This window comes from Pantoea sp. EABMAA-21 (assembly GCF_030053335.1).
Classification (GTDB): domain Bacteria; phylum Pseudomonadota; class Gammaproteobacteria; order Enterobacterales; family Enterobacteriaceae; genus Pantoea; species Pantoea communis.
In genome coordinates this window covers 1-56,508 of the sequence record NZ_JASGBX010000003.1, presented here as the reverse complement: position 1 = coordinate 56,508, position 56,508 = coordinate 1, and the positions used below count along the sequence as shown (strand labels likewise).

Here is a 56,508-nt window from a genome sequence, read left to right as displayed (position 1 = left end):
ATGACAACCACACGCCGGGCATCGCTTTATCACCCGTGGCATGGATCAGGTAGCTTGAAACTGCTGGCGTGAAGCCACCAAACAGCGCGGTCGCCAGGCTATAAGCCAGTGAGAAGCCGGTGGCGCGCACTTCAGCCGGCATAATTTCCGCCAGATAGACCACCATCGCACCGTTATAGCTGGCATACAGGAACGATAACCACAATTCCGCTTCCACCAGATGCGCAAAGGTGGGCGATCCCACCAGCCAGTGCAGCACTGGCCAGGTGGTAAGAATCATCAGGATAGTAAAAGTGATCAGCAGCGGGCGGCGTCCTATGCGGTCTGACAGCGAACCCATCACCGGCAGCCAGATCAGGTTAGAGATGCCGACAAACAGCGTCACCATAAAGCTCTGCTCGTCGCTCATCATCAACACGGTTTTGCCAAAAGTCGGGGTGAAGGCGGTGATCATGTAGAACATCACCGTGGTGGTCACCACCATCAGCATCCCCGCCAGTACCAATGCCCAGTTCTCACCGACCGAGCGCATAATCTGTCCCATGGAAGGATGCTGCTTGCGCTTGCTGAACGCTTCGGTTTCTTCCAGCATGCGGCGGATCCAGAACAGGAACGGCACAATCATACAACCGACCACGAACGGAATACGCCAGCCCCATTCGGTGACCGCATCCTTCGCCAGCAGATGGTTCAGGCCGAGGCCGAGCAGCGCCGCGAAGATCACCGCAACCTGCTGGCTTCCAGACTGCCAGCTAACATAAAAACCTTTGCGTCCTTTTGGTGCTACTTCAGACAGATAAACTGACACACCGCCCAATTCCACACCCGCAGAGAAGCCCTGCAGCAAACGACCCAGCAGAATCAGAATCGGTGCGGCGGCACCCAGCGTGGCATAGCCCGGCACCAGGGCGATGGTGAGTGTGCCCAACGCCATCAAGCCCAATGTCAGCAACAGTCCTTTACGGCGTCCGTGATGGTCGATGTAGGCACCGAGAATAATCGCGCCAAGTGGACGCATCAGGAAGCCCGCACCAAAGGTCATCAGCGTAAGCATCAATGAAGCAAAGGGATCATCTCCGGGGAAAAAGGTTTTGGCGATCGCCGTAGCGTAATAGCCAAACACCATAAAATCGTACATCTCAAGAAAGTTACCGCTGGTAACGCTAAAGATGGTTTTGGCCCCGCCTTGCGATGGCTTTTGTAAAGATTGACTCACGCTCATGTTGTCCTTCCTGGGTTTTTCTACCGTTGTAGCGGGTTGCGCCAGGAATAGATGTGATCAGCCTCACCATTGCAGTTTACAAAAGTGATACCAAAAGTAACAAGAAATTAACATTGACGGCGGGAGAAAATAGAAAGGGCCGCTTTCGATGGCGGCCCTTATGAGCGATAAGAGGGGGGATTTATTTCTTCACCGTCTCCATGCCCATCAAACCAATCTTCAGATAACCCGCTTCACGCAATTGATCCATCACGCTCATCAGGGTTTCATAATCCACTGACTTATCCGCCTGGAAGAAGATGGTGGTGTCTTTCTTGCCTTCGGTCTGCGCCGTCAGCGCATTCACCAGCGTCTCTTTGGTGACCGCATCGTTGCCGATATAGATCTGCTTATCTTCCTTAATAGATAGATAAACCGGTTTTTCCGGACGCGGTTGCGGTGCGCTGGTGGAGGCAGGCAGGTTAACACGCACATCCACCGTGGCTAATGGCGCGGCGACCATAAAGATGATCAGCAGAACCAGCATAACGTCGATAAACGGCGTCACGTTGATTTCATGCATTTCGCCATCGCCTACCGAGTCATCGTTTAAACGCATCGCCATAATACTTATCCTACGCGCAGTTTCTGTGCCGCCGTCGGACGGGTCGCTTCTTTCGCGGTGTCCACATTGCCGAGATCCAGATCGCGGCTCTGCAGCAGCATCACCTGCGCCGCAACATCACCCAATGAGGCTTTGTAGCTGGCAATCATGCGCGCGAAGACGTTGTAGATAACAACAGCAGGAATAGCAGCAACCAGACCAATCGCGGTCGCCAGCAACGCTTCTGCGATGCCCGGCGCCACAACAGCGAGGTTGGTGGTCTGGGTTTTAGCGATACCGATAAAGCTGTTCATGATGCCCCAAACGGTACCAAACAGACCGATGAAGGGTGCAACAGAACCGATGGTAGCGAGGAAGCCGTTACCGCGACCGGCATGACGGCTGAATGCCGCAACGCGACGATCAAGGCGGAAGCTGGTACGTTCCTTAATGCCATCAAGGTCTTCGGTACCTGCAGAGAGTTCCAGCTCATTCTGCGCATCGTTCAGCAACACCGCACTATGGCTGTTACTTTTGAAGCTTTCAGCGGCGCGGTAAGCATCATTAAGCGAACGCGCTTCGCCCAGCGCCTGCTGTTCGCGTTTCAGGCGACGTTTCGCCCCGCTCAGCTCAGCAAACTTGCCGAAGAAAATCGCCCAGGTGACAACCGAGGCCAGTAACAGGCCAATCATCACCACTTTTACCACGATATCGGCATGCTGATACATGCCCCAAACGGAGAGGTCCGTTTGCATCAAATCACTGGCTACCACGCTGCGTCTCCAACTTCTGTTGCACAGTTCACGATTGAAGCGCGGATCATAGCAAAAAAATTGACCGAAGTGATAGTAGTTCTCATTACTATTTACAAACGATTAATGCTTCAATTTCTAACAATCTATGTGGTTTTTATGGATGCGCTGGCTGATGTTTTACAAATGTGACCTAAATTGAAAATTTATTAAAACATCGTTTCAAAATGTGATGTATTTCATCCAATCAACATTTGACCACTTTTTCGCCAGCGCAATTTCACTATTCTGAGCCAGCCCTTCCCGATTGTGGTGTGCCTGACACCGCTAATGATCACTAAGCTGGAGCAATAATAATGACATCTAAAAAACGACTCACGATTGCAATCTCTTCTCTGGTTATGCTGCTGGCGAGTGGTGCTCACGCCAAAGTGTTAAAAGTCGCGGAAGTACAGCCCGCCGGTTATCCCACCGTGGTCGCGCTGCAGCATATGGGCGATAAGTTAAAAGAAGCGACGCAAGGACGATTAGAGTTGAAGGTTTACGCTGGCGGCGTGCTGGGCGATGAGGATCAAACGCTGCAGCAGGTTCAGCTCGGCGCGATTGACATGATTCGCGTCTCGCTGGCTCCTGTCACCACTATCGCCCCTGAAACCAGTGTGCTAACCCTGCCCTATGTGTTCCGCGATGAAGACCACATGCACAAGGTGCTGGATGGCGATGTCGGCAAACAGATTGTCGAAAAATTCGATAACGATCCCCGCACGCGCATGGTGTTCCTCGGCTGGACCGACGCGGGCACACGCAACATGATCACCAAAAAACCCATCACCAAACCCGAAGATTTACAGGGGATGAAAATTCGCGTGCAGAACAGTGCCATTTCACTGGCCACGCTGAAAGCGATGGGTGCCAATCCTGTGGCAATGGGCGTCAGCGAAGTGTTTAGCGCCATGCAAACCGGCGTGGTCGATGGCACAGAGAACAATCCACCGACGTTTGTCGCCCACAACTATCTTCCCGTGGCGAAGTACTACACCCTGAGCGGCCACTTTATTCAGCCGGAGATGATCCTGTTCTCTAAAGCCTCGTGGGGACGGCTTTCCGCAGAAGATCAGGCGCTGCTGAAGAAACTCGGCAAGGAAGCGCAGGATGAAGAGCGCCAGCTGTGGGCCACTTACACCGCCCAGTCAGTGGAGAAAATGAAAGCCGGCGGCGTGACATTCCAGGACACCAACCGCGATTACTTTATGAAAGCCACGCAACCGGTGCGCGACCAGTTTGGCGGCAATTATCAGGATCTGATGAAACAGATTGCGGATGTGAAATAACCCTCTCAGCGCCGCGCGACCGCGTGGCGCCTTGCTCAGGTAACGAAGCATGAATGCATATTCCCGTTTGATGGATGGGCTCTATCTGTTGTGCATGGGCATCGCGGCGGTAGCCCTGTTGATCATGGTCACGGTGATACCCATCGGTATTTTCGCGCGCTATGTGCTAAATGGTGCCCTCTCATGGCCGGAGCCGGTCGCTATCGTCTGCATGATCATCTTTACCTTTATTGGTGCGCCCGTCGGATTGCGGGCAGGCACACACATTTGTGTGTCGATGGTGACCGATCGCCTCTCTGAGGCTGGGCAAAAATGGGCACAACGGCTGTGCAACCTGCTGCTGATCGTGGTCTGTCTCATCCTGCTGCAGGCCAGCTACAGCTTGTGCGAGGCCATGTGGATTCAACCGCTGGCGGCAATGCCTGCTGTGACGTATGGCGAAATGTATCTGCCCATTCCAATCGGCGCGCTGTTTACGCTGCTGTTTGTGATCGAGCGAATACTGAATGGCGATCAAAGTCAGCGTCCGCTGGTGACGCTGGGCGGCACACACTAAATTCGGAGCACTAAAATGGATGCTTTCATTCTGGTTGGTAGTTTGGTGTTGCTGCTGTTGGTCGGCTTTCCGGTGGCGTTTGCCGTGGGGTTTGCCGCTTTTATTGGCGCCTGGTGGATTGATTTGCCACTGGAAGCCGTGGTGATTCAGATCACCAACGGGGTCAACAAATTTTCACTCCTCACCATTCCGTTCTTCATTTTGGCCGGGGCGATCATGGCCGAGGGAGGGATTGCCCGCCGCCTGGTGAACTTTGCCTATATCTTCGTCGGTTTTATCCGCGGGGGCTTGTCGTTGGTGAATATCGTGGCATCGACATTTTTTGGCGCCATTTCAGGATCGTCAGTGGCCGATACCGCCTCGATCGGGTCGGTGATGATCCCGCAAATGGAGCAGAAAGGTTATCCGCGAGATTTTGCCGCCGCCGTGACCGCCAGCGGTTCAGTGCAGGCAGTATTAACGCCGCCCAGCCATAACTCCGTGATCTACTCGCTGGCCACCGGTGGCGTCGTTACCATATCCTCGTTGTTTGTTGCGGGTATTATCCCGGGGCTGATGCTGGGATTCTGTTTGATGGTGATGTGCCTGGCGTTCGCACGCAAGCGCGGTTATCCCAAAGGCGAAGCCATTCCGTTGCGTCAGGCGGTAAAAATCTTCTTCGATGCGTTCTGGGGACTCTTTACCATCGTCATTATTTTGGGCGGTATTCTTTCCGGCATTTTTACCGCTTCGGAATCCGCTGCGATCGCCTGCCTGTGGGCGTTTTTTGTCACGATGTTTATTTATCGCGATTTCAAATGGAATCAGCTGCATATTCTGGTGTTTCGTACCATCAAAACCGTCACCATTGTGATGGTATTGATTGCCTTTGCGGCGGGCTTTGGCGCAGTGATGACTTTTATGCAACTGCCGACCATGATCACCGATGCCTTCACCAGCATCTCTGATAATAAATACGTGATTCTGATGTGCATCAACGTGTTACTGCTGGTGATCGGCACCTTAATGGACATGGCCCCTATTATTCTGATTTTAACCCCTGTCTTGCTGCCCGTTGCCACCAGTCTGGGCATCGATCCTGTGCATTTTGGCATGATTATGATGACCAACCTGGGTATCGGTCTGATCACCCCGCCGGTCGGTACCGTGTTGTTCGTTGCCAGCGCCGTCAGTAAACAGAAAATTGAGCAAGTGGTGACGGCCATGCTGCCCTTCTACGTCACGCTGTTTTTCATCCTGATGCTGATCACTTACGTGCCCGCGCTATCGCTGTGGCTGCCGCATGTCATGGGTGTGATGTAACGCGAAATCGCAGGGACGCGCTTTTGCCCGGCCAATTCATCGACTGACTCCGATAATCCGCAATCAGGGTCAACCCACTGCGGTGTTTCGTGGTAACGTGGATGTTTTGTGGTAAGTGTCAGGAAAGGCAGTGATGGCAACGAATAAAATTGATACCACGCTGGTTAGCGCGGGACGAAGCAAACGTTACACTCAGGGCTCAGTTAACAGCGTCATTCAGCGCGCATCTTCACTGGTTTTTGACACGGTTGCTGACAAAAAACGGGCGACGGCAGGCCGTGCATCGGGCGAGCTTTTTTATGGTCGCCGTGGCACCCTCACCCACTTCTCGCTGCAAGACGCCATGACCGAACTGGAAGGCGGCGCGGGTTGCGCGCTGTATCCGTGCGGTGCAGCGGCAGTATCCAATGCGATTATCTCTTTTGTCGAAGCGGGCGATCACATTCTGGTGAGCGGCGCCGTGTATGAACCGACGCAAGATTTCTGCACCAAAATTCTCAGTAAGCTGAATGTCACCACCACGTTCTTTGATCACTGCATTGGCAGCGAAATCAGTGAACTGATTCAGCCGAACACGCGCGTGGTATTCCTCGAATCTCCCGCCTCCATCACCATGGAAGTGCAGGACATTCCCGCCATCGTCGCCGCCGTGCGTGCGAAAGCGCCCGACGCGATCATCATGATTGATAATACCTGGGCGGCGGGCGTGTTGTTTAACGCGCTGGAGCATGGCATCGATATTTCGATTCAGGCGGGCACCAAATACATTATTGGTCACAGCGATGCGATGATTGGTACTGCCGTCGCCAATGAACGTTGCTGGCCTCAGCTGCGTGAAAATTCGTACCTGATGGGCCAGATGGTGGATGCCGATACGGCATACATGGCCAGTCGCGGCTTGCGCACGCTCGGTACGCGTTTGCGCCAGCATGAAGAGAGCGGTTTGCAGGTTGCCGAATGGCTGGCCGCTCAACCGGAAGTGGCGCGCGTTAACCATCCGGCGCTGGCGCAGAGTAAAGGTCATGAATTCTGGCAGCGCGATTTCAACGGCAGCAGCGGACTGTTTTCCTTCATCCTGCATGAAAAATTGAGCCGTGAGCAGCTGGCGAATTACCTCGATCACTTCCACCATTTCAGCATGGCTTATTCCTGGGGTGGCTATGAATCCCTGATTCTGGCCAACCAACCGGAAGAGCTGGCGGAGATTCGCCCGGCAGGCGGCGTCGATTTCGACGGTACGCTGGTGCGTTTGCATATTGGTCTTGAGCACGTTGATGACCTGCTGAACGACCTGAAAGCGGGCTTCGCGCGCTTAAAACAGTAGATATCTAAACAAAACCTAAACCATTTCGTGCCGCATCGGTGAGATCAACGTCTGCGATGCCACAGATGGTTAAAATAGAATCCTTGTGACTCGATGGGATAGCAGATGGGTGTTTTACATGAGATTGTCCACGCGCTCTGGCATCAGGATTTTGCCGCGCTGGCCAATCCGGATGTCGTGTGGATTGTCTACGGCGTGATGTTTTTAACGCTGTTTCTGGAAAACGGTTTGTTGCCTGCCTCTTTTCTGCCGGGTGACAGCCTGTTGCTGCTCGCAGGCGCCATGATTGCCAAAGGCGTGATGGATTTCGTGCCCACCATGGTGATTCTGACCACTGCCGCCAGCCTGGGTTGCTGGTTGAGTTATTTACAGGGACGATGGCTGGGCAATACGCGGATGGTCAAAGGCTGGTTGATGCATTTGCCGGCGCAATATCATCAGCGCGCCTGGAATCTGTTTAACCGCCACGGTTTGATGGCGCTGCTGGTCGGGCGTTTCCTGGCGTTTGTTCGTACCTTGCTGCCGACCATGGCGGGCATTTCCGGTTTACAGAATGGGCGCTTCCAGCTGTTTAACTGGCTGAGCGGCGCGCTGTGGGTCGGGATTGTGGTCGCCATGGGCTATGGCATCAGTCAGGTGCCGTTTATCAAGCGTCACGAAGATCAGGTGATGGCGGTGCTGATGGTGCTGCCGATGGTGTTGCTGTTTGTCGGTCTGACCGGCAGCATCGTGGTGATCTGGAAAAAACGCCGCCAGAAAACGAGCTAATCCGATACGGGTTGCCATAAATGGTAACCCTTCAATGGTTCAGTGCAGTTTCGTCGCGCGCGCATTCATGCACATTTGGCCATTCAGATGGCGTCTGACAGCAACCATTCGCTCAGGGCCATTTCGTTAAATGCACATTTATCTGCATTTTTTCAGGCGGCGTCAAACGGCAACGTTTGGCGCACGCGGCTGGCTTCCTCTCCCGGCGTCACGCCGAAATAGCGCTTAAACTCCCGCGAGAATTGCGAAGGGCTTTCATAGCCTACACGTACCGCTGCCGCACTGGCTTTCATCCCATCCTGCAACATCATTAATCGTGCCTGATGCAGACGATAGCGCTTCAGATATTGCAGCGGCGAGGTTTGGGTGACGGCTTTAAAGTTGTGATGAAATGCCGAAACGCTCATGTTCACTTCGGCTGCCAGCATATCGACGCTGAGGCTTTCGGCGAAATGGCTTTCGATGCGTCGCAAGGCGCGCGCAATCTGGCTGAACTGGGTCTGACGATTCACCAGCGACAGCAGCGCACCGCCAATCGGGCCGGTGAGCACATAGTAGATAATTTCCCGCACCAGCTGTGGGCCCAGCACGCGCGCATCACGCGGATGGCTCATCGCATCCAGCAAACGCTCGGCAGCGCACAGCATCTCTTCACTCATAAACGCCGAATGGATACCGGAAGTCTGCAACTGCGGCTGAAATTGTTCGTCGTCGCCAATATCCATCAACAGATCCTGCAAGCTGGCGATATCCACGCTCAGGCACATGCCGGCCAACGGCTCTTCCGGAGTGGCTTCGGTTTCGCACTCCACCGGCAGCGGTACGGTCAGCATCAAATACTTCGTGGCGTCGTAATGAAACACCGTGCTGCCGAGATAACCGGTTTTACGTCCCTGAAAAAGAATCACAATGCCGGGTTGATACATCATCGGCGTACGCGGAAGCGTTTCGCAGGCGTAGATGAGCTTGACGTTTTCCACAGCGCACAGCGGCTTACGCGCATCATTCATTAGCGCGGTTACGCGCTGCGCCAGCTGGCGGCAAAGGGCATCGTTCGGCATGGATCACTCTCAGGCAGCAAAAAAATCAGTGTGCCGCAATGCTGCTCAAAGCTCCACCCTTCAGCAGAATCAGGCAAGATTCTGGCAGAAATGACCAGGGTAAAAGGGCGAGGTGATTGCCACAATGATCCTGCGGTTGAGTTTGTTGACTAGACTTAACCACAGCGCTTTTACGGTAAGTCACTGCAACAGATAAGGAGCAACTATGGCAGAGCAACCCATTATCAAACTGCACGACGGCAATATGATGCCGCAACTCGGACTCGGTGTCTGGCAAGCGAGTATCGAGGATGCCCGGGCGGCGATTGTCGAGGCCCTAAAAGTAGGCTATCGCTCGATTGACACCGCCGCCATCTACAAAAATGAGGAAGCCGTCGGTCAGGCACTGCAGGACACCGATGTCGCACGCGAAGACATTTTCATTACCACCAAACTGTGGAATGACGACCAGCAGAACGGTCAGCAGGCGATTGAGACCAGCCTGAAGAAGCTGCAACTGGAGAGCGTCGATCTCTATCTGATGCACTGGCCGTGCCCGGAAAAAGATCACTACGTTGAAGCCTGGAAAAAGATGATTGAGCTGCAACAGCAGGGCTTAACCAAAAGCATTGGCGTCTGTAACTTCCATGAAGCCCATCTCAAACGCCTGATCGATGAAACAGGCGTCTCGCCGGTGGTGAACCAGATTGAGCTGCACCCGATGCTGCAACAGCGCACCCTGCATGCCTGGAACGCACTGCATCAGATCCAAACCGAATCCTGGAGCCCGCTGGCGCAAGGCGGTAAAGGAGTATTCGATCAGGAGATCATCCGCGAACTGGCGAAGAAATACGGTAAGACGCCAGCGCAGATTGTCATTCGCTGGCATCTGGATAGCGGATTAGTGGTGATTCCAAAATCGGTGACGCCGGAACGTATTCGTGAAAACTTCCAGGTGTTCGACTTCAGACTGGAAAAACCCGAGATCAGCGAGATCACTAAGCTGGATAAAGGGAATCGTTTGGGGCCGGATCCGGAGAGCTTTAACGGCTAAGTCGGCACCGTTTAACCGCCAGGCGAATACGGTCAATGCGTGCTCGCCTGTATTGGCTTCACAACAGCCATGCGGTCATGTGCGGGTTGCTATGAATCGTGACCCTGTCGATTTGACGAACTGTTGTAAGGTGCGCATCACTGCGCACCTTTTTTCTTATGGCACCGGATTGACCTGCAACTGCCCCGCCGTGCCGCGGTCGGCTAATTCCAGCGTCTGGCTGTAGTAGACAAACGGGAAGTGATCCGAAGAACTCTGCGGGAAGCTCACCAGCAACTCCACATCACCATCCACCCACACCGTATCTTTCCAGCCGCGATCTTCGCCCATCGGCTGTGCGCCATTGACGCTTTTGATCAGGAACATCACGCCCTGAATATGCAGCGATTGCGGGCGATCGGCATGGATAATCCAGCGTTCAAAGGTGCCCTGTTGCACCGTGGTGTCGATGCGGCTCATGTCCCACAGTGCGCCATTGATGCCCGGCACACTGTCGCCAATGCGGAATTCGCGCGTGCGCACCGCCACGCCATCCAGAATCTGATCCGCTAATAAACGCATCGGCAGATTGTCGGTAACCAGCGGCAGTAAGCCGGTTGGCCGCAGGCTCAGAACCAGCGTGTTGGCGAGGATGGAGGAAGGTTCAAACAGACCACGCAGGCGATCCATCAGGCCCGCCGCAGTCCCTGCCGTAATCGAGACTTCATCGCCCTGCGACATATCCACCAGCACTTCACGGCGTTCACCGGGTGCCAGCGACAGCGTTTGCACCGCAACGGGCGCAGGCAGGAAGCCTTGATCGCTGGCAATCACGGTAAACGGACGATTATCCGAGAAGCTCAAATCAAAGCGACGCGCGTTCGAAGCATTCAACAGGCGCAGACGCACCCAACCACGCGACACCTCGACATACGGATTCTGCACGCCGTTGACCAGCAACGTATCCCCGAGGAAACCGCCGTCTGATGGTGGGTTATAAACCGGCGTGGCAAAGTTATCGAGACGCTTGTCCTGGATAATCAGCGGGAAGTCATCAACGCCATAGTGTTTGGGCAGCGGCAGCGCTTTGCTGACGTCATCTTCAATCAGCCACATGCCCGCCAGACCGTTGTAGACGTGTGGCGCCATACGATTTGGCGTATTGGCGTGATACCACAAGGTCGATGCGCCCTGACGTACCGGCAATACCGGCGCCCAGTCAACGCCGGCTGACATCATGCGCGGTGCACCGCCCATTAAGGCACCCGGCACCTGCAATCCACTTACCGTCATCGCCACCGGTTCGTTGAGACGGTTGCTGTAAATCAACTTCACGTCATCGCCGCTGTAGACGCGCACCGTGGGACCGAGGTACATGCCATTAATACCCCAGACCGGCACTTTATTGTTATTACCGCTAAATGACCAATGGCTGCGTTGCAGCGTCAAAAAGAGCGGTTGGCCACGGCGAGACTCAAGCAGTGGCGGAACAGGAAGCGGCACATCGCCCATCGGAGCCGCAGCGTAGGCGGCATAAGGCATGCTACTGGTCGCCAGCGCAACACCGGCGGAAAGCTGAATAAACTGACGTCTGCTGCAAGACATAAAACTTCAGACCTTTTGAGCGGGGCGTGAAGACGCCGTGTCCATGTTGTTCTTGTTAGTGAGTTTTTGCTGTGATGAGCACGGGGCAGCGTTTCTACCCCGTGGATGGCTAGAGTTTACCGTTTTTTTCGCGTTCGGCGACTTCGGCGTTCAATTCTTCCAGCTTAGCAGACATTAATTCGCGGCAGTGGGTGGCTAATTTGCGCACCGAGGTGGTTTCAAACTGTTTGGTATCCACTGGCGGCAGCATTTCAACAATCACCAGGCCGTTGTTCCAGCGATTAAGTTTCACTTTGCCGTGGGTATTCGACACCACCACAGGGATGATCGGCACACCTGCTGCCACTGCAGCATGAAACGCACCGGTTTTAAACGGCAGTAAACCACGGCCACGGCTGCGGGTACCTTCCGGGAACATCCAGAATGAAATCTTCTTTTTATTAAACTGCTCGACCAGTTCACCGATGGTGCCATGCGCTTTTGCGCGGTTATCACGGTCAATCAGCAAATTACCGGTCAGCCAGTAGAGTTGACCAAAGAAGGGGATCCACAGCAGGCTCTTTTTGCCGACGGTGACCGTGGTCGGCTGCACGATCTTCGCCGCCGTGATCATGTCGTAATTGTTCTGATGGTTGGCAATGTAAATCGCATTGCCATAGCTCTCCGCGTCGGCGGGTTTGCGCAGCTCGACTTTGACGCCAAACACCGTCGACAGGCGACCAAACATATGGCCGAACGTCGCCACATGGCGAGGATTACGCGGTGAGAACAAACACCAGATACTGCCGAAGATGCACACCAAAATCGAATAAACGACAACAATAATCGTGCGTAAAATTAGTAACATAGCTTCCTCAAGTTGGGCAATCCATTGCCTGGTCAGTCTTATTCTTCGCTACTGGCGTCACTTTTCGGGCGCGCTGGCGCGTTCACTTCCACGCTATCAATGCGCTGCAGGCCACGCGACACGCTGCCACGACGACCGCGATCGGCACGCACTTTTTGCAGATCTTCATCGCGCATAATCAGCTTACGTTTGCCGACATACAGGGTAATCGAACTGCCCGGCGGCAGAATCAGCAACCACTGCAGCTTATCCACGCCCGCAGCGGCATCCGCTGATGAAATAGAGATGATTTTATTACCTTTGCCTTTCGACATCTGTGGCAGATCGCCCACCGGGAACATCAACATACGTCCGGCCTGGGTAATCGCCAGCAGCATATCATCGCCCGAATGCACCGCCATTGGCGTCATCACTTTGGCATTGTCTGGCAACGTTAGCAGCGCTTTACCGGCGCGGTTGCGCGAAATCAAATCGGCAAAGGTACAGATAAAGCCGTAACCCGCATCGGAGGCCATCAACAGTTTTTGGTCGTCCGCTTCCATTAGCACCTGTTCAAACGCGGCACCTGGCGGTGGCGTCAGTTTGCCGGTTAGCGGCTCGCCCTGCCCGCGCGCCGACGGCAACGAGGTTGGATCCAGCGTATAACTACGGCCGGTGGAGTCGATAAAGGCCACTGGCTGGTTACTCTTACCGCGTGCGGCGGCGAGGTAACTGTCACCTGCTTTGTAACTGAGACCGGTTGGATCGATATCGTGGCCTTTGGCGCTGCGCACCCAGCCCATCTGCGACAGCACAATCGTCACCGGCTCGGCACTCACCAGCTCGGTTTCGCTCAGCGCTTTAGCTTCTTCACGCTCATGCAGCGGTGAACGGCGATCGTCACCGTAGGTCTGGCTATCTGCCAGCAATTCTTTCTTCAGCAGATTGCTCATCTTGCGTTCGGACGCCAGAATCGCCTGCAGTTGATCGCGCTCTTTCTCCAGCTCCGCCTGCTCACCACGAATCTTCATCTCTTCCAGTTTGGCGAGATGGCGCAGTTTCAGTTCCAGAATGGATTCGGCTTGCGTATCGCTGAGTTCAAAGCGCGACATCAGCACTTGCTTAGGCTCGTCCTCGGTACGGATGATGTGAATCACTTGATCAATGTTGAGGAACGCCACCAGCAAACCTTCGAGGATATGCAGGCGGCGCAGCACGCGCTCTAAACGATAGTTCAGGCGGCGCGTCACGGTATCGCGACGGTACACCAGCCATTCAGACAGGATCTCCAGCAGGTTTTTCACCGCCGGACGGTTATCCAGCCCAATCATATTCAGGTTAACGCGATAGCTCTTTTCCAGATCGGTGGTGGCAAACAGATGATTCATCACCTGCTCCACATCCACACGATTCGAGCGTGGCACAATCACCAGACGCGTTGGGTTCTCGTGGTTGGATTCATCACGCAGATCTTCCACCATCGGCAGCTTTTTATTGCGCATCTGGTTAGCGATCTGCTCCAGCACGCGCGCACCGGAAACCTGGTGCGGCAGTGCAGTGATCACCACATCGCCATCTTCTTTCTTCCACACCGCGCGCTGACGGATCGAACCGCGCCCGCTTTGGTAGATTTTACGGATCTCGCTGCGCGGCGTGATGATCTCGCCTTCGGTCGGATAATCCGGACCCTGCACAATATCCAGCAACTCATCCAGCGTAGTGTTGGGTTTGTCGATCAGCTTCACCGCCGCTTCCGCCACTTCACGCAGGTTGTGCGGTGGGATATCGGTGGCCATGCCCACGGCGATACCGGTGGTGCCGTTCAGCAGGATATTCGGCAGACGTGCCGGCAACATCTTCGGCTCCTGCATGGTGCCGTCAAAGTTCGGGATGTAATCGACCGTACCTTGTCCCAACTCGCCCAGCAAAATCTCGGCATATTTGGAGAGGCGTGACTCGGTGTAACGCATCGCGGCGAAGGATTTGGGATCGTCCGGCGCACCCCAGTTGCCCTGACCATCCACCAGCGGGTAGCGATAGGAGAACGGCTGTGCCATCAACACCATCGCTTCATAACAGGCGCTGTCGCCATGCGGATGGTATTTACCTAATACGTCACCGACGGTACGGGCAGATTTTTTAAATTTGGCGCTGGCATTGAGGCCCAGTTCCGACATCGCGTATACAATTCGGCGCTGCACCGGCTTGAGGCCATCGCCGATATACGGCAGTGCGCGGTCCATGATCACGTACATGGAGTAGTTCAGGTACGCGTTTTCCGTAAATTTGTGCAGGGCAAGACGCTCTGCACCATCCTGCGTCAATTCGCTCATTAAGCTCGCATCCTCACTTCGTGGCCCGCAACGGCGGGGCATCCGGCGCTCATTTGGCGAGGATAGTACCTTATTCGTGCGAGTTAGTCACAGGGAAGCCAATGACCGCAGGCAGAATCGTATGGCATTAAATAACGTGATATCGGTTGGAAAATGAAAAAGGAATGAGATCAATATCACAATCAATATTCCCATTAATATGTGAGCAGGATCGCAATTAATTATTAACAATTTCAGGTGTATTAAAGCTGTCCGTAATCATGGACAACATTTAGTATTGTTGCTTACACCGTCCTTTCCTAAATTTATACTCCATAAGACATCAATATTGCGCTCCTGATTTCTGGCATGAAGAAATAGATAACGAGGAAATAATCTTAAAAACGCTTTGCCAAAATAAAGGGTGACCGAATGCAAATACTGACTTCGCGACAACACCGTTTAGTCAAACTGCTGTTGCAACATGCTGCACCTCAGCCGATCAGAGAATTAGCCCTACAGTTGGGCGTGTCAGAAAAGACGATTCAGCGCGACTTGCAGTGGCTGGAAAGCTGGCTTGGTAGCTGGTCACTGACGCTGGAGAAAACCCCAGGCCGCGGCGTGCGTTTGCGGGTTGATGATATCCAGCAGCGCCTGCAACTGGAGCAGCAACTCAACGGCGATGAAAGCAGTGCCGATGCGCTGGGGCAAAACAGCCGCCGAGTAAAAATTGCCTCGCAGTTGCTGAGTGACGCCCCGCGTGCGACCTCTATCAGTAAGCTGTCGGAACGCTATTTTATCAGCCACGCCTCGATTGTGAATGACCTGAAAGTGATTGAAGAGTGGCTACAGCCGTTGGGTTTGACGCTGCAACGTGGGCCAGGTGGCACCCATATCGAAGGTAACGAACAGGCGCTGCGTCAGGCAATGGTCTCCCTGATCAATGATGTGATGCAGCAAAACGTTGCCGGTACGCCGCTGTTGCCGCGTCTCGATCCCGGCAGCCAGCAGGCACTGGTGCATTATTTTGGCAATGAGGATGTGGCTTTTGTGCAGACGCTGCTGCAACAGATGGAGCAGCAACTCAGTTACCCGCTAGGCGATGCCTGGTATCTGAACCTCTGCACCCATATTCTGATCATGATGCATCGGATGGCGCAGGGGAATGCGCTGGCACTGGCCACTCTGGCCACAATGCAGGATCTCGATCAGCGCATTTTACTGATTGCCCAGCAAATGGTGACGCAGATTGAACAGCGGATGTGCTGTGCCCTGCCCGCCGATGAAGTGGGTTTTATTTATCAATATATCGTGTCATCCGGCATTGTGGTGGAAGAGCGCGGCGATAATGCGCCGATGCATAATCAATTCTGCACCGCAGAGTCCGTAAAAATAACCTGTGAATTAATTGATCGTTTTGCAGCCTTTATTCAGCAAGATTTAGCGCAGGACCGATTATTATTTGACGGCTTACTGGTGCATATAAAGCCACTCTTAAATCGACTCAAATATCATATTCATATTCGCAATCCGCTGCTGGAGGATATTCAGCAGGAAATGAAAGGCATATTTTCGTTAACGCACCAGGCGATGCAATTAACCGCTCGCACTTACGGGCTTTCGCCAGTGGCTGACGACGAAATCGGTTATCTCTGCGTGCATTTCCAGGCCGCGCTGGAGCGGCAAATTGCCCATAAACGCATTCTGGTGGTGTGTTCCAGCGGCGTGGGGACGTCGCATCTGCTGAAGAGCCGCATCCTGCGGGCGTTCCCTGACTGGGAAATTGCGGGTGTGGTCTCTGCCAGCAATCACGCCGCGTTTTGTCAGAACCAGACAGTGGATTTAGTGATCACCACTATCCATCTCAACGCCGGGCCAATCCCAGCAGTGTATGTGAGTGCATTTTTTAACGATGACGATATCCGGCGGGTCACTGACGCCATGATTGGCAGCCAGCTGCCGGACGGCGCGCACTGCGCGTTGGCTGAACATTAATTGAATGAGGTAAAACCCATGGACATTTCCCGCATTCTGACGCCACGCCGCGTTAACCTGGCGCTCACCGCCACCACCAAAGAAGAAGTGATTAACGAACTAACCGATCTGCTGTATCAGGACGGCGCCATCACCGATCGTGCAGCCTTTATTGAAGATGTCTGGCTGCGTGAAGCTGAGGGCTCAACCGGGTTCGAAAACCACGTTGCCATTCCGCACGGCAAGTCTTCCGCCGTCCAACACACCACATTAGCCATTGGTCGTACCCAACAGGATATCCCCTGGGAAACGCTCGATGGCAGCCAGGTGCGCTGCATCATCCTGTTCGCGGTGCGACTGGAAGATCAGAACACCACCCATATTCGCCTGTTGTCGCAGGTGGCCAGCGCGCTGGCCGATGATGAGGTGATAGCCCAACTGCTGGTGGAAAACGACCCCAGCAATATCATCCGGCTGTTTAGCCAGTACGCCGAAACCGACCTCTGTTAATTCCCTAACTCTTTGAGGTGACACATGAATATCGTCTGTGTAGCGGCCTGCACGGCAGGCATCGCGCATACCTATATTGCGCGTGAAAAACTGATCAAAGGCGCTCATGCACTGGGCCACACCATCCACGTTGAAACCCAGGGCACCATCGGCACTGAAACCGCGTTGACGCGTGAAGACATCGCCGCCGCTGACGTGGTGATCCTCGCCATTGATGTGAAGATCAACGGTGAAGAACGCTTTCAGGGCAAACCCATCGTACGAGTGAAAACCGAAGTGGTGATCAAGTCACCGGTGAAATTCCTCGAAAAAGTGGCGGATTCACTGGCGCGTGCCTGAGGAGATCCATCATGAACGACAACAAACGTCAGTACGGACAAGAGATCAAAGGCCATCTGCTCACCGGGATATCCTGGATGATCCCGCTGATCGTCGCCGCCGGGATCTGTATCGCGCTCGGCCAGGTGATTGGCGGGCCGGATGTCGGCAAGCAAACCGGCACTATCGCCTGGATGTTGAATCAGATCGGCGGCTGGGGCATGGGCTTGATCGTGCCGCTGATCAGCGCGGCCATCGCCTACTCCATCGCCGATCGTCCCGGCTTTGCGCCCGGTTTGATCGTCGGTTTTATCTGCGGGCAGATCGGCACCGGTTTTATCGGCGGTATGCTCGGCGGCTTCCTGGTGGGTTACACGATATTGCTGTTGCGCCGCACCATTAAGCTGCCGCAGTCAATGCAGGGGTTGATGCCGATTATGGTGCTGCCGGTGTTGAGCACCATCATCGCCGGTCTGTTGATGATGACCTTTATTGGCCAGCCGATTGTCTGGCTGCAGAAGGCGCTGATTCATCTGCTGGAATCGATGCAGGGCGGATCGAAGTTTGTGCTGGGTGCGGTGCTGGGTGCGATGGCGACTTTTGACTTCGGCGGCCCCATCAACAAAACCATGTCGCTGTTCGCCGACGGCATGCTGGTCGACGGGATTTATGGCCCGGAAGCAGTGAAGTTTGTCGGCTCAATGATTCCGCCGTTTGGCATCACGCTGTCGTATCTGCTGACGCGCCATAAGTACACCAAAGCGGAGAAAGAGGCGCTGAAAGCCGCCTTCCCGATGGGTATCTGCATGATCACCGAAGGGGTGATTCCGATTGCGGCGCGTGACCTGCTGCGTGTGGTCGGCAGCTGCGTGGTGGCCTCTGCCATCGCCGGTGGGCTGATTATGGTGTGGGGCGTGGAAGCACCGGTGCCGCACGGCGGCATGTTTGTGGTGCCGCTGTTCACCAAACCGCTGATGTTCTGTCTGGCGCTGGGCATCGGCACCGTGGTGTGTGGCGTGATGCTGTCGCTGATGAAGAAGCCAGTGACGCAGGCAGATGAAGAGTTCGATGACGTGGAAGCCCCTGGCGTCCGCGACGAAGAGATCAAATTCACACTGGAATAAGGAGCCACCATGTTTGCCATGATGAATGACCTGATTCAGGCCGCCGCTAAGCAGCAGTATGCCGTGCTGGCGATAAACTGCTTCAACCTTGAAACCGCGCGGGCGGCGATTCAGGCCGCCGAACAGCAGCGTGCACCGCTAATATTGAATGTCTATCAGGGTCACAGCACACACTTCCCACCCGCCGTGGCGGTGCCGCTGGTGCAGGCGCTGGCGAAAGACGCCACGGTACCGATTGCGCTGGCGCTGGACCACGGCAAGGCCTTTCCGCTGATTGGTCAGGCGTTTCGCGCCGGCTTTACCGGCCTGATGATCGATGCCTCTGCCGATCCGCTGGCCGAAAATATTCGCCAGACCGCAGCGGTAGTGAAGATGGCGCACACCGCTGGCGTTTGCGTCGAAGGCGAGCTGGGGCATATCGCCGATGCACCCACTTATGAACTGGCGGATGCGTCGGTGAAGATGACTCAGGTTGCCGACGTGCTGCCGTTTATCGAGCAAACCGATATCGATTTGCTGGCGATTTCAGTGGGCACCGCGCACGGCCTTTATCCAGCGGGCGTGAAGCCGCAGATTGATTTCCAGCGCTTGCAGGAGCTGCATGCGGTCTCAACACGCCCATTGGCACTGCATGGTGGTTCGGGCACACCCGCCGAGGATATTCGCCGCGTTAGTCAGCATGGCGTGGCGAAGATTAACGTCGGTGCCGCCGTGTTTGATGCCGGTAAAAACGCGGTTGAGCAGGCGCTGAAACAGCATCCGCACGCGGAACTGGCCGATCTGCTTGGGCTGATGGAATCCGCCTGCCGTGAAGTGGTGATTGAGTATCTGAGCTGGACGGGATCGGCTGGCAAAGCGTAGTGCTCGGGCGCGCTCACCCTAAATGCATAGCGCTGAAACGAACGCACGTGATTTGACGCATTTATACGCACCTGAAAAGCCGCTTCGGTCATCGTGATTTAAAGCAGCGGCAAGATACCGCGCGATAAGTCGTGCAGCAACAGGATGCAGAAGCATTTCCCTTTTTATCCATCATCGGGTCGGCGCACGCGTCGGCTCTGGTAAAACTCACGTTGAGGAAATATTAACATGTTGATTTCAATGAAAGAGATGTTGGCACCGACTCGTGAACACCGCTACGCCATCGGCGCATTTAACGTAGCAGACAGCTGCTTTATCCGTGCCGTGGTGGAGGAAGCCGAAGCCACTAACACCCCGGCGATCATCTCGATTCACCCGAGTGAGCTGGAGTTTGTGACCGATGAATTCTTTGGCTATGTGCGGGAACGCACGCTGAAGAGCAAAGTGCCCTTCACCATTCACCTCGACCACGGTGCATCGATTGCGCAGGTGCTGCGCGCCATCCAATGTGGATTTACGTCAGTGATGATTGATGGATCACTGCTGCCGTACGAAGAGAACGTGGCGCTGACCAAAGAGGTGGTGAAGCTGGCGCATTCGGTGGGCGTGTCGGTAGAAGGTGAACTCGGCACCATTGGCGATACCGGCACCACCGTGGAAGGTGGCGTTAGCAAAGTGATCTATACCGAACCGGCGCAGGCAGAAGATTTTATCCAGCGCACCGGCGTCGATACTCTGGCAGTGGCAATTGGCACCGCGCACGGTATCTATCCAAAAGATATGAAGCCGGAACTGCAGATGCATATTCTGAAGGATATTGCCCAACGCACCGATATTCCGCTGGTGCTGCACGGGGGGTCTGCTAACCCAGATGCGGAGATTGCTGAGGCGGTGACCCTCGGCGTGGGCAAAATCAATATTTCCAGCGATATGAAGTACGCCTACTTCGCTAAACTGCGCGAAATTCTGGCGCGTGAAACCTGGTGGGATCCCAATGTGATTTATCCGGAAGCGATTACCGCCGCCAAAGCAGTGATTCGCTACAAGATGAATCTGTTTGGTGGATTGGGTAAAGCAAGTTTGTATCGCTGAGTGCTCGAATGGGGCCACGTTGCCCCTTTTGAGCCACGCAATAATCGCGCCGCTCCAGTAGCGGCGCGATGCATCAGGCATGAGTTTACTTAATCACACCCAGCCACTGCGAGGCGATCTGCGCATATTCGCCGGTGGCGGTGCTAAGATGCAGCCACTGATCGACATACAGTTTCCAGCTCATATCATCACGCGGAATCATGTAGGCTTTTTCACCATACTGCATCGGCTTATCCGGATTGATGGCGCACAGCGTCGGGTAGTGCTTCATCTGGAACAATGCTTCGGACGCATCCGTAATCATCACATCGGCTTTCTTATCCACCAGCTGCTGGAAAATACCGACGTTATCGGCCAGTTGCAGCGTCGACTGCGGTAAGTGGCTGTGCACAAAGGCTTCATTGGTGCCGCCAGCGGGTTCAATCACCCGCACGCTCGGCTTGTTGATCTGCGCGACGGTTTGGTATTTGTCTTTATCATCACAGCGCACCAGCGGGATTTTGCCATCCACACCCAGCGGCTCGGCAAACCAGGCAATCTGCTGGCGTTTTAAGGTAACGGACACGCCACCCAGCGCGATATCACACTGCTTCGCCACGAAATCGTCACTCATGGTTTTCCAGGTGGTTGGCACCCACTGCACTTTGGCACCCAGACTTGCCGCCAGTGACTGCGCCATGCTGATATCCAGGCCTTCATATTGCCCATCGCTGCGCAGATAGCTGTAAGGCTTGTAGTCGCCCGTGGTACAGACTTTTAGGGTTTTACTGCTACGAATCTCGTCGAGGTGGGATTGCGCCGACGCAGCGCCACTCACCAGAAGTAATGCACTCAGTATCGCGGTTTTCATGGTTTCTTCTTTTTTATGTTGATGTTGGTTTGCGCGCGGATTGTTGCATAGCCCTGCGCATTGTTGCTTTATTAGCAAAAGTCTTGTGATCAATCACGCATTTTTTCGCTTCGCCTGCGCGCGTACAGTGTGCGCCATCAACGGGAAACGGAGCGAATCATCCATGAGCAATATTTTAATCATCGACGGCGGTAAAACTTTTGCCCACTCGAAAGGCGAACTGAATCACACCCTCACTGACGTGGCAGCCAGCCAGTTGCGCGATCTGGGCCATAACGTGGTGGTCACCGTTGCCGACAGCGATTACAACGTGGCAGAAGAAGTGCAGAAATATCTCGACAGCGATGTGGTGATTTATCAGATGCCTGGCTGGTGGATGGGCGAGCCGTGGACGGTGAAAAAATACATTGATGACGTGTTCACCGAAGGCCACGGTTCACTGTATGCCAGTGATGGTCGTACGCGCAGCGATGCGGGCAAAAAGTACGGTTCAGGCGGTCTGATTCAGGGCAAAAAATACATGCTATCGCTGACGTGGAACGCACCGCTGGAAGCGTTTAATGATCCTGAGCAGTTCTTCGAAGGCGTGGGCGTGGATGGTCTCTATCTGCACTTCCACAAAGCCAACCAGTTCCTTGGCATGGAAGGTTTACCGACCTTTATCTGTAACGATGTGATCAAGATGCCGGACGTGCCGCGCGATATCGAACGTTATCGGACTCATCTCAGCCAGATCTTTGCTTAACTGTAAGCACACCGGGAAAAGAGGAAGCGCTATGTTAACCGTCGTTGCAGAAATTTGCGTCAAGCCAGGCCGCCGTCATGTGGTGCTGAATGCCATCAATAAATTGATCCCCACCGTGCTGGAAGAAGAGGGTTGCCATCAGTATGACGCGCTGGTTGACCATCAGGCGCAGGTGCCGTGGAAGCAGAATTCCCCAGATTCCATTTTCATGCTAGAGCAGTGGGAATCGCTGCGCCATCTTGAGCAGCATCAGCAAATGCCGCACATGGATGCGCATCGCGCCACGATTAAAGACGATGTGGTGGATGTGAAGATCCTGGTATTAGAGCCGGTTCGTTAATCGTCTAAGCCTCTGCCTATGCAGGGGCTTTTTTATAGCAGGCGATCTTGTTCTATCTTCTCGCGCAGAAAATCGAGAAAACAGGTAATGCGCGAGGTCAGAGATTGATTACGGTAATACACGGCGTGAATCGGCAGGCGCCATTCGCGCGTTTCCTGCTCCAGCACCTGCACTAAATCGCCCCGCTCGCGATCTTTACGGCTGACAAAATCAGACAGGCGCGCAATGCCCTGTCCTGCTAACGCCAGCTGACGCAACGTCTCGCCACTGGAAGCCGACAGCGTGGGCTTAATCTGCAAAAACTCACCCTCACTTTGCCAAACAGGCCAGACATTGTGTGCATCCAACTGACTGAAGCCGAGCAGCTGATGAGCTGCTAACGCCTCAACTGATTCCGGGCTGCCATACTGCTGCAGGTAAGCCGGGCTCGCCACTAAACGCGTGGCGCTGCTGCCCAGCACGCGGGCACGCAGCGTAGAATCACGCAACTCCCCGACGCGAATCGCGATATCGGTCTGCTGCTCCAGCAAATCGATCATGATGTCGTCGGTATTCAACTCCAGCTGAATCAGCGGGTAACGCTGTCGAAATTCCGCCACCAGCGGCACGATCACGTGCAGCATAAAGGGGGCGTTGGCATTGATGCGCAATCTGCCTGAAGGAATGTCTCGGCGCTGGGCGATCTGCTCTTCTGCCAGTTCTACCGACGAAAGGATCTGGCGCGCATGATCGAGGAAGATCAAGCCTTCCTCGGTAAGCGCGAGACGCCGCGTGGTGCGGTGCATTAGCGTGGTTTGTAATTTGCTTTCCAGCCGACTCAACGCCCGGCTGATACCAGAACTGGTTTGATCGAGCTGCTCGGCCGCCGCTGTGATTGAGCCGGTATCCACCACCGCCACCCAGGCGCGTAGCTCTTCCAGTGTGATTTTCACGCATTCTATCCTTTCGCATTGCGCCGTCTGGCACAATGGTACGGTTTTAGGCGGCAGGATAACACAATTGCCATTGCTGCCCCGCCACTCACGGCAGGACAGCACTTATGGTGATTATTTTGCGGGATTAGGCGTGACCTGCCAAATTTCAGAAACAATTTTACCCGCGCGGTAGGTCAAGATGTAGCTCACGTTCAACGCATTTTTACCGTTAAAGTGCACCTGTGCTGAAACCGTGCTGCCTTTAGGATTGCTCGCTTCAGTGAGGTTATTCACGGTGTATTGCAAATTTCCTTGGGCAGTGCTGAATTTGCTCCATACCTGCTGAATGGCATCGCTGGAGTTATAGGCCCCATCCAGCGGTCCTCCAACCCATTCCAGATGCGCGTTAGCGGCATAATGCGCCATTATCTCAGCCATATCACCCGCAGCAATCGCCTGAAAATGCGCTCGCGCATTATCTGCATCAGCGGCAAAACTTTGTCCTGCTGACAAAGTGAATAATACAGTGGAAATCAATAATGGTTTAAGTTTCAACATATATAGCTCCTTGGTTTTATTATTTATCTTTTACAGCTTGAGGGTATCAATAATTTTTTGTGTAGCACGTTCTATCTTTGAAAGACTCAGATCCTGGTTCAATACATAGGCATATTTATTATCGCGAGTGAACACCAGAGCCTGACGAGGGTGGTCAAAGCCTGTAATAGTGGTAATAACACTCAGTTTATTAACATCAATGACTGAGACGCTATTATCAATGAGATTGCCACTGTAAATAAAACCCCCATCGGGAGAGAGTGCAGCGCCATAGGGTTGCTCCCCCACGGGAATAGAAAGCATGATCTTTTGACTTGCAATATCGACTACGGCCACCGTATTACTTCCGCTATTAGCAGCGAAAAGTGTTTTACCATCACCCGTGACCGAAATGGCGCGGATTTTATTGAATCCGCTAATCTCTCCAATAATTTTATTTCCTGCGGTATCCACTATAGCGATCTTATCCCCGAGGAAATTCGTCACATACAAACGATGTCCATCAGGGCTCAGTTGCACACCTTGTCTCGGTTGGGCAAAACCTTTAATCACAGCCTGCGCAACACCCGTTTCAGTGTTCATCACTGTCACCGAGTCGCTGGATTGATTGTTCACGTACAAAGCTTTACCGTCAGAGTTCAGCGCCGTACCAAACGCTCCGGGCCCAATAGCGTATTGGTTAATGGTCTGGAAAGATTCACTATCAATACGATCCACAACACCTTTGCTGCTGTCTGAGATATAAAAACTTTTCCCATCCGGTGCAAAGATGATATTGCGTGGCGTCACGTAATTTTTTAACACGCCCTGAACCTTGCCATTGACTAAATCATAAATGACAACTTCAGAATTCTCACTGCTGGCAACCACTGCCATTTTTTCATTCGGATTCATGGCGAGGGTATTATTTTTTATCGCTCCATCAAAAGTTACCCTGTGCACTTCATGCTTATTGTCATTCTTAGCATAAAGTGTGCTCGGAAAATAAAAAGATATCACCCCAGCCAATATCACTGCCGTCGTTGAATAGCGAAGAATTCGCATCTCATTTCACTCCTGTAAATCATCAACCTTCATGGATGACGTTGATGATAAGATGCTTCACATAATGCATTATTCCCTGATGCTTCATTTAAATTTAAAAAATTCAGGTCAGCGTATTAATTATTAGTTCCAACTTCGGATTACTTAGATTTTTCACCGTGCCGACCATTGCATAATTCAAACCGTGACAAGATCCATATCGCGCCTGAAGTCCGTGATCAGTGCGCTGACCACTTTTTAGCAACGGATGACGTGAATCCGGTTGGCGAAGATAGAAGCTGATGGTGTGTCCTGATGTATCCTGGTATAGCACCATGGCTGCTGCACCTTGCTCAGTTGTGAATAAACGTCCGCTCACCGGACTAAAGCCGGCCGATTGTAAATCAGGTAAGCGTGCGTCTGAGCCCACGTGCTGATTCAACCAGTTATTTAGTGTATCTGGCTGATGCTGAACCACATCAGGGCCAATACTTCCATCGACAACCATCAGTTTATAGGCTTCTATCGCATCACCCATTGGCGCAACATTTTGATTTCGCCAGTCATGCATTTGCCATCCCCCCGCTGAACTTAGCCCAACGCAGAGCACAAAGCAGGCGGCCAGTTTAAGGCGTAAGCGCGATCGCTGGACGTGACGTGCCCGAATAAATGCTGGATCAAGCCTCTCAGGCAAAAGGGGCAACTGAAATTCAGAGAGTGCAGTTCGCAGGTGTCGCGCCTCCCACTGCCAGGTCTGAACTTGCCTGGCAATTTGCGGTTGCTGGGCAATATAACGTTCAACGATGGCACGCTCATGATCGTTAAGCTGATTGTCCACATATGCATGCAAGTCGTGTTCGTTCGGCGGAATTCTCATTTCATTACTCTCAACGTCGTTCGTGGGACGTTACCCTCACAAAGATGGTGCATGGCTTTTCGTGCCCGTGATAGACGGGACATCACCGTGCCAATAGGCACATCTAGCATGACTGCCGCCTCCTGATAGCTAAACCCCTCAATGACGATGAGAAGTAGCAAGCCTCGTTGCTCTTGAGAGAGGTGGTTAAAAGCAGCCAGCATTCCTTGTGTTGCCACTTCATCTTCCGCTGATGGCCAGTACTCAGCTTCTTCATGCTTAAACTTGCTCAGTAATCCCCAATAACGTGCCTTACGCCGTTTATCCGCCAAAAATTGTCGGTAAAGGATGGTGAATAACCAGCTTTTCAGCGATGCCTCTTCGCGTCGCATCGACCACTTCGTCAACGCACGCACCAGCGCTGATTGCACCAGATCATCGGCCTCGTGAACGTCACGCGTCAGCCAATAAGCAAAGCGGCGCAGCCGGGGGATCAGTTCCTTTATTTGATGGTCAATGTCGTTCCTGGACATAAAGCAACTTTTGTCTAATGGTGAGTGTTTTGATGCATAAGAGCATCAGCAGAACACTTTATTCCTTACGAGGGGAAACTTTTTTTGCGAAGGACTGAGGCAGGGAAATTAGGGGCTCGATAATCCGAGCCCATGATAAAAGTCCGGGACATCAAGCTTCCAGGTCGGCGAGGTCGCCTTTTTCCTGTAGCCAGTTACGGCGATCTTCAGAACGTTTCTTCGCCAGCAGCATGTCCATCACGCGCAGCGTCTGCTCGACATCATCATCGCTGACTGTCAGCTGCACCAGACGACGGGTGTTCGGGTCGAGCGTGGTTTCACGCAGCTGCAGCGGGTTCATCTCACCCAGACCTTTGAAGCGCTGTACGTTCGGTTTGCCCTTCTTGCGCTTCAGCTGCTCCAGCACGCCCTCTTTCTCGTCTTCATCCAACGCGTAAAAGACTTCTTTGCCGAGATCGATGCGATACAGCGGTGGCATGGCGACATAAACATGGCCGTGTTGTACCAGCGAGCGGAAGTGCTTCACAAACAGCGCACACAACAAGGTGGCGATGTGTAAGCCATCGGAGTCCGCATCCGCAAGGATACAGATCTTGCCGTAACGCAGCTGGCTCAGATCTTCACTGTCGGGATCGATACCGATCGCCACCGAGATGTCGTGCACTTCCTGCGAGGCCAGCACTTCGTCCGATGAGACTTCCCAGGTGTTCAGGATCTTACCTTTAAGCGGCATGATCGCCTGATAATCACGATCGCGCGCCTGCTTGGCCGATCCACCTGCGGAGTCCCCTTCCACCAGGAAGAGTTCGGTGCGATTCAGATCCTGTGCACTACAGTCTGCCAGTTTGCCCGGCAGTGCGGGTCCGCTGGTGAGCTTTTTACGCACCACTTTCTTGGCCGCGCGCATACGACGCTGAGCACTGGAGATCGCCAGTTCGGCCAGCATTTCGGCGGCTTGCACGTTCTGGTTCAACCACAAGCTGAAAGCATCTTTCACGATAGCCGAGACAAATGCCGCGCACTGACGCGAAGAGAGACGCTCTTTGGTTTGACCGGCGAACTGCGGATCCTGCATTTTCACCGACAGCACGTAGGCGCAGCGATCCCAAATATCTTCCGCAGACAGTTTTACGCCGCGTGGCAGGATATTGCGGAACTCGCAGAACTCACGCATCGCATCCAGCAAGCCCTGACGCAGACCGTTGACGTGCGTCCCGCCTTGCATAGTGGGAATCAGGTTGACGTAGCTTTCGGTCAGCAGTTCGCCGCCTTCTGGCAGCCATAGTAACGCCCAATCCACCGCTTCCACATCACCCGCGAAGCTGCCGACAAAGGGTTTTTCCGGCAAGGTAGGGAGGCCGTTGACTGCTTCTGATAAGTAATCAGAGAGGCCGCCATGATAGAGCCATGTCTGCTCGGTATCATTGACCTTGTCTTTAAACACGATCTCCACGCCCGGACAGAGCACCGCTTTGGCTTTCAACACATGCGTCAGGCGCGACACCGAGAAGCGTGGACTGTCGAAGAAACTCTCATCCGGCCAGAAATGCACGCGCGTGCCAGTGTTACGTTTGCCGACCGTGCCGGTCACCGTCAGATCCTGCACTTTATCGCCATTTTCGAAGGCAATATCGTAGATCTCGCCATTGCGGCGCACGGTGACTTCTACGCGTTTTGACAGGGCGTTGACCACCGAAATCCCCACGCCGTGCAAGCCGCCGGAGAACTGGTAGTTTTTGTTGGAGAATTTACCGCCCGCATGCAGACGGCAAAGAATCAGCTCAACCGCTGGCACACCCTCTTCCGGATGGATATCTACCGGCATGCCGCGACCGTCATCGATCACTTCCAGCGACTGATCCGCATGCAGGATCACTTCCACGCGTTTGGCGTGACCCGCCAGCGCCTCATCGACACTGTTATCGATCACTTCCTGGCCCAGATGGTTTGGGCGCGTGGTATCGGTGTACATCCCCGGACGACGACGCACCGGTTCAAGACCGGTTAAGACCTCAATGGCATCGGCATTATAACTTGATTGGCTCATCGTAACTGTCTGATTAGCAATAGGAATAGGGGTCCATCTCGCAGCAATCAGGGAGCATTTAATCCCAGAAAATCAATGATCTGCGCAAAATGGCGTTCGAATCCGATATAAGCATGATTGCCACCCTCTTCGACCGTTTGGCGGCACGCGCTGTAGTATTCCAGCGCCTGGCGGTAATCGAGTACTTCATCGCCGGTCTGTTGCAGCAGCCAGAGTAAATCGGGCGCTTCGAGAGGGTCAATCTGCATGACTTTCAGATCGTAAATGTGGCGTGACTCTAACACATATTGCTGGCCGGTGTAGGGATTACGGTTCTCGCCGAGATAATCCACCAGCAGCTCAAACGGGCGCACCGCTGGATTGACCACCACCGCCGGCAGCATAAAGCATTGCGAGAGCCAGGTCGCGAAGTAGCCCCCGAGCGACGATCCCACCAGGCCAAGTGGCTCACCGGCGTACTGCATCACCAGCTCTTCCAGCATGCTGGCGGCTTCGGCGGGGAACGTGGGCAGCTGCGGCACCAGAACATTAATGTGCGGATGATGTTGCGCTACCCACTGCTGCAGTTGTGTGGCTTTGGCCGATTGCGGAGAGCTGTTGAATCCGTGCAGATAGATCAGCACCGCCATCGCTTAGTAGCCCTCGGAATCGAGATCGGGACGGAACAGATCGCTTTGCAGACGATTCACTTCGGTTTCCAGTACGCCATCTGCCTTCAGGGTTAACCAGCGCCAACCTGGCGCGACGTTATCGATGGTGAAGTTGGTGCAATGCGGTTTGAACTGCACGCAGGTCGAAGGAGAAGCCAGCACGCGACGACCATGCCAGTCGAGATCTAATTCCTGATGAATGTGGCCACACACCAGATTACGCGCACGCGGGAAGTGTTGCAGCACCGCTTCTAATTGATGGGGATTGCGCAAGCTATGCTGATCCAGCCAGGTACAGCCGGAAGCGAGCGGATGATGGTGCAGCAGCACCAGCGTATGGCGCTCAGGATGCAGGCGCAGCGCCTTGTCGAGCCACTCGAGTTGGTACTCGCTTAACATGCCATGCGGCACACCAAAGACCTGACTATCCAGCAGCACCAACTGCCAGTGCTCACCCAACAGCACATGTTTATCGGAAGCGATTCCGGCATCGGCAAGTGTATTGACCATCGCGGGCTGAAAATCGTGATTCCCCGGCAGCCAGACACACGGCTTTGGCAGGCGTGAAATGCCCGCTACAAAGTGTTGATAAGCTTCGACGGTGTGATCCTGGGCGAGATCGCCGGTGGCGATAATCAAATCATAATCGCGCTGTTGTGCCATGATGGCGTCCAGCACCGCATCAAAACTCGACCAGGTATTTACCCCAAGCAGCGATTGATGTTTTCCTGCAAAAAGATGGGTGTCCGTGATTTGTAAAATCCTGATATCGGCCCCATTTGCCGCAGGAAGAGTAAGCAGGCTATCCAAAGCGTTTCCTTTCTCTCCACGCCATAGTTGTATGCTATCAGCAGACCGGCACTGCTACAGCACCGTGCGCCAGACAATAGCGCAACCAATCTGCAAGAAACTGGTTAATCTGATGTTTTTCATCGCGCTGATGCAGTTTTTTATTAGGATAATCATAGCGCGCTTTGAAGCGATAGATCTGCTGAGTGGAACACACTTCAGCGACCATCGCATCATGGTACAGCCGAACGGACATGGATGGCAGGCTCCAGTAACTTACTGCCGGGGCCACCTGGCGAATCTCCACCAGCGTGGTATAACGCGTCGACTCTTGAATAGTCAGCTGATAACGGGCGCCGCTCACCTGATAGATCACCGACGCGCCTGCCTCGTCATCACGCGGCAGCAGGCGACGCAGTTGGGCGAAATTGGTTTCGCACAATCGCATCATTTCGGGAAAGTCAGGGGTATAGCGCTGTTTCATTTTAGCTTCCACTCTTGTCGTAGTTTTTCATGGTGCAACGCCAGCCATTGCAGGGCGATGACAGATGCCGCGTTATCAATAATCCCCTCTTCCACCCAGCGATAAGCCTGTTCGCGGCTCACCACATGGACAAGAATATCCTCATTCTCTTCCTCCAGCCCGTGATTTCCCTCTGCCAGGCTGGCATCCACTTCGCCCACCAGCACCGACAAACGTTCAGACGTTCCGCCTGGGCTGGCTAAGTAATTCACTATCGGTTTCACACGCCCGACCTTGAGGCCTGCTTCTTCTACGGCTTCGCGACGCGCCACATCTTCCGGCGTTTCACCGGGTTCAATGATACCGGCCACCATTTCCAGCAGCCAGGGCGTTGGGCTGGAATCATAAGCCGGGATGCGAATCTGTTCGATTAGCACCACTTCGTCGCGTGAGGGATCATAGGGTAGCAGCACGGCGGCGTGTCCGCGCTCAAAAACTTCGCGTACTACCTCACCGCTCATCTCGCCATTAAAGCGGCGATGGCGGAAACGGTAGCTAATAATGGAAAAAAAACCATCGTAGCGTGTATCGCGTGCAATAATTTCTACATCGTTTTTTGTGAAAGTCACAGGGGATTTTTTTTCACCCGCCATCATCTGGTTCCTTATGCAGATTGGGATGGAGCGAAGAAAAGCCAACCCTTGTGCTCCGTCCGAGTGGTTCTTTCTGAATTATTTACGTAAATTAGGGGAAGAAGGCACGTTCAGCCAACTTATCTCTGACGCCGCCTCTGTAGAATCGGCGATTATTTTTTGGCTTACCTGCAGCACTACCAGTGCAATTTGCTGCAACAAAAGGAATGCAAATGAAAAAACTGCTCCCACTTTTTATTGGGTTGAGCCTGGGCGGATTTAGCCTTGCCAGCCAGGCAGAGAACCTGTTGCAGGTTTACCAGCAGGCGCGCCTTAGCAACCCGGATCTGCGTGCTTCTGCCGCTGACCGTGATGCAGCCTTTGAGAAAATTAACGAAGCGCGTAGCCCTTTACTTCCACAGTTAGGCCTGGGTGCAGATTATACCTATAACAACGGTTACCGTGACAGCAGCGGCCTTCATTCCAACACGACCAGCGCTTCTCTGCAATTAACACAAACCATTTTCGATATGTCGAAATGGCGTGCGCTGTCACTGCAGGAAAAAACCGCCGGGATTCAGGATGTGACTTATCAGGTTGCACAACAGGATCTGATTCTGAATACCGCAACGGCGTATTTCAACGTGTTGAAGGCGATTGATACCCTTTCTTACACGGAAGCGCAGAAACAATCGATTTACCGCGAATTGGATCAAACCACCCAGCGCTTCAACGTTGGCCTGGTAGCGATCACTGACGTGCAGAACGCCCGTGCCCAGTACGACAGCGTGCTGGCCAACGAAGTGACCGCGCGTAACAACCTTGATAACGCGGTGGAATCGCTGCGTCAGATCACCGGTATGGATTATCTGGCACTGGCTTCACTGAATATCGATCGTTTCAAAACCGCACGTCCTGATGCCGTTGCGACCCTGCTGAAACAAGCGGAAAGCCGTAACCTCAACCTGTTATCTGCACGTCTGAGCCAGGATTTAGCGCGCGAGCAGATTCGCTCTGCGGAAACAGGCCATATGCCAACGCTGGATCTGACTGCCTCAACCGGTATGTCTAACAGCAAATATGGCGGCAGCCGTGCGAACCAGAGTTCAGGCACCACCGATTCCATCACGGGTTCCAACCAGGTTGGCCTGAGCTTCTCCCTGCCGCTGTATAGCGGTGGTTCAGTGACCTCGCAGGTGAAACAGGCGCAGTACAACTTTGTTGCCGCCAGCGAACAGCTGGAAGGCGCACATCGTAGTGCGATCCAGACCGTGCGTTCTTCGTTCAACAACGTTAATGCGTCGATCAGCAGCATTGATGCTTACAAGCAGGCCGTTGTCTCTGCTCAAAGCTCATTGGATGCAATGGAAGCCGGTTATCAGGTGGGTACCCGTACCATCGTTGATGTGCTGGATGCGACCACAACCCTGTTCAACTCTAAACAGCAACTTTCTGATGCGCGTTACAGCTACCTGATTAACCAGCTGAACATCAAATATGCGCTGGGTACGTTGAATGAGCAGGACCTGCAGCAGCTGAACAGCACGCTGGGCAAGGAAATCACCACCGCACCTGAAGTGGTGGCACCGGAAAACAGCCAGCAGGCTTCACGTGTCGATAATGGTCCGAAAACTTCGGCACCTTCAGCCGCCGCGAAAGCGCGCCCGGCTGCCGCGCACAGCAGCGGAAATCCTTTCGGTAATTAATCCCTTAAGGGGTCGCTTGCGGCCCCTTTCGCATTCAAACGTATAACAACGTAAAGATCCCCCAGCCATCCGGCTTCTCGCTTCATTTTCCACCACTCATCACCTATCCTAAGCCCCACCTTTGGGCACAGGATGAAAATAATGAAACGGACTAAACATATTCGTCATGCCGCTTTTCGTAAAAGCTGGCAGGCACGCCATTTAACGCCAGTGGCACTCGCGGTGACCGCAGTGTTTATGCTGGCTGGCTGCGAACAGAGCGATGAGACAGTATCGCTGTACCAAAACGCGGATGATTGTGCGAAAGCTAACCCTAGCCAGAGCGCGCAATGTACCACTGCGTATAACAATGCGAAGAAAGAAGCCGAACGCACCGCACCGAAATACGCCACGCGCGAAGATTGCGTCGCAGAGTTCGGTGAGAATCAGTGCCAGCAAACTCCTGCCCAGGCCGGTGTCGGTAGCACCAACAATGCCGAAGCGCAGCAGAGCGGTAGCTTCTGGATGCCGCTGATGGCCGGTTACATGATGGGTCGCATGATGGGCGGCGGCGCGGGCTTTGCGCAGCAACCCTTGTTCTCACCGAAAACCCCGAACAGCCCGGCTAACGGTCAGTTTGTCGATGCTTCCGGCAAAAACTATGGTGCAGCGACCTCAGGCCGCAGCATGAACGTGCCGAAAACCGCCATGGCACCTAAGCCAGCGACCACCTCCACCATCACGCGTGGTGGCTTCGGTGAGAGCGTTGCGAAACAAAACACCCTGCAGCGCAGCAATGCCACCAGCACCAATCGCAGCAGCACTGGCAGCAGCCGCTCGATGGGAGGCTAAGCCGTAGTATGCAACGTATTGCTATCAGCGAACGCCCGGACTGGCGCGAAAAAGCCAACGAATACGGCTTCCAGTTTCATACCATGTATGGCGAACCTTACTGGTGTGAAGACGCTTACTACCAGTTCACCCTGGCACAGGTTGAGCAATTAGAAGATACCACCGCCGAACTGCATCAGATGTGCCTGCAGGCGGTGGAAAAAGTGGTGAACAGTGATGAACTGCTCACCCGCTTCTGCATTCCCAAACACACCTGGGACTTCGTACGAGACTCGTGGAAGCTGCGTCAGCCGTCGCTCTATTCCCGCCTGGATTTAGCCTGGGACGGTAAAGGCGATGCCAAGCTGCTGGAGAATAACGCCGACACGCCGACCTCTCTGTATGAAGCCGCCTTTTTCCAGTGGATCTGGCTGGAAGATCAAGTCAATGCGGGCAACCTGCCACAAGGCAGTGACCAGTTTAATAGCCTGCAGGAAAAGTTGATTGAGCGCTTTGCCGCGTTGCATCAGGAGCACGGTTTTAACTGGCTGCACTTTGCCTGCTGCCGTGACACCGAAGAAGATCGTGCCACAGTACAGTACATGCAGGATTGCGCCACCGAAGCCGGCCTGCCGAATGAATTCCTGTATATCGATGAAATTGGGTTGGGTGAAAGAGGCCAGTTTACCGATCAGCATGATCAGGTGATCAGCAACCTGTTTAAGCTTTATCCGTGGGAATTTATGCTGCGTGAAGTGTTCTCCACCAAGCTGGCAGATGCCGGTGTGCGTTGGTTAGAACCGGCGTGGAAAAGCATTATCTCGAATAAAGCGCTGCTGCCGCTGCTGTGGGAAATGTTTCCTGACCATCCCAATCTGCTGCCCGCCTACTTTGCCGACGACATAAATGCCCCGCAGATGGACAAGTACGTGGTGAAACCGCTGTTTTCACGTGAAGGCGCCAATATTCGCATCATTGAAAACGGCCAGGAGATCGCCCGTGCTGAAGGTCCGTACGGCGAAGAGGGAATGATCATCCAGCAATTCCATCCGTTGCCGAAGTTCGGCGACAGCTACACCTTGATCGGTAGCTGGCTGATTGACGATCAACCTGCTGGTATCGGCATTCGTGAAGATCGCGCGCTGATCACTCAGGATCTGTCACGCTTCTACCCGCATACTTTTATCGAATAAATGCTGTGCCGCCCGTCAGACACGGGCGGCCAGTGCATTAGCTGACCTGCACCGAAAGCATACTGATAGCGCCCATCTCCATCCCTTCCACCGGAATGCTGATCGACTCCTCAGCTGCACGCGCGCCGAGGATATACAGCAACGGCAGATAGTGTTCTGGCGTTGGGTTGGACATCTCTGCACCTTCGTGCTGCAAATAATTCACCAACGGATGATCTGCTGCTTCACCGGCAAAGCTCAAATTCTCACGCACAAATTCATTGAAGCTTTCAGCCCACGGATAGCTTGTGGCGGCACCCTGCCAGCGCAGCATCCGCAGGTTATGCACCACGTTACCGCTGGCGACGATCATCACGCCTTCGTCACGCAGCGACGCCAGTTTGCGACCTAATTCGAAGTGCCATTGCGCCGATTGCGTCCCATCGATACTTAACTGCACCACCGGGATATCGGCTTGCGGATACATTTTTGCCAGCACGCCCCATGAGCCGTGATCAAATCCCCATTCCTGGTCGGCATGGACGTCAATCGGTGCCAGCAGTTCGATCACTTGCTGTGCCAGCTCTGGCGAGCCCGGAGCCGGATAACGCACATCAAACAGCGCCTGCGGGAAGCCACCAAAATCATGGATGGTGCGAGGATTATGCATGGCCGTTACCGCCGTACCGCGTGTGTACCAGTGTGCCGACACCGCGAGAATGGCGCGCGGACGTGGCAATGTTGCACCCAGATGCTGCCATGCGCGGGTATAGGTATTGTCTTCCAGTACGTTCATCGGGCTGCCGTGACCTAAAAACAGGGCGGGCATACGGTTGTGGCTCATGATGGTTCCTCTGACGAAAGTGTCGCTTTATTAGCCGCTACGTTACGCGCTTTCGTGCCGGGATTAACGCTGATAACTGTGATGATCTCTATCAGAGAATTTGAATAAGAATTTGCGTAGTGGTTGGGCGGTGAAGATGAGGATTAAAGGTGCACTTTCGCGCGAAAAAAAATCCGCAGCCTGTAAAAACCGCGGATCTTTTGATGACGATAACTGAGGCTTAACTTGCCTGGCGCGTTTCACGCTCGCGGCGATAAGCCACCAGATCTTCAATCGTTACGACCGGCATATCGTGTTGTTTGGCAAACACAATCGCTTCTGGCGCATGCGCCATGCTGCCGTCGTCATTGGTCAATTCACACAGCACACCGGCGGGTTTGAAGCCTGCTAATGTCACCAAATCGATGGTGGCTTCAGTGTGACCACCACGCGTCAGCACACCGCCTTCGCGCGCGCGCAGCGGGAAAACATGGCCTGGACGGTTGAGATCGCTCGGCTTCGCGCCATCTGCCACAGCGGCACGAATGGTGGTGACGCGGTCAGCGGCAGAAACACCGGTGGTGACACCTTCCGCTGCTTCAATGGTGACGGTAAAGCCGGTGCCATAAGAGCTGGTGTTGGTTTCTACCATCATCGGCAGATCCAACTGCTGGCGGCGTTCTTCAGTAATGCACAAGCAGACAATGCCGCTGCCGTGGCGAATGGTTAATGCCATTTGCTCTACGGTCATGGTTTCGGCGGCAAAGATCATGTCACCTTCGTTTTCACGATTTTCATCGTCGAGCACCATCACACCGCGACCGTTGCGCAGCGCATCGATGGCGCGTTCTACACGCTGTTCCGGCGTGCCAAATTCAGAAAGAAGCGTCTGATTCATGGTAAAAAACCTTATAAAAAATATATGAGTTACCAGAACCAGGGCGTGCTTAGGAGTGCGCAAATAATACACATGGCAAAAACGTGACGCGGGCCTAAGCCCGGCTGATGTCGTTACCCTCTCCCATCCGGACTCTAACCGTCGGCCCCGGAATTACACCGGATCTGCTGACCTTTCACTTTGCAGTGAAAGCGCTCGCGGGCTTTCAGCCGAAGCTGATTTACCGCCGGTGGGGAATTTCGCCCCGCCCTGAGAATAAGCGAGGTCACTATAACGCCAATCATCTGGACGGGCAATCGACAAAAGCGCAAATGCTTTTGCATTTACTGCGATGCGGAATTCAGGTTTAACCTTTTCGTTTCAGGCATTACACTTAACCTTTGTTGAGTCGGAACACGTGCTGTTATCAGCCACCGCAACCAGGAAATCATCATGATCGACACGAAAAAAATTGAACAACTGGCTCGCCAGGTCCATGAAGCCATGCCAAAAGGGATTCGCGACTTTGGCGACGATGTCGAAAAGAAAATTCGTCAGGTGCTGCAGGCGCAGTTAACCCGCATGGATTTGGTGAATCGTGAAGAGTTTGATGTGCAGACGCAGGTACTGCTGCGCACGCGTGAGAAGCTGGCGGCACTGGAACAGCGCCTGGCGAAACTGGAAAGTGAGAGCCCTGCTGCACCGGCACCTGCGGTGGTGACACCGGACCCGGCGGGTAAGATCGACACTCCGCAGTAATTCGCTGACTCGGCGGCGTATATTGCTCGAAAACACTCGCTGAGCTTACATTGCTCGCAGACAACAACAGGCGGCCATTAGGCCGCCTGTTTAGTCAGAATACGCTTGCTTCTTCGCTCGCCGTTAATGATAGCGAATCATCTGGAATCTTAGTGCTCGCGTGAGTGGCTGCGAATAATTGAAAACCCCAGTGCTCGCTTTTGATGACAGCGAATCTTCTGGGATCTCAATGCTCATCATGAGTGGCTGCGAATCGTCTTGATGATGTTAGTGGTGGAGATACCGTCTTCAAAGTTCAGCACGCGCACGTCACCGCCGTTGGCCCAAACCTCTTTACTGCCCGCGATATCTTCCGGCTTATAATCGCCGCCCTTCACCAGCAGATCCGGTAACACACCCGCGATCAAACGCTGTGGCGTATCTTCTTCAAACAGCACCACCCAATCCACTGCTTCCAGCGCACCGAGCACGATCATGCGGTTTTCCTGCGGGTTAACCGGACGGGTTTCACCTTTCAGACGTTTGGTAGAAGCATCGCTGTTCACCGCCACAATCAGGCGATCGCCCAGCTTACGAGCGTTGGCCAGATAAGAAACGTGGCCCGCATGCAGGATGTCGAACACGCCGTTAGTCATCACCACTTTTTCACCGCGCTGACGCGCCAGCGCCACAGCCGCTTTTAGTTCAGCTTCGGTCATCACACCAAATCCGCTATCCGGACGGGCGTGAATCGCATTTTCCAGCTCAACGGTGCTCACGGTGGACGTACCGAGTTTACCGACCACCACGCCGGCTGCCGCATTGGCGAGGAAACAGGCTTCTTCCAGGCTATCGCCTGCTGCCAGCACGGCGGCCAGCACGCCAATCACCGTATCGCCTGCGCCGGTGACGTCATACACTTCCTGCGCTTGCGTTGGTAAATGCACTGGCGCTTTGCCTGGTTGCAGCAGCGTCATGCCGTTCTCAGAACGGGTGACCAGCAGCGCAGAGAGATCATAATCAGCGATCAGCTGCATGCCGCGGCTGACAATCTCTTCTACGGTTTTGCATTTACCCACTACGGCTTCGAATTCAGACAGGTTGGGCGTCAGCAGAGTCGCGCCACGATAGCGCTCGAAATCGGTGCCTTTCGGATCGATCAACACCGGCACGTTGGCTTCACGCGCCAGCTGAATCATGGTTTGCACGCTGCTCAACGCGCCTTTGGCATAATCTGACAGCACTAACGCACCCGCTTGCGCCAGCGATTGGCGCATACGATCGTGAATAGGCTGCGGATCAACCTGCTCGAAACCTTCTTCAAAATCGAGGCGAATCAGCTGCTGATTACGCGAAAGCACGCGCAGTTTGGTAATGGTCGGATGGCTTTTCACCGCGACAAAATCACAATCGACTTTGACCTTTTCCAGCGTCTCACTCAGCACACGTGCCGCATCATCTTCACCGGTCAGGCCAATCAAACGCGAGCCAGCACCCAGTGCAGCAATGTTCATTGCCACGTTGGCCGCGCCGCCTGGACGCTCTTCGATGGTATCGACTTTCACCACCGGTACCGGGGCTTCAGGCGAGATACGGCTGGTTGGGCCATACCAGTAGCGATCTAACATGACATCGCCAACAACCAGCACAGCGGCTTTGCCAAAAGCGGGCAGTGTTACTTTCATTCCAAAGACTCCAGACTACGGTCAAAATTATGCGCGGATAATAACATACCCCGATGAGACTTCGAGCCACAGGTGCGTGGGCTGCGCGCCTTCCTGTAGGCCGGGTCACTAAGGGCGAAGCGTTATTTTACGCTTCCGCGCTATCAGATTCGGTGGCAGCCAGCCAGCGTTGCCAACTGCGATGCACGGCAGCCCGCTCAGTAGCAAAAGATTCCGGTGCGACGTGCCCCGGCAGCTCCTGCAATGCGAGATGGTGCAATGCATCACGCAGCGTGACATACGCGTGAGTCAGCGCCTGCGCTTCTTCTGCATCCATGATCTCCTGACGCGCCATCAGCTCAAAAATACGCACATTGTCTGACCAGCGCGTCAACGCAGGCTGCTCTGCCGCGTAGCCTAAGACAAGATATTGCGCGATGAATTCAATATCGGTGATGCCGCCTTCATCAGTTTTGATCTCCCAGCGTCCTTTGTGTTTGTTGCTGAGGTGGGCACGCATTTTCTCGCGCATTTCACGCACTTCTTTTTGCAGTGCAGGACGCTCACGCGGCAGGCAAAGAATGCCGCGACGGATGTCATTGAAGCGATCGCAGAGCGACGTCTCGCCAAAAACAATACGCGCACGCACCAGCGCCTGATGTTCCCAGGTCCAGGCTTCATTACGCTGATAATCATCGAAGGCGGCAAAGGTACTCACCAGCATGCCCGCCGCGCCAGAAGGACGCAGCCGCGCATCGACTTCATACAAAATGCCGGAGGAGGTGCGCGTGCTGAACAGATGCATCACGCGCTGCGCCAGCCGCAGGTAGAATTGGCGGCCATCAATCACGCGCTCGCCATCGGTTTCCGCATCGTCCGGGCAGTCGTGCAGGAACACCAAATCCAGATCCGAGCTGTAACCCAGCTCCCAGCCACCCAATTTGCCATAGCCAACCACAGCAAAACCGCGCTCGCTGTCGCTGGTGAGGTGCGAAGGACGACCATAGCGCTGCACCATCATTTGCCACGCTTGCTGCACCACCGATTCGATAATGGCTTCCGCCAGCCAGGTTAAGTGATCACTCACTTTCATCACCGGCAGCGTTTCAGCGATATCGGCAGCGGCAATGCGCAGATGCTGCGCCTGCTTGAACTGTCGCAGCGCTTCCAGCTGCTGTTCTTCATCATCGGTAGGAATGCGCAGCAGATACTGGCGCAATTCATCGCGATACGCATCGGTGGCTGTCGCCTGGTACAGCGTGGCGGGATCGAGCAGTTCATCCAGCAACAGCGGATAACGTGCCAGCTGGCTGGCGACCATCGGCGAGGCGGCACACAGGCGGATCAGATGACGAAGTGCGCCGTGGTATTCCGTCAGCAGCTCCAGATAAGTGCTGCGGGTTAATACACCGAGCAGTAGCGGCGTCAGGCGACCCAGTACCACATCGGCATCTTCGCGTGGACAGACTTCACTCAACAGGCGCGGCATCAGTTGATCAAGCGCTAAACGCCCACGCGGCCCGATGGTGCGACGGCTGACATCCTGGCGGAAACTGTTGAGCGATTCGTACAGCGCATGACGTTGCGCTTCGTTCAGCTGCGGCACAGCAGGAATGAGATCGCTCTCCTCCAGCGTGTCCTGCCACAGGCCTGCGAATTCAGCCAGCTGCGGTTGATCGTCAACGTCTGGCGCATCATCACCAATCAGTTCATCAAAGATACTGCGCACGCCTGCCATCTGCTGTTCAAGTTGCAACATCAGCGCATCCCAGTCCGCCGCGCCCATCGCCCAGGCTAAACGCTGACGATCGAGTGGGTTTTCCGGCAGCGTTTGCGTCTGCTCATCGTTGATGCTTTGCAGCAGGTTTTCCAGACGACGCAGGAACAGATAGGCCCCGCGCAAATGTTCCACCTGCGCCGAATTCAGCAAAGCCAGTTCACCGATGGCCTGCAGCGTTGGCAGCAGGGAACGGAGCTGAAGTGAGCGCTCACGTCCACCACGAATGAGCTGGAACACCTGCACGATAAATTCGGTTTCGCGAATGCCGCCCGCCCCGAGTTTGATGTTGTCTTTCAGGCCACGACGCCGTACTTCACGGGCAATCATGCCTTTCATGTTACGCAGCGACTGAATCACACTGAAATCGATGTAGCGGCGATAGACGAACGGACGCAGCATCTGCTGCAGTTCCTGGCTCCAGTGGCCCTGGTCGTCGCCCATCAGGCGCGCTTTGACCATCGCGTAACGCTCCCAGTCGCGACCCTGCTCCTGATAATAGTCTTCCAGCGCAGCAAAGCTCAGCACCAGCGGGCCACTGTCACCAAACGGGCGCAGACGCATATCCACGCGATAGACGAAACCATCCACGGTAGGCTGATCCAGCACTTTGATCAGGCGCTGACCCATGCGGGTAAAGAATTGAGCGTTATCGAGTTCACGACGGCCGCCTTGCGTCACACCGTTTTCCGGCCAGGCAAAAATCAGGTCGATATCGGAAGAGAAGTTGAGTTCGCCGCCGCCCAGTTTGCCCATGCCAAGGATCAGCATGGGCTGCGCTTCACCGGCTTCATTGCACGGCGTGCCGAAATCGCGGCTGCAATCCTGCCACACCCAATCACGAGCGGCAGCGATGAGGATCTCCGCCAGCGTGCTGAGTTGCGTCAGGCTCTGTTCAGTGCTGGCGTGTTGCAGCGCCTGCATCCACGCTATACGCACCAACATATGGCGGCGGAACAGGCGCAGTTCGCGCATCAGGGAAGTTTCATTTTCCACGCCCGCCAGCGCCTGATTTAGCCAGGCACTGTAGTGTTGCCACTCATCTGGTAGAGGCGGTTGCTGCTGGAGCTGTTGCCACCACTCCGGATGCTGCTGCAGGTTATCAACGATAAAGTCACTAAAGGTCAGCGCGCCCGCCTGCTCTGCCGTAAAGGCGGAAGGCGGCATATTCAGGCGCTCGGCCACGATAGCTAACTGCGCCTGCATCAGCGCCGGTAACGGTAACAACATCTTCCCTCCCTGATTCGATTGTGCGTCCGACTTAGCGTTTCACTCCGCTATTCAGCCAGAACGGCGATGGCCGAATGGCCAGATTAACCAGTTGAATCAACCCGCGCTCCTGCTGGATGCGAATCGCATGCTGCAGCTCCTGCCAGCCTGCCAGCCAGACATTCACCTCTTCCGCTGGATAAGCCCCTGCCAGCAGATGCACCGCTAACAGCTGGCGATTCAGGCGCGTGGATTTGTCCTGAAATTCGTTAAACAGCTGCACGTCGACAAAGGTCTCACGCAGATCGGCAGCAATACGGCTGAGCATGATGTCGCTGAAGCGTTTGAACGAACCTTGCAGCTTGCTTTTGCTCTTATCATCCAGCCAGTTCTGCCATTGTGATTCCACCAGCCAGTGAGTAAGTGCTAACTGGGCATCAACAGAGACCGTAGAAAAACAGGCGGTTTCCGCATCAATTTCTGCATCTGCTAACAGCTCATCGAGACGCGTCAGCTTCTGACGCAGATCGCTGCTCGCCTTGCGCGGCACCAGCGCACCAAATAGCGAGAACGCCTGTCGCAGGGTTTCCAGCGCATCCATCACCGCTTCTTTGGCATCGGCATTTCCACGCAGCCACACTTCTTCATGGTACTGCCACTGGTTAAGACCGGCGGTCATCGCGTTGATCATGCCCTGCTCTACCGTGGCTTTAGCGCCGATTTTTTGTAGCGCTAATGCACGCAGCGGACGGGCAGGATTGCCCTGAGCCAGCTGATAACCGCGCGCGGCTTTGCTCAAGCTGCCCAGGCGCAGGCCGCCTGCGGTGATCAAGGCTTCAGCGAACTTCAGCATGTCGGCGCGCTGGCCGCTTTTCAGCTCCAGCTCCACTTCGTACAGCGGCTCGCTCAATTCACCTGCGGCAACGTCTCCGCGATCAAACGCCACTTCAATTTCGCTCTCACCAAACTGCACCAGCCAGGCTTCACGCTGGAAATGGGTGCTGAACAGCGGTTGCAGGCGCTGCTGTAATGCCGCCACATCGGTGCCTTCTGGCCAGATTTCAGCCGGCAGCTGGGCGATATCCAGCGTTGGCTCGGTGAGGTCGACGTTATATTCCGGGCGCTGATGCAGACCGCCCACGGTTTTGCCGGCGGCCTTCAGCGTCATCTCATAACGCTGATCGACACCGCGGATGCGCAGGCCCATATCCCAACGACGTAGCTGATTGTCATCGGTCTCAAAATAGATGTTGGTCAGCTCGCGTGCGGCGAAGTGCTGATGTGGCCACGCGGCAAGGGTTTCACCGAGTTTTTCGGCGGCTTGTGGTGTGGCAATGAACTTTAATTCGATTTCGATGGTCATAATTTTTTATTCAATACGCTGCTGGCACTTACGAGTTTAATCTGGCGAAGAGTAATGCACCGGAAGCCCGCTGTCTCCGCTTTCTTGTGCTTTTACGACCCTTTTCGCACCAGATTGAGACCAGGATAGTTCTCATTCAGATTTTTGAGAAGCGTCTCCAGACTGTGCCGGTAATTTTACGCCATTAAGAAAAAACGACATCGAATGAAAAAAATCACACTTGCTGCCCTTTCTTTGCTGGCATTTAGCGCCATCGCCCCCGTTCATGCTGCTGACGAAAAGCGTTATATCTCCGATGAATTATCCACTTGGGTACGCAGCGGCCCGGGCGATCAATATCGCCTGATTGGCAAGCTGAATGCCGGAGAGGAAGTCACCCTGTTGCAGGTCAACAACGATTCCCAATATGGCCAGATTCGTGATGCCGAAGGGAAAACCAACTGGATCCCACTGTCCCAGTTGAGTGCCGAACCGAGCCTGCGCACTCGCGTGCCGCAGCTGGAGCAACAGGTCAAAGATCTCACCGCTAAGCTGGCGAATATCGACAACAGCTGGAATCAGCGTACTTCTGAAATGCAGAGTAAAGTGGCGAACAGCGACGGCACCATTGACGGCCTGAAAGCGGAAAATCAAAAGCTGAAAAATGAGCTGATTGTCGCGCAGAAAAAAGTCAGCGCCGCGAACGTCCAGTTGGATGACAAACAGCGCACCATCATCATGCAGTGGTTTATGTATGGCGGCGGCGTGTTAGGTGTTGGCTTACTGCTTGGTTTGGTGCTGCCGCACATGGTGCCGCGCCGCAAGAAAAACGATCGCTGGATGAACTAAAACCGCCACGCCGATTTGTTCTTTTCTTCAAGGGGATCGTAAGATGCCCCTTTTGGCGTGCCCGATATTTAGCCAAAGTATGCAACAATAACGCAACATGCGTGCACGGCGCGCAGAATACATTGCCTCTGGAGTGGTTGAGTGAAGACGTTTCTGGTCGGTGGCGCGGTGCGTGATGCTTTACTGCGTTTGCCGGTAAAAGATAGAGATTGGGTGGTGGTCGGTGCCACACCTGAAGCGATGCTGGCACAAGGTTATCAGCAGGTGGGCCGGGATTTTCCGGTTTTTTTGCACCCACGCAGTCGTGAAGAGTATGCACTGGCGCGTACCGAACGCAAAAATGGCAAAGGCTACACCGGTTTCGTCACGCAATTTGCGCCAGACGTGACGCTGGAGCAGGATTTGCAGCGCCGCGATCTCACCATTAATGCCATTGCGCAGGCTGACGATGGCAGCTTAATCGACCCTTATCGCGGACAGCAGGATTTGGCGAAACGCACCCTGCGCCATGTCTCATCCGCTTTTAACGAAGATCCACTGCGCGTGCTGCGCGTGGCGCGTTTCGCTGCCCGTTTTGCCCACCTCAATTTCCGTGTTGCGGATGAAACGCAGGCCTTAATGCGTGAGATGGCGGAGAGCGGCGAATTAGCTGACCTCACGGCCGAACGCGTGTGGAAAGAGACCGAGAAGGCGCTGCTGACCCGCAATCCGCAGGTCTATTTTCAGGTATTGCGTGACTGCGGCGCATTGCAGGTGCTGTTCCCGGAGCTGGATAACCTGTACGGCATTCCGGCGCCGATCAAATGGCATCCCGAAATTGATACCGGCGTGCACGCGTTAATGACGCTGACGATGTCTGCCGCGGTGTCAGAGGAATTGGACGTGCGCTTCGCCACGCTGTTCCACGATGTCGGTAAGGCGCTGACGCTGCCGGAAAAATGGCCGAGCCATCATGGCCACGGTTTAGCCGGTGTGCCGATTGTCGAAGCGCTGTGCCAGCGGCTGCGCGTGCCCAATCAGGTGCGCGATCTGGCACTGGTGGTCACGGAATTCCACGATATCGTCCACACCATTGAACGCCAGTCAGCGGAATCACTGGTTGCCCTGTTCGATCGCATTGATGCATGGCGCAAGCCCGATCGCGTAGAGAAGATGGCACTGACCAGCGAAGCCGATGCGCGTGGTCGCACCGGAATGGAAAGCATGGCCTATCCACAAGGCGATTATCTGCGTCAGGCGTTTGCGCTGGCTCAGGCGGTACCAACGAAGGATGTGGTTGCAGCAGGTTTCAAAGGACCAGCCGTGCGGGAAGAGTTGACGCGTCGTCGGGTGATGGCAGTGCAGGATGGGTTGATCAACGTGCGGCCAGCATAACCGGCCGCACGCCGCGCTTACATGAAGATGGCGTAAACCGCCGCCGCCACGATAAAGCGATAGATAGCGAACGAAACAAACGAGATACGCTTAATCAGTTCCAGGAACACTTTGATCGCCAGCAGAGCAACGATAAAGGCGGTCACGAAGCCGACGGCGAACATTGGGAAATCCTGCATGGTCAGGAAGCCCATGCTCTTGTAGAGATCCAATCCGGTGGCACCAATCATCATCGGCACCGCAAGGATGAATGAGAACTCTGATGCAGCATAACGGCTCACGCCCATCAGCATACCGCCAGAAATGGTGGCACCCGAGCGCGAGAAGCCCGGCCACAGCGCCAGACACTGGAAGCAACCAATCATAAACGCCTGGCGGTAAGTGATATCATCGATACCTACCGCTTTAGGCTGTTTAGGTTTGAAGTACTCAGCCACCAACAGCAACACGCCGCCGACGACCAGTGCGTACATCACGTTAATCGGATTAAACAGGCTTTTGATTTGATCGTGCAGCAGCAAGCCAATCACCACCGCCGGAACCATACCTAACAAAATGTGAATCAGGGTCAGTTTCCCGGTTCCAGTGCCTTCATGCGGCTCTTTACCGAAGTGAATACCAATCAGTCCGAACAGGCGACGCCAGAACATCACCACTACCGCTAAAATTGAACCCAGCTGAATGACGACTTCAAAGGTTTCAGCTTTATCGCCCTCGAAGCCCAACAGATGGCCAACGATGATCATATGGCCCGTAGAAGAGACCGGCAGGAATTCCGTGAGGCCTTCCACAACCCCCAGGATTGCAGCAACCCAAAGCTGGTGAATATCTGCCATCAAAATTTTTCCTCTATCCGTTTTAAACAGTAAAAAGGCGGCCGCAAGGTGCTACCGCCTAAAATTATGCCTGCGCCACGCTGAAGGAAACCTTAAGAAAATCGGCAACTTCGCGTCCGTTAGCGCAACGGCCTCAAGTGAGACACACCATAATTTGGTTTGGTTTCATTGTGATGGCAATCACGGATGATTTATTTAGGAATAGTCCCGCGCTCGATACGCACGCCAACGGTCGCTGCCTGGGCCACCGCGCCAGGTTTCCCGACCTTGATGCGCACACCGGGCGTTTTGAAACGATTCATCAACAGATCGGCAATTTCTTCCGCCACGCGTTCGACCAGGGCAAAGCGCTGGCCCTGCAGATGATTGAGGATAACCTCGGTGACATCGGCGTAGCTCAGACAGTCGTTCACATCGTCACTCACCGCAGCACGACGGTTGTCCCACGCCATTTCGACATCGAGCACCAGCTTCTGCTGCATGCCCTGTTCCCAGTCGTAAACGCCAATGGTGGTGAACACGGTGAGTTGTTCTATAAATACGATATCCATGATGTCAGTCTCTGTTTTTGGCTAAGCCGGATACCACTTCCGGCGGATTATGCGTATTATCCACGCTTATCGAGAACAAAACGACCCAAAAGGAACGGTACGAGGCTATGAGTGCTATCGCGCTTGGTATGATTATTTTCGCGTATCTTTGCGGCTCGATTTCCAGTGCGATCCTGGTTTGTAAACTCGCGCGTTTACCCGATCCGCGTACCGCCGGCTCCGGCAACCCTGGTGCGACCAACGTGTTGCGCATTGGTGGTAAAGCCGCTGCGGCTGCGGTACTGATCTTCGACGTGGCAAAAGGGATGATTCCGGTGTGGATCGCCTATCTGCTGCACGTCACGCCGATGTATCTCGGCTTAACCGCGATTGCCGCCTGTCTCGGCCATATCTATCCGGTGTTTTTCCGTTTTCGTGGTGGTAAAGGCGTGGCAACCGCATTCGGTGCGATCGCGCCCATTGGCTGGGATTTGACGGGATTGATGACCGGCACCTGGCTGCTGACGGTGCTGCTGAGCGGCTACTCCTCGCTGGGTGCGATTGTCAGTGCGCTGATTGCCCCGTTCTACGTGTGGTGGTTCAAACCGCAGTTTACCTTCCCGGTTTCGATGCTCTCCTGTTTGATTCTGTTGCGTCATCACGACAACATCCAGCGCCTGTGGCGCGGGCAGGAAAATAAGATCTGGAAGCGGAAAAAGAAGAAATAAAAAAACCGGCGCGATGCCGGTTTTTTCGTTTTAGATGGCGGGCAATTCGGCCAGTGGCCAACGTGGCCGGACACTGACGCCCAATCCACCGCGTGTGCCGCCTTTCAGCCGCACCATGCCAGCGTAGGCAATCATCGCGCCGTTATCAGTACAGAACTCCGGGCGTGCATAAAACACCTCGCCACCGCGCTTTTGCATCATCTCGGCCATACGCTCACGCAGCGTACGGTTGGCGCTGACACCACCGGCAATCACCAGGCGTTTAAAGCCGGTCTGCTCCAGCGCGCGTTTGCATTTGATCATCAGCGTATCCACCACTGCATCCTCAAACGCACGAGCGATATCGGCACGCGCCTGCTCATCTCCGTTATGTTCACGAATGGTGTTGGCGGCGAAGGTTTTCAGACCCGAGAAGCTGAAATCCAGCCCTGGGCGATCGGTCATCGGGCGCGGGAATTTGAAGCGACCCGGCGTGCCCTGCTGCGCCATGCGTGACAGCATCGGCCCGCCCGGATAATCCAGACCGAGCAGTTTGGCGGTTTTATCGAAAGCTTCGCCAGCCGCATCGTCAATCGATTCACCCAGCAAAGTGTATTCACCAATACCCGTGACGCTGATCAACTGCGTGTGACCACCCGAAACCAGCAATGCCACAAACGGGAATTCCGGTGGATTGTCTTCCAGCATCGGCGCCAGCAGATGGCCTTCCATATGATGCACAGGCACCGCAGGCACATTCCACGCAAACGCCAGTGCACGGCCGACAGTCGCCCCGACTAATAGCGCACCAACCAAACCTGGACCGGCGGTATAGGCCACGGCATCAATGTCTTTTGCGGCTAATCCGGCTTCTTTCAGCGCAGCCTGAATCAGCGGAACGGTTTTACGCACGTGGTCACGTGAGGCCAGTTCGGGCACCACACCACCGTAATCAGCGTGCAGTTTGACCTGGCTATATAATTGATTCGCCAACAGACCGGACGCATCGTCATAAATCGCGATGCCGGTTTCATCGCAGGACGTTTCAATACCCAGAACTCGCATAGCTTTTATCACCCTCTTCTTGCGGCGCGCAGTGTAGCACAGGCGAATCACACGCTGGACGACTTTGCCAGGAAAAAGTGTTTTTCTGTCGCACAAAGAGTGCGCTATACTCCACGGCCTGAAAAAACCGGCAGCCGCGATGGCATATGTCTCTGTTGGTTCTAAATTGTTCATGGTGCTTTACAACTCGGCTACGGCTGGAGTAAAATGCTGCACCATTTTAAAAGTGCTGGCGCCGCAGTCAGCAGCAAAACCGAATTTATCGAGGTAAGAGTTACATGCCGGTAATTAAAGTACGTGAAAACGAGCCTTTCGACGTAGCACTGCGTCGCTTCAAGCGTTCTTGCGAGAAAGCAGGTGTTCTGGCGGAAGTTCGTCGTCGTGAGTTTTATGAAAAACCAACGACTGAGCGTAAGCGCGCTAAAGCGTCTGCTGTTAAGCGTCACGCCAAGAAACTGGCTCGCGAAAACGCACGCCGCACTCGTCTGTACTAATTTCTTTCGGAAGTTCGCTTCCGCCGCGTGTTAAACGCAGACAGAGTCAAGTAAGAGGCCGTGCTTTCCGAAAGGAAGCGCGGCTTGTTGCCGTTTATGAGCTGAAAAACCGGGGCTTATGGCTGGACGAATTCCACGCGTATTTATCAATGACTTACTTGCCCGCACGGATATCGTGGATCTTATCGATGCCCGCGTTAAGCTGAAAAAGCAGGGTAAGAACTATCACGCGTGCTGTCCTTTTCATAACGAGAAAACCCCCTCTTTCACCGTAAGCGGTGAGAAGCAGTTTTATTACTGCTTCGGCTGTGGCGCCAAGGGTAACGCCATCGACTTCCTGATGAATCACGATCGTCTGGATTTCGTTGAAAGCGTTGAGGAGCTGGCCACGCAACACGGCTTAGAAGTGCCGTATGAAGCGGGCAACGGCCCCAGCCCGATGGAACGTCATCAGCGTCAAAGTCTGTATCAGCTGCTGGAAGGCCTCGACGGTTTCTATCAGCAAAGTCTGCGTAACCCGCAAGCGACATCTGCACAAAATTATCTCGCCACACGCGGTCTCAGCCAGCAAGTGATCGATCACTTCGCGATTGGTTATGCGCCAGCAGGCTGGGATAACGTGCTGAAACGTTTTGGTCAGCAGAAAGAGGACCGCGAATCCTTGATGGAAGCGGGCATGCTGGTCAGTAACGATTCCGGCCGCACTTATGATCGTTTCCGCGATCGCGTGATGTTCCCGATTCGCGATAAGCGTGGGCGCGTCATTGGCTTTGGTGGACGTGTACTGGGCAACGATACGCCGAAGTACCTTAACTCGCCGGAAACACCGATTTTCCATAAAGGCCGTCAGCTATATGGCCTGTATGAAGCGCAAAAGAATCATCCGCAGCCAGCGCGTTTACTGGTTGTAGAAGGCTATATGGACGTGGTGGCGCTGGCGCAATTTGGCATTGATTATGCCGTTGCCTCGCTGGGCACCTCGACCACCGCGGAACACATTCAGCTGCTGTTCCGCTCTACCGACACGGTGATTTGCTGTTACGACGGCGACCGCGCGGGGCGCGAAGCCGCATGGCGTGCATTGGAAACCGCATTGCCTTACATGAATGACGGTCGTCAGCTACGCTTTATGTTTTTGCCAGATGGCGAGGACCCGGACACGCTGGTGCGTAAAGAAGGCAAAGAGGCGTTTGAAGCGCGGATGGAGCAGGCTTTACCGCTCTCCACGTTTTTATTCGACAGCCTGATGCCGCAGGTCGATCTGAGCACGCGTGACGGTAAAACCAAGCTGGCCACGCTGGCGCTGCCGTTGATTAGCCAGATCCCCGGTGAAACTTTACGCATTTATATGCGTCAGAATCTGGGTAATAAACTCGGCATTCTGGACGATAACCAGTTAGACAAGCTGATGCCAAAGCAGGCAGAAAGCGGCACTGCGCCAACGGCTCCCCCGTTGAAGCGCACCACCATGCGCGTGTTGATTGCGTTACTGGTGCAGAATCCGCAATTTGCCGCCATCGTTCCTACGCTGGACGGGCTTGAGCAGTCAAAAATGGCGGGTTTGCCGCTGTTTGTGGAGTTAGTCAGTCGTTGTACGGAGAATCCTGGCCTGACGACCGGACAGCTACTAGAGTTATATCGCGGGACAGAATTTAGCCAGCCCCTTGAAACGCTGGCCACCTGGAACCACATGATAGTGGATGAAGAAGCAGAAGCCGTGTTCCAGGATTCACTGGCGAGTCTTTATGACTCAGCCCTTGAACAGCGCCTTGAAGCGCTTATCGCTCGCGACCGTACCGAAGGCCTGAGCGCCGCCGAACGCCGCGAGTTCTGGGCCTTAAGCCAGGCATTAGCGAAAAAATAAGATTATTACCGGGTCAGAACTGTGAAGGCTGTGAAAGCACACATTCTGACTTGGGTGTACGGTTTTCGCTTTTTTAAGCACACCGTACGAGGGCCGTCGGCGTCGAAGCCAGTTTCGTTACCGCCAGCGCGCAGCAACCGGAGCGTACTGAAGTACGTGAGGATTGTGAGCACTGCCGGGGACGAAAATGGCGAGTAAGCCAGGCCCGCTAAGAAAGAACTCAAGCGGCTTAAGTGCCGATATATGAAGGGTCGATACCCTGGCCGCGTTGAAGGCAGCGGCAAAAGAACAACGCCTTCACTGTTATAGTTGGCTCGCTGCCGACCGACACCAATCTAATTAACAGAAGTGTGGATACCGTCTTATGGAGCAAAACCCGCAGTCACAGCTTAAGCTGCTTGTCACCCGTGGTAAGGAGCAGGGCTATCTGACCTATGCTGAGGTCAATGACCATCTGCCGGAAGATATCGTCGACTCCGATCAGATCGAAGACATCATCCAGATGATTAACGACATGGGTATTCAGGTTGTTGAAGAAGCACCTGATGCCGATGATCTGATGCTGAATGAGAACAGTACTGATACTGACGAAGATGCCGCAGAAGCTGCCGCGCAGGTACTCTCTAGCGTTGAATCTGAAATTGGCCGTACTACTGACCCTGTGCGTATGTATATGCGCGAAATGGGTACCGTTGAGCTGCTGACGCGCGAAGGCGAAATCGACATCGCTAAGCGTATCGAAGACGGTATCAACCAGGTTCAGTGCTCAGTTGCCGAATACCCGGAAGCCATCACCTATCTGCTCGATCAGTACGATCGTGTGGAAGCGGGCGAATCTCGCCTGTCTGACCTGATCACCGGCTTTGTTGACCCGAACGCGGAAGAAGATATCGCGCCAACTGCCACTCACGTGGGTTCTGAACTGTCTGAAGAAGACCGTAACGACGACGATGAAGAAGACGAAGATGGCGACGACGACAGCTCTGACGATGATAACTCCATCGATCCAGAACTGGCGCGCGAGAAGTTCAACGATCTGCGCACCCAGTACGAAACTACCCGTACCGTAATCAAAGCTAAAGGCCGCAGCCACGCTGATGCCGTTGCAGAAATCAATAACCTGTCTGAAGTGTTCAAACAGTTCCGCCTGGTACCGAAGCAATTCGACTACCTGGTGAACAGTATGCGCGTCATGATGGAGCGCGTGCGTACGCAAGAGCGCCTGATCATGAAGCTGTGTATTGAAATCTGCAAAATGCCGAAGAAGAACTTCATCACCCTGTTCACCGGCAATGAAACCAGCCCAAGCTGGTTCAAAGCGGCGCTGGCCATGAATAAACCCTGGTCAGAGAAACTGCTTGAAGTTGAAGATGATGTGACGCGTTCACTGCAGAAATTGCAGCAGATTGAAGAAGAGACCGGCCTGACCATCGAGCAGGTTAAAGACATCAACCGTCGCATGTCGATCGGCGAAGCCAAAGCGCGTCGTGCGAAGAAAGAGATGGTTGAAGCGAACTTGCGTCTGGTTATTTCTATCGCGAAGAAATACACCAACCGTGGTCTGCAGTTCCTCGATCTGATTCAGGAAGGTAACATCGGCCTGATGAAAGCGGTTGATAAGTTTGAATACCGTCGTGGTTATAAGTTCTCAACTTATGCGACCTGGTGGATTCGTCAGGCTATCACCCGTTCTATCGCCGACCAGGCACGTACCATCCGTATTCCGGTGCATATGATTGAGACCATCAACAAGCTCAACCGTATTTCGCGCCAGATGCTGCAAGAGATGGGCCGTGAGCCAACGCCGGAAGAGCTGGCTGAGCGTATGCTGATGCCAGAAGATAAGATTCGCAAAGTGCTGAAAATTGCTAAAGAGCCGATCTCTATGGAGACGCCGATTGGTGATGATGAAGATTCACATCTGGGCGATTTTATCGAAGACACCACGCTGGAGCTGCCGCTGGATTCTGCTACCTCAGAAAGCCTGCGTTCAGCCACCCACGACGTGCTGGCGGGTCTGACTGCACGTGAAGCGAAAGTCCTGCGTATGCGTTTCGGTATCGATATGAACACTGACCACACGCTGGAAGAGGTTGGCAAACAGTTTGACGTTACCCGTGAGCGTATTCGTCAGATCGAAGCCAAGGCGCTGCGTAAGCTGCGTCACCCAAGCCGCTCCGAAGTGCTGCGTAGCTTCCTTGACGATTAATCCTCGTTAAGACGAAAAACCCCGGCTTGCCGGGGTTTTTTATTGCCTTCAAAACGGCGTTAGCCCTTTTTCCTGCATCATTTTGCGCGCTTTGTCGCTCTGCAAATACTTCACAAACTGCGCCGCCGCCTGCTTCTGCTGGGTGCTACGCGTAATCACCGCACCGTATAGCGTATCCTGCTGCACCGTTGGCGGAATCAGCCCGACAATGGTAATCCCCTTCACCGCCTGCAGCTCACTGTTCTGCTGGAAGCCCAGCTCCGCTTTCCCTTGTGCCACCGCTTCACCCACTGGTGTGGCAGGGATCACAGACACTTTGCTGGCGGTCTTCGGCCCCAACTCCAGCTTGCTCAGCATCTTGCCTTGAATATATTTGCCGCTGGCACTGTCTGATATCGCGATGCTGGAGGCTTCCGTGAGGACCTGTTTGAATTTCGCTACCGTGCTGATATCCGGCGGCGTCATGCCCTGCTTCACCGCCATCGCGATATAAGAGTGCGCCAGCACCTGATGGCTGCTGCTATCCACAAATTTGGCCTGCTCCAGCGGTTTGATGGCGTAATCGACCATCACCAGCACATCGGCATTATCCTGACGTTTCAGACGATTAGGGATCGCCTGTGGCGTATCGCCCATCGATGGCGCCGCTTCCAGCTGCAGGGTATTGCCAGTTTGCTGCTGATAATCCTGCTTCAGGCTCTCAATCACCGGATACATGCCACCGGAGCTAAATACTTTCAGCGTCTCTGCCTGTGCCGTCTGTTGCGCCATCACCAGCAGCGCCGCTAACGCGATTGTGCGTTTCATCTTCCCTCTCTTTATTTGCCATAAAGATTTGGGTTTAGTCAGAAACCGCAAATTGAACAACTTTAGGGCCGCGTTAAGCGGAGCACGCTCACGCGTTATTCTGTAACCAATCATGAAGTTGGCGATAAGCTGCCGCCATCTCCTCTATCGTCGCGCGGTTCAATCCGCTGGGATTGGGCAGCACCCACAAACGCGTTTCGCCCAAGGTTTGCGGCTGCTCACCCCACTCCACTTTGCGCTGTCGGAACGCTTTCTGGAACGCATCTTTACCCAGCACCGCCAGCGCACGCGGCTGATAGCGTAAGATCTTCTCCTGCAAACGCGCCCCGCCATCGCGCAGCTCATTACCCGCCAACTCGTTAGCCTGAATGGTCGGACGCTCAACCAGCATAGTGATGCCACAACCGGTTTCCAGCAGCCGCTGCTCCTGTTCCGGTTTCAGCAATTCGCGGGTAAAACCGGCCTGATGGATCACTTTCCAGAAGCGATTGCCGGGATGGGCAAAGTGAAAGCCGGTGTGCGCCGAAGACTTACCCGGATTGATGCCGCAAAACAGCACCTGCAAATCCGGTGCAATAATGTCCTGAATATTGTGCTCGCTCATGCACTCTCCAATCCTGCGCGCTGTTTCACCGAGCGACGGCTAACCGCCAGCATATTGCGCGCTTCCTCATCATCCGGACAGGCGCGCGCCAGCGCCACCGCACCGACCATTTCGGCCAGCATACTGGCGGCGACATCATCAGCCTGAGGATGGTGCATTTCATTGAGTGCCTGCGCCAGCCGTTGCCGCACCGCATCACGACGTTGTGAGAACAGCGTGCGTGTTTCAATCGGCAGATGGGCAATCTCACTCACCAGCGCAGGCATCGGGCAGCCTTCTCCCGGCGTGTTGCGATGATGCTCAGAAAGATAGTTGTCGATCAGTTGGGCCAATCGCTCGGCTGGATCTTCGAGTTGGGTGATGGCGGCAAAGCGCTGTGCCGAATCGGCAAACATCTCGGCAATCACTGCTTCAACCAGCGCTTCCCGCGAATCAAAGTGCGCGTAGAAGCCGCCGTGAGTTAATCCCGCGCGCTTCATCAGCGCCGCTACGCCAATGCCTTCAGTGCCGCATTCACGCATCACCACTGCTGCCTCATCCAGTATGCGCTGCCGCGTGCGCGCCTTGTGGCTCAGCTTTTCCATCTCTCACCATCCTGCTCATCGTTAATGGCAATCAGTGTAATTATTACGATCATCATATTCCAGCTTGACGAAAAATATGATGATCGTCATATTAAGTTCCATCAGATATGACAACCATCATTTACAGGAACCGACCATGACACAGCAACTGGCTTTGATTACCGGCGCATCCAGCGGCATTGGTGCAACTTACGCGAAACAGCTGGCCGCGCGCGGCAGCAATTTGATTCTGGTGGCGCGTGATGAATCGCGTCTTAACCAACTGGCGCAGTCGCTACGTGACGCGCACGGCGTGGAAGTGAGTGTGCTGGCGGCCGATCTGACGCGCACTGAAGATTTGCAACGCGTGGCGCAAACCCTTGCGGACAACGAGCGGATTACGATGCTGGTGAACAATGCCGGGATGGCAGTTGAAGGCGAGTTCGTCGCGGGTGATATCTCGCAAATACAAACCATGCTGACGTTAAACATTGTGGCGCTGACGCAGTTGGCACATGCAGCCGCGCAAGCATTCCACCGTCGTGGTACGGGAACGATTGTGAATATCGCTTCAGTGTTGGCGCTGGTGAATGAAATGGCGAATGGTGCGTACAACGCCAGTAAGGCCTTTGTGCTCTCTCTGACGCGCAATATGCAGCGTGAGCTGGCGGAGAGTGGCGTGCGTATTCAGGCGGTATTGCCGGGCTTAACCCGTACCGAAATCTTCGAGCGCTCGGGGAAATCGGTTGATGACCTACCGCCAGAAAGCGTGATGGAGGTTGAGGATTTAGTCGCAGCCGCGCTGCACGGAATGGATAGTGGCGAGCTGATCACCATTCCTTCAGTGGAAGATCTGGGACTATGGCAGAGCATGGAGAGCGCGCGCTTCGCCATCCTGCCGTATATCTCGTTGAATAAACCGGCTTCGCGCTATTTGTGAGTTTTGAGTGGTGATTGAGATGAGGTGGAAGGATGCCCTTGTCTCAAAAACCTGCTGAGGTTGTGGGCTGATTGAGCGATCTTAGGTGGTGGATAGGGATTTTTGCTTGGAGATCAAGGAGTCAGAGGTTGTTCTAATTTTCACCAACCGATTGGCGAACGCTGGATCACCCCTCCGAGATACTTTATAATCCCCGCTCCGCTGGCCCCTTAGCTCAGTGGTTAGAGCAGGCGACTCATAATCGCTTGGTCGCTGGTTCAAACCCAGCAGGGGCCACCAAATTATCAACGACTTACCTCAGAAGCTACAGTTAAGCCGGTTTTCCAGGATACTCATAGGATACCGGTCATAAGTAGTTCAAAGTAGTAATCCCCTCACCCCACATTTAGCTAATCTCGTCACTCTAAGCTGTTTCAGCCCTAAAGCTACGTAGTAATCAGGTCACCTGTAGTATAAAGCTGCTCAGCAGTGCAACGTCTGCTTTGAGCGAAAAACAGACGTAATGTCTCATTGAAAAAGGGCGCAGGATTATATTTTCTGTAATAGCCCCCGTTTAAACCGGACACTTCACCAGTAAGACATAGTCATAGAGCTATGTTTAAGGAGTGTCCTGTG

General features: G+C 54.2%; 54 protein-coding genes, 1 tRNA gene and 1 riboswitch (1 of these 56 only partly in view). Of the genes, 26 read left to right on the top strand and 29 right to left on the bottom strand.

All coding sequences use genetic code 11. The features are described from left to right. The 3 genes from QMZ65_RS05765 to exbB all read right to left on the bottom strand — a co-directional run. Window positions 1-1,222, bottom strand: partial view of an MFS transporter gene (locus QMZ65_RS05765; RefSeq protein WP_160833681.1) — the 5' portion only. Its footprint begins 101 nt before the window's first position; only the first 1,222 of its 1,323 coding nucleotides appear in the window; its start codon is at window positions 1,220-1,222; its stop codon lies off the left edge, out of view. A gap of 181 nt (window positions 1,223-1,403) precedes the next feature. Then, on the bottom strand, window positions 1,404-1,826 hold the full coding sequence (gene exbD, locus QMZ65_RS05760) for a TonB system transport protein ExbD (RefSeq protein WP_034828432.1): 423 nt from the start codon (window positions 1,824-1,826) through the stop codon (window positions 1,404-1,406). A 5-nt stretch (window positions 1,827-1,831) separates the two neighbouring features. Then, window positions 1,832-2,560 (bottom strand): tol-pal system-associated acyl-CoA thioesterase, encoded by a 729-nt coding sequence (exbB, locus tag QMZ65_RS05755; RefSeq protein WP_072017041.1) that lies wholly within the window; start codon window positions 2,558-2,560, stop codon window positions 1,832-1,834. A 353-nt stretch (window positions 2,561-2,913) separates the two neighbouring features. Between exbB and QMZ65_RS05750 the strand changes: the two genes are divergently transcribed. From QMZ65_RS05750 to QMZ65_RS05730, 5 genes are all read left to right on the top strand, one after another. Continuing rightward, complete coding sequence (locus QMZ65_RS05750) at window positions 2,914-3,888, top strand: TRAP transporter substrate-binding protein (protein WP_097118131.1); 975 nt, start codon at window positions 2,914-2,916, stop codon at window positions 3,886-3,888. Window positions 3,889-3,937: 49 nt separating this feature from the next. Further along, a complete protein-coding gene (locus QMZ65_RS05745; protein WP_097118132.1) occupies window positions 3,938-4,444 on the top strand; it encodes a TRAP transporter small permease in 507 nt (168 codons plus the stop codon). A gap of 15 nt (window positions 4,445-4,459) precedes the next feature. Further along, on the top strand, window positions 4,460-5,746 hold the full coding sequence (locus QMZ65_RS05740; RefSeq protein ID WP_034828425.1) for a TRAP transporter large permease: 1,287 nt from the start codon (window positions 4,460-4,462) through the stop codon (window positions 5,744-5,746). Window positions 5,747-5,879: 133 nt separating this feature from the next. After that, window positions 5,880-7,070, top strand: coding sequence for a cystathionine beta-lyase (gene metC / locus QMZ65_RS05735; RefSeq protein ID WP_034828423.1), 1,191 nt, complete (start codon window positions 5,880-5,882; stop codon window positions 7,068-7,070). Window positions 7,071-7,175: 105 nt separating this feature from the next. Next, on the top strand, window positions 7,176-7,838 hold the full coding sequence (locus QMZ65_RS05730; RefSeq protein ID WP_283215569.1) for a DedA family protein: 663 nt from the start codon (window positions 7,176-7,178) through the stop codon (window positions 7,836-7,838). A gap of 152 nt (window positions 7,839-7,990) precedes the next feature. Here the strand turns inward: QMZ65_RS05730 and QMZ65_RS05725 are convergent, their stop codons facing one another. Further along, the gene (locus QMZ65_RS05725) at window positions 7,991-8,899 is read right to left on the bottom strand and encodes an AraC family transcriptional regulator (RefSeq protein ID WP_058961925.1); all 909 of its coding nucleotides are present in this window, start codon (window positions 8,897-8,899) and stop codon (window positions 7,991-7,993) included. Between the two features lie 205 nt (window positions 8,900-9,104). Between QMZ65_RS05725 and dkgA the strand changes: the two genes are divergently transcribed. Next, a complete protein-coding gene (gene dkgA / locus QMZ65_RS05720; RefSeq protein WP_034828419.1) occupies window positions 9,105-9,932 on the top strand; it encodes a 2,5-didehydrogluconate reductase DkgA in 828 nt (275 codons plus the stop codon). Window positions 9,933-10,088: 156 nt separating this feature from the next. Here the strand turns inward: dkgA and ftsP are convergent, their stop codons facing one another. The 3 genes from ftsP to parC form a co-directional block, all read right to left on the bottom strand. Continuing rightward, entirely contained in the window at window positions 10,089-11,516 is a 1,428-nt protein-coding gene (gene ftsP, locus QMZ65_RS05715) for a cell division protein FtsP (protein ID WP_034828418.1), read from the bottom strand. Window positions 11,517-11,625: 109 nt separating this feature from the next. Further along, window positions 11,626-12,363, bottom strand: coding sequence for a 1-acylglycerol-3-phosphate O-acyltransferase (locus tag QMZ65_RS05710; RefSeq protein WP_283003825.1), 738 nt, complete (start codon window positions 12,361-12,363; stop codon window positions 11,626-11,628). 38 nt (window positions 12,364-12,401) lie between these two features. Then, window positions 12,402-14,675, bottom strand: coding sequence for a DNA topoisomerase IV subunit A (gene parC / locus QMZ65_RS05705; protein WP_283215568.1), 2,274 nt, complete (start codon window positions 14,673-14,675; stop codon window positions 12,402-12,404). 411 nt (window positions 14,676-15,086) lie between these two features. Between parC and QMZ65_RS05700 the strand changes: the two genes are divergently transcribed. The 6 genes from QMZ65_RS05700 (at window position 15,087) to QMZ65_RS05675 (ending at window position 20,533) form a co-directional block, all read left to right on the top strand. Continuing rightward, window positions 15,087-16,649 (top strand): BglG family transcription antiterminator, encoded by a 1,563-nt coding sequence (locus tag QMZ65_RS05700; RefSeq protein WP_283215567.1) that lies wholly within the window; start codon window positions 15,087-15,089, stop codon window positions 16,647-16,649. A gap of 18 nt (window positions 16,650-16,667) precedes the next feature. Continuing rightward, complete coding sequence (locus QMZ65_RS05695; protein ID WP_034828413.1) at window positions 16,668-17,138, top strand: PTS sugar transporter subunit IIA; 471 nt, start codon at window positions 16,668-16,670, stop codon at window positions 17,136-17,138. Between the two features lie 24 nt (window positions 17,139-17,162). After that, window positions 17,163-17,477, top strand: a complete 315-nt coding sequence (locus QMZ65_RS05690; protein WP_034828411.1) for a PTS fructose transporter subunit IIB — start codon at window positions 17,163-17,165, stop codon at window positions 17,475-17,477. An 11-nt stretch (window positions 17,478-17,488) separates the two neighbouring features. Continuing rightward, window positions 17,489-18,580: a PTS fructose transporter subunit IIC gene (locus tag QMZ65_RS05685; RefSeq protein ID WP_283215566.1), complete on the top strand. Its 1,092-nt coding sequence runs from the start codon at window positions 17,489-17,491 to the stop codon at window positions 18,578-18,580. Between the two features lie 9 nt (window positions 18,581-18,589). Further along, a complete protein-coding gene (locus QMZ65_RS05680; protein ID WP_283215565.1) occupies window positions 18,590-19,441 on the top strand; it encodes a class II fructose-bisphosphate aldolase in 852 nt (283 codons plus the stop codon). A gap of 228 nt (window positions 19,442-19,669) precedes the next feature. Beyond that, window positions 19,670-20,533 carry a ketose-bisphosphate aldolase gene (locus QMZ65_RS05675; protein ID WP_034828403.1) on the top strand — a complete coding sequence of 288 codons (864 nt, stop codon included), beginning with the start codon at window positions 19,670-19,672 and terminating at the stop codon, window positions 20,531-20,533. An 85-nt stretch (window positions 20,534-20,618) separates the two neighbouring features. Here QMZ65_RS05675 and QMZ65_RS05670 read toward each other — a convergent pair whose 3' ends face one another. Continuing rightward, window positions 20,619-21,383, bottom strand: a complete 765-nt coding sequence (locus tag QMZ65_RS05670) for a transporter substrate-binding domain-containing protein (RefSeq protein WP_045831819.1) — start codon at window positions 21,381-21,383, stop codon at window positions 20,619-20,621. Window positions 21,384-21,546: 163 nt separating this feature from the next. On the opposite strand from QMZ65_RS05670, the gene QMZ65_RS05665 reads away from it, so the two are divergent. Together QMZ65_RS05665 and QMZ65_RS05660 are read left to right on the top strand one after the other, a co-directional pair. Further along, complete coding sequence (locus QMZ65_RS05665; RefSeq protein ID WP_283215564.1) at window positions 21,547-22,128, top strand: NAD(P)H-dependent oxidoreductase; 582 nt, start codon at window positions 21,547-21,549, stop codon at window positions 22,126-22,128. 31 nt (window positions 22,129-22,159) lie between these two features. Further along, window positions 22,160-22,468, top strand: a complete 309-nt coding sequence (locus QMZ65_RS05660; protein ID WP_283215563.1) for a putative quinol monooxygenase — start codon at window positions 22,160-22,162, stop codon at window positions 22,466-22,468. Between the two features lie 32 nt (window positions 22,469-22,500). On the opposite strand, the gene QMZ65_RS05655 is transcribed toward QMZ65_RS05660, so the two are convergent. The 10 genes from QMZ65_RS05655 to nudF all read right to left on the bottom strand — a co-directional run bounded on the left by QMZ65_RS05655 (window position 22,501) and on the right by nudF (window position 30,954). Continuing rightward, window positions 22,501-23,400, bottom strand: a complete 900-nt coding sequence (locus QMZ65_RS05655) for a LysR substrate-binding domain-containing protein (RefSeq protein ID WP_160833685.1) — start codon at window positions 23,398-23,400, stop codon at window positions 22,501-22,503. 114 nt (window positions 23,401-23,514) lie between these two features. After that, the gene (locus tag QMZ65_RS05650; protein WP_283215562.1) at window positions 23,515-23,940 is read right to left on the bottom strand and encodes a nuclear transport factor 2 family protein; all 426 of its coding nucleotides are present in this window, start codon (window positions 23,938-23,940) and stop codon (window positions 23,515-23,517) included. 30 nt (window positions 23,941-23,970) lie between these two features. Then, window positions 23,971-24,984, bottom strand: coding sequence for a beta-propeller fold lactonase family protein (locus tag QMZ65_RS05645; RefSeq protein WP_283215561.1), 1,014 nt, complete (start codon window positions 24,982-24,984; stop codon window positions 23,971-23,973). A gap of 103 nt (window positions 24,985-25,087) precedes the next feature. Further along, a complete protein-coding gene (locus QMZ65_RS05640; protein WP_283215560.1) occupies window positions 25,088-25,840 on the bottom strand; it encodes an anti-sigma factor family protein in 753 nt (250 codons plus the stop codon). Then, window positions 25,837-26,352 carry a sigma-70 family RNA polymerase sigma factor gene (locus QMZ65_RS05635; protein WP_034828390.1) on the bottom strand — a complete coding sequence of 172 codons (516 nt, stop codon included), beginning with the start codon at window positions 26,350-26,352 and terminating at the stop codon, window positions 25,837-25,839. Before QMZ65_RS05635 ends, QMZ65_RS05640 begins: the two co-directional genes overlap by 4 nt. A gap of 151 nt (window positions 26,353-26,503) precedes the next feature. Then, window positions 26,504-28,399 carry a DNA topoisomerase IV subunit B gene (gene parE, locus QMZ65_RS05630; RefSeq protein WP_160833686.1) on the bottom strand — a complete coding sequence of 632 codons (1,896 nt, stop codon included), beginning with the start codon at window positions 28,397-28,399 and terminating at the stop codon, window positions 26,504-26,506. A 47-nt stretch (window positions 28,400-28,446) separates the two neighbouring features. Next, window positions 28,447-29,028, bottom strand: a complete 582-nt coding sequence (gene yqiA / locus QMZ65_RS05625) for an esterase YqiA (protein WP_034828385.1) — start codon at window positions 29,026-29,028, stop codon at window positions 28,447-28,449. A gap of 3 nt (window positions 29,029-29,031) precedes the next feature. Continuing rightward, window positions 29,032-29,859, bottom strand: coding sequence for a 3',5'-cyclic-AMP phosphodiesterase (cpdA, locus tag QMZ65_RS05620; protein ID WP_034828383.1), 828 nt, complete (start codon window positions 29,857-29,859; stop codon window positions 29,032-29,034). A 37-nt stretch (window positions 29,860-29,896) separates the two neighbouring features. Beyond that, a complete protein-coding gene (locus tag QMZ65_RS05615; protein ID WP_034828381.1) occupies window positions 29,897-30,322 on the bottom strand; it encodes a DUF1249 family protein in 426 nt (141 codons plus the stop codon). Next, window positions 30,319-30,954 carry an ADP-ribose diphosphatase gene (gene nudF / locus QMZ65_RS05610; RefSeq protein WP_283215669.1) on the bottom strand — a complete coding sequence of 212 codons (636 nt, stop codon included), beginning with the start codon at window positions 30,952-30,954 and terminating at the stop codon, window positions 30,319-30,321. Before nudF ends, QMZ65_RS05615 begins: the two co-directional genes overlap by 4 nt. A gap of 212 nt (window positions 30,955-31,166) precedes the next feature. Here nudF and tolC point away from each other — a divergent pair, with 212 nt between their 5' ends. The 3 genes from tolC to QMZ65_RS05595 all read left to right on the top strand — a co-directional run bounded on the left by tolC (window position 31,167) and on the right by QMZ65_RS05595 (window position 34,642). Next, window positions 31,167-32,639, top strand: a complete 1,473-nt coding sequence (tolC, locus tag QMZ65_RS05605; protein ID WP_097118142.1) for an outer membrane channel protein TolC — start codon at window positions 31,167-31,169, stop codon at window positions 32,637-32,639. Window positions 32,640-32,780: 141 nt separating this feature from the next. Then, the gene (locus QMZ65_RS05600; RefSeq protein ID WP_097118143.1) at window positions 32,781-33,470 is read left to right on the top strand and encodes a DUF1190 family protein; all 690 of its coding nucleotides are present in this window, start codon (window positions 32,781-32,783) and stop codon (window positions 33,468-33,470) included. Window positions 33,471-33,478: 8 nt separating this feature from the next. Continuing rightward, on the top strand, window positions 33,479-34,642 hold the full coding sequence (locus QMZ65_RS05595) for a glutathionylspermidine synthase family protein (RefSeq protein WP_283215559.1): 1,164 nt from the start codon (window positions 33,479-33,481) through the stop codon (window positions 34,640-34,642). A 37-nt stretch (window positions 34,643-34,679) separates the two neighbouring features. Here the strand turns inward: QMZ65_RS05595 and ygiD are convergent, their stop codons facing one another. Both ygiD and ribB read right to left on the bottom strand, forming a co-directional pair. Further along, on the bottom strand, window positions 34,680-35,465 hold the full coding sequence (gene ygiD, locus QMZ65_RS05590; RefSeq protein ID WP_097118145.1) for a 4,5-DOPA-extradiol-dioxygenase: 786 nt from the start codon (window positions 35,463-35,465) through the stop codon (window positions 34,680-34,682). A 220-nt stretch (window positions 35,466-35,685) separates the two neighbouring features. After that, entirely contained in the window at window positions 35,686-36,342 is a 657-nt protein-coding gene (gene ribB, locus QMZ65_RS05585) for a 3,4-dihydroxy-2-butanone-4-phosphate synthase (RefSeq protein WP_034828370.1), read from the bottom strand. A gap of 111 nt (window positions 36,343-36,453) precedes the next feature. After that, window positions 36,454-36,603: riboswitch (FMN riboswitch) on the bottom strand. 171 nt (window positions 36,604-36,774) lie between these two features. Here ribB and ubiK point away from each other — a divergent pair. Then, on the top strand, window positions 36,775-37,080 hold the full coding sequence (gene ubiK, locus QMZ65_RS05580; RefSeq protein ID WP_034828368.1) for a ubiquinone biosynthesis accessory factor UbiK: 306 nt from the start codon (window positions 36,775-36,777) through the stop codon (window positions 37,078-37,080). A 236-nt stretch (window positions 37,081-37,316) separates the two neighbouring features. On the opposite strand, the gene hldE is transcribed toward ubiK, so the two are convergent. From hldE to QMZ65_RS05565, 3 genes are all read right to left on the bottom strand, one after another. Beyond that, window positions 37,317-38,744, bottom strand: coding sequence for a bifunctional D-glycero-beta-D-manno-heptose-7-phosphate kinase/D-glycero-beta-D-manno-heptose 1-phosphate adenylyltransferase HldE (gene hldE / locus QMZ65_RS05575; protein ID WP_097118146.1), 1,428 nt, complete (start codon window positions 38,742-38,744; stop codon window positions 37,317-37,319). A 127-nt stretch (window positions 38,745-38,871) separates the two neighbouring features. After that, window positions 38,872-41,730: a bifunctional [glutamate--ammonia ligase]-adenylyl-L-tyrosine phosphorylase/[glutamate--ammonia-ligase] adenylyltransferase gene (gene glnE, locus QMZ65_RS05570; protein ID WP_283215558.1), complete on the bottom strand. Its 2,859-nt coding sequence runs from the start codon at window positions 41,728-41,730 to the stop codon at window positions 38,872-38,874. A gap of 31 nt (window positions 41,731-41,761) precedes the next feature. Beyond that, window positions 41,762-43,072 (bottom strand): CYTH domain-containing protein, encoded by a 1,311-nt coding sequence (locus tag QMZ65_RS05565; protein WP_097118148.1) that lies wholly within the window; start codon window positions 43,070-43,072, stop codon window positions 41,762-41,764. Between the two features lie 204 nt (window positions 43,073-43,276). Here QMZ65_RS05565 and QMZ65_RS05560 point away from each other — a divergent pair, with 204 nt between their 5' ends. Beyond that, window positions 43,277-43,900: a TIGR04211 family SH3 domain-containing protein gene (locus QMZ65_RS05560; RefSeq protein WP_034828360.1), complete on the top strand. Its 624-nt coding sequence runs from the start codon at window positions 43,277-43,279 to the stop codon at window positions 43,898-43,900. A gap of 141 nt (window positions 43,901-44,041) precedes the next feature. Next, window positions 44,042-45,274, top strand: a complete 1,233-nt coding sequence (locus QMZ65_RS05555) for a multifunctional CCA addition/repair protein (protein WP_283215557.1) — start codon at window positions 44,042-44,044, stop codon at window positions 45,272-45,274. 17 nt (window positions 45,275-45,291) lie between these two features. On the opposite strand, the gene bacA is transcribed toward QMZ65_RS05555, so the two are convergent. Further along, window positions 45,292-46,110, bottom strand: a complete 819-nt coding sequence (bacA, locus tag QMZ65_RS05550; RefSeq protein WP_058959467.1) for an undecaprenyl-diphosphate phosphatase — start codon at window positions 46,108-46,110, stop codon at window positions 45,292-45,294. Between the two features lie 191 nt (window positions 46,111-46,301). Next, on the bottom strand, window positions 46,302-46,661 hold the full coding sequence (gene folB / locus QMZ65_RS05545; protein WP_034828354.1) for a bifunctional dihydroneopterin aldolase/7,8-dihydroneopterin epimerase: 360 nt from the start codon (window positions 46,659-46,661) through the stop codon (window positions 46,302-46,304). Window positions 46,662-46,768: 107 nt separating this feature from the next. Here folB and plsY point away from each other — a divergent pair, with 107 nt between their 5' ends. Then, window positions 46,769-47,368 carry a glycerol-3-phosphate 1-O-acyltransferase PlsY gene (plsY, locus tag QMZ65_RS05540; RefSeq protein WP_034828352.1) on the top strand — a complete coding sequence of 200 codons (600 nt, stop codon included), beginning with the start codon at window positions 46,769-46,771 and terminating at the stop codon, window positions 47,366-47,368. 30 nt (window positions 47,369-47,398) lie between these two features. Here plsY and tsaD read toward each other — a convergent pair whose 3' ends face one another. Then, complete coding sequence (tsaD, locus tag QMZ65_RS05535) at window positions 47,399-48,412, bottom strand: tRNA (adenosine(37)-N6)-threonylcarbamoyltransferase complex transferase subunit TsaD (protein WP_097118151.1); 1,014 nt, start codon at window positions 48,410-48,412, stop codon at window positions 47,399-47,401. Window positions 48,413-48,690: 278 nt separating this feature from the next. Between tsaD and rpsU the strand changes: the two genes are divergently transcribed. From rpsU to rpoD, 3 genes are all read left to right on the top strand, one after another. Next, window positions 48,691-48,906, top strand: a complete 216-nt coding sequence (gene rpsU, locus QMZ65_RS05530; RefSeq protein WP_001144069.1) for a 30S ribosomal protein S21 — start codon at window positions 48,691-48,693, stop codon at window positions 48,904-48,906. Window positions 48,907-49,024: 118 nt separating this feature from the next. Beyond that, window positions 49,025-50,770 (top strand): DNA primase, encoded by a 1,746-nt coding sequence (dnaG, locus tag QMZ65_RS05525; protein ID WP_045814813.1) that lies wholly within the window; start codon window positions 49,025-49,027, stop codon window positions 50,768-50,770. A 364-nt stretch (window positions 50,771-51,134) separates the two neighbouring features. After that, window positions 51,135-52,979, top strand: coding sequence for an RNA polymerase sigma factor RpoD (gene rpoD / locus QMZ65_RS05520; protein WP_034828348.1), 1,845 nt, complete (start codon window positions 51,135-51,137; stop codon window positions 52,977-52,979). Between the two features lie 48 nt (window positions 52,980-53,027). Here the strand turns inward: rpoD and QMZ65_RS05515 are convergent, their stop codons facing one another. The 3 genes from QMZ65_RS05515 to QMZ65_RS05505 form a co-directional block, all read right to left on the bottom strand. Next, a complete protein-coding gene (locus tag QMZ65_RS05515) occupies window positions 53,028-53,786 on the bottom strand; it encodes a substrate-binding domain-containing protein (RefSeq protein WP_034828346.1) in 759 nt (252 codons plus the stop codon). A gap of 88 nt (window positions 53,787-53,874) precedes the next feature. Next, window positions 53,875-54,390 carry a G/U mismatch-specific DNA glycosylase gene (mug, locus tag QMZ65_RS05510; protein WP_283215556.1) on the bottom strand — a complete coding sequence of 172 codons (516 nt, stop codon included), beginning with the start codon at window positions 54,388-54,390 and terminating at the stop codon, window positions 53,875-53,877. Then, on the bottom strand, window positions 54,387-54,974 hold the full coding sequence (locus tag QMZ65_RS05505) for a TetR/AcrR family transcriptional regulator (protein WP_097118153.1): 588 nt from the start codon (window positions 54,972-54,974) through the stop codon (window positions 54,387-54,389). The genes mug and QMZ65_RS05505 overlap by 4 nt, the downstream gene beginning before the upstream one ends. Window positions 54,975-55,110: 136 nt before the next feature. Here QMZ65_RS05505 and QMZ65_RS05500 point away from each other — a divergent pair, with 136 nt between their 5' ends. Next, on the top strand, window positions 55,111-55,893 hold the full coding sequence (locus QMZ65_RS05500; RefSeq protein WP_211728548.1) for an SDR family NAD(P)-dependent oxidoreductase: 783 nt from the start codon (window positions 55,111-55,113) through the stop codon (window positions 55,891-55,893). Window positions 55,894-56,096: 203 nt separating this feature from the next. Beyond that, a tRNA-Ile gene (locus QMZ65_RS05495) sits at window positions 56,097-56,172 on the top strand. Window positions 56,173-56,508 lie beyond the last annotated feature (336 nt).

What these genes read in the sequence shown, in the direction of transcription:
- bacA (WP_058959467.1), bottom strand. Translation starts at nt 46,110, where the DNA reads ATGGCAGATATTCACCAGCTTTGGGTTGCTGCAATCCTGGGGGTTGTG.
- tsaD (WP_097118151.1), bottom strand. Translation starts at nt 48,412, where the DNA reads ATGCGAGTTCTGGGTATTGAAACGTCCTGCGATGAAACCGGCATCGCG.
- dnaG (WP_045814813.1), top strand. Translation starts at nt 49,025, where the DNA reads ATGGCTGGACGAATTCCACGCGTATTTATCAATGACTTACTTGCCCGC.
- QMZ65_RS05700 (WP_283215567.1), top strand. Translation starts at nt 15,087, where the DNA reads ATGCAAATACTGACTTCGCGACAACACCGTTTAGTCAAACTGCTGTTG.
- QMZ65_RS05560 (WP_034828360.1), top strand. Translation starts at nt 43,277, where the DNA reads ATGAAAAAAATCACACTTGCTGCCCTTTCTTTGCTGGCATTTAGCGCC.
- yqiA (WP_034828385.1), bottom strand. Translation starts at nt 29,028, where the DNA reads ATGGCGGTGCTGATCTATCTGCACGGATTCAACAGCTCTCCGCAATCG.
- rpoD (WP_034828348.1), top strand. Translation starts at nt 51,135, where the DNA reads ATGGAGCAAAACCCGCAGTCACAGCTTAAGCTGCTTGTCACCCGTGGT.
- QMZ65_RS05645 (WP_283215561.1), bottom strand. Translation starts at nt 24,984, where the DNA reads ATGCGAATTCTTCGCTATTCAACGACGGCAGTGATATTGGCTGGGGTG.
- plsY (WP_034828352.1), top strand. Translation starts at nt 46,769, where the DNA reads ATGAGTGCTATCGCGCTTGGTATGATTATTTTCGCGTATCTTTGCGGC.
- folB (WP_034828354.1), bottom strand. Translation starts at nt 46,661, where the DNA reads ATGGATATCGTATTTATAGAACAACTCACCGTGTTCACCACCATTGGC.
- mug (WP_283215556.1), bottom strand. Translation starts at nt 54,390, where the DNA reads ATGAGCGAGCACAATATTCAGGACATTATTGCACCGGATTTGCAGGTG.
- exbD (WP_034828432.1), bottom strand. Translation starts at nt 1,826, where the DNA reads ATGGCGATGCGTTTAAACGATGACTCGGTAGGCGATGGCGAAATGCAT.
- QMZ65_RS05500 (WP_211728548.1), top strand. Translation starts at nt 55,111, where the DNA reads ATGACACAGCAACTGGCTTTGATTACCGGCGCATCCAGCGGCATTGGT.
- QMZ65_RS05675 (WP_034828403.1), top strand. Translation starts at nt 19,670, where the DNA reads ATGTTGATTTCAATGAAAGAGATGTTGGCACCGACTCGTGAACACCGC.
- QMZ65_RS05695 (WP_034828413.1), top strand. Translation starts at nt 16,668, where the DNA reads ATGGACATTTCCCGCATTCTGACGCCACGCCGCGTTAACCTGGCGCTC.
- dkgA (WP_034828419.1), top strand. Translation starts at nt 9,105, where the DNA reads ATGGCAGAGCAACCCATTATCAAACTGCACGACGGCAATATGATGCCG.
- QMZ65_RS05595 (WP_283215559.1), top strand. Translation starts at nt 33,479, where the DNA reads ATGCAACGTATTGCTATCAGCGAACGCCCGGACTGGCGCGAAAAAGCC.
- QMZ65_RS05710 (WP_283003825.1), bottom strand. Translation starts at nt 12,363, where the DNA reads ATGTTACTAATTTTACGCACGATTATTGTTGTCGTTTATTCGATTTTG.
- QMZ65_RS05725 (WP_058961925.1), bottom strand. Translation starts at nt 8,899, where the DNA reads ATGCCGAACGATGCCCTTTGCCGCCAGCTGGCGCAGCGCGTAACCGCG.
- QMZ65_RS05665 (WP_283215564.1), top strand. Translation starts at nt 21,547, where the DNA reads ATGAGCAATATTTTAATCATCGACGGCGGTAAAACTTTTGCCCACTCG.
- QMZ65_RS05635 (WP_034828390.1), bottom strand. Translation starts at nt 26,352, where the DNA reads ATGTCCAGGAACGACATTGACCATCAAATAAAGGAACTGATCCCCCGG.
- nudF (WP_283215669.1), bottom strand. Translation starts at nt 30,954, where the DNA reads ATGGCGGGTGAAAAAAAATCCCCTGTGACTTTCACAAAAAACGATGTA.
- QMZ65_RS05730 (WP_283215569.1), top strand. Translation starts at nt 7,176, where the DNA reads ATGGGTGTTTTACATGAGATTGTCCACGCGCTCTGGCATCAGGATTTT.
- parC (WP_283215568.1), bottom strand. Translation starts at nt 14,675, where the DNA reads ATGAGCGAATTGACGCAGGATGGTGCAGAGCGTCTTGCCCTGCACAAA.
- ubiK (WP_034828368.1), top strand. Translation starts at nt 36,775, where the DNA reads ATGATCGACACGAAAAAAATTGAACAACTGGCTCGCCAGGTCCATGAA.
- QMZ65_RS05565 (WP_097118148.1), bottom strand. Translation starts at nt 43,072, where the DNA reads ATGACCATCGAAATCGAATTAAAGTTCATTGCCACACCACAAGCCGCC.
- parE (WP_160833686.1), bottom strand. Translation starts at nt 28,399, where the DNA reads ATGAGCCAATCAAGTTATAATGCCGATGCCATTGAGGTCTTAACCGGT.
- QMZ65_RS05600 (WP_097118143.1), top strand. Translation starts at nt 32,781, where the DNA reads ATGAAACGGACTAAACATATTCGTCATGCCGCTTTTCGTAAAAGCTGG.
- QMZ65_RS05515 (WP_034828346.1), bottom strand. Translation starts at nt 53,786, where the DNA reads ATGAAACGCACAATCGCGTTAGCGGCGCTGCTGGTGATGGCGCAACAG.
- QMZ65_RS05680 (WP_283215565.1), top strand. Translation starts at nt 18,590, where the DNA reads ATGTTTGCCATGATGAATGACCTGATTCAGGCCGCCGCTAAGCAGCAG.
- QMZ65_RS05685 (WP_283215566.1), top strand. Translation starts at nt 17,489, where the DNA reads ATGAACGACAACAAACGTCAGTACGGACAAGAGATCAAAGGCCATCTG.
- exbB (WP_072017041.1), bottom strand. Translation starts at nt 2,560, where the DNA reads ATGCAAACGGACCTCTCCGTTTGGGGCATGTATCAGCATGCCGATATC.
- QMZ65_RS05670 (WP_045831819.1), bottom strand. Translation starts at nt 21,383, where the DNA reads ATGAAAACCGCGATACTGAGTGCATTACTTCTGGTGAGTGGCGCTGCG.
- tolC (WP_097118142.1), top strand. Translation starts at nt 31,167, where the DNA reads ATGAAAAAACTGCTCCCACTTTTTATTGGGTTGAGCCTGGGCGGATTT.
- QMZ65_RS05660 (WP_283215563.1), top strand. Translation starts at nt 22,160, where the DNA reads ATGTTAACCGTCGTTGCAGAAATTTGCGTCAAGCCAGGCCGCCGTCAT.
- QMZ65_RS05740 (WP_034828425.1), top strand. Translation starts at nt 4,460, where the DNA reads ATGGATGCTTTCATTCTGGTTGGTAGTTTGGTGTTGCTGCTGTTGGTC.
- ribB (WP_034828370.1), bottom strand. Translation starts at nt 36,342, where the DNA reads ATGAATCAGACGCTTCTTTCTGAATTTGGCACGCCGGAACAGCGTGTA.
- QMZ65_RS05745 (WP_097118132.1), top strand. Translation starts at nt 3,938, where the DNA reads ATGAATGCATATTCCCGTTTGATGGATGGGCTCTATCTGTTGTGCATG.
- ygiD (WP_097118145.1), bottom strand. Translation starts at nt 35,465, where the DNA reads ATGAGCCACAACCGTATGCCCGCCCTGTTTTTAGGTCACGGCAGCCCG.
- QMZ65_RS05690 (WP_034828411.1), top strand. Translation starts at nt 17,163, where the DNA reads ATGAATATCGTCTGTGTAGCGGCCTGCACGGCAGGCATCGCGCATACC.
- QMZ65_RS05640 (WP_283215560.1), bottom strand. Translation starts at nt 25,840, where the DNA reads ATGAGAATTCCGCCGAACGAACACGACTTGCATGCATATGTGGACAAT.
- metC (WP_034828423.1), top strand. Translation starts at nt 5,880, where the DNA reads ATGGCAACGAATAAAATTGATACCACGCTGGTTAGCGCGGGACGAAGC.
- QMZ65_RS05505 (WP_097118153.1), bottom strand. Translation starts at nt 54,974, where the DNA reads ATGGAAAAGCTGAGCCACAAGGCGCGCACGCGGCAGCGCATACTGGAT.
- hldE (WP_097118146.1), bottom strand. Translation starts at nt 38,744, where the DNA reads ATGAAAGTAACACTGCCCGCTTTTGGCAAAGCCGCTGTGCTGGTTGTT.
- rpsU (WP_001144069.1), top strand. Translation starts at nt 48,691, where the DNA reads ATGCCGGTAATTAAAGTACGTGAAAACGAGCCTTTCGACGTAGCACTG.
- QMZ65_RS05650 (WP_283215562.1), bottom strand. Translation starts at nt 23,940, where the DNA reads ATGTTGAAACTTAAACCATTATTGATTTCCACTGTATTATTCACTTTG.
- QMZ65_RS05615 (WP_034828381.1), bottom strand. Translation starts at nt 30,322, where the DNA reads ATGAAACAGCGCTATACCCCTGACTTTCCCGAAATGATGCGATTGTGC.
- ftsP (WP_034828418.1), bottom strand. Translation starts at nt 11,516, where the DNA reads ATGTCTTGCAGCAGACGTCAGTTTATTCAGCTTTCCGCCGGTGTTGCG.
- QMZ65_RS05750 (WP_097118131.1), top strand. Translation starts at nt 2,914, where the DNA reads ATGACATCTAAAAAACGACTCACGATTGCAATCTCTTCTCTGGTTATG.
- glnE (WP_283215558.1), bottom strand. Translation starts at nt 41,730, where the DNA reads ATGTTGTTACCGTTACCGGCGCTGATGCAGGCGCAGTTAGCTATCGTG.